We start from the raw sequence: 56,734 nt of genomic DNA, 5'->3' as shown, positions 1-56,734 counted from the left end.
ATGCCGCCAATGCCGGCATTGTCATCGGCGGCCGACCGCAACGTCCTGATGAGGCCGACATGCGCTGGATCGGCGCCATCGTCTCGCGCAACGCCGAGGTCGAGGAAACCGGGCTCGGTGCCGGCGTGCTCAACCATCCGGCGATGGGCATCGCCTGGCTGGCGGACAGGCTCGCCCGCTACGGCATGTCGATCGCGGCAGGCGAGGTGGTGCTCTCGGGATCGTTCGTGCGCCCGGTCGAGGCGCGGCCCGGCGACACAATCGTCGCCGATTTCGGCAGTTCGGGCACGGTCAGCATCCATTTCGCGAAGGGCTGATGACCCGCCAGTTCTTATCGATCGGCCCTATTCCCCACGCAGATAGGCAATCACCACATCGGCCGCGATGGCCGACATGCGCATGCCGACATCCCTGGTGATGTCGCCTTCGACGCGGCTCTGCACCCAGCCAAGAAAGGCGAAGGCGCGCAAGGCCGAAAACAGCGGCAGCGCGGCGATGTCGCGCGCCGTCAGCTCCCGCTCCTGCCGATAGCCGTCGAGCAGAGCGGCCTCGATCAGCGGATAGATCGCCTCCTCGCGGTTCTGGTACAGCGCGACGGCAAGGTCGTACATGTGCCAGCCATGGCCGCAATCGTCGAAGTCGATGATGCGGATCGCGCCGTCATGGACGAGCACATTCTCGCGCACCAGGTCGGCGTGGATGATGCCGAAATTGCGGGCGCTGCGTTCATGCTCCGACAGCGCCTTCACGGCCTTTTCCCGTGCCCGGAAAACCAGCTCGCGGCGAGGGCCGTCGAGGAAGGGCGAGGTCTCGAAACGGCCCCATGTCGGGTCCGCGCCGAAGAAGCCGTCGAAATCCCAGGCATGGCGCTCGAAGCCGGCGGGCGGCGTCCAGGCTGACGTGACATTGTGCATGTGGGCGATGGTTCGGCCCTTCGCGGTAAAGACCTGTCTTGCCTCCTCGGGCGTAAAATCCAGCGGCACGCCTCGCGCGCCGACGGCGCGGCCTTCCAGCCAGCTCAAGCAATCGACTTGCCGGGGCTGCGTAGAAGCGGCTGTGCTGACGAGCACGAACAGATCGCCTGCCTGCGTGGCGACCGGCGAGGGTGTGGCGATGCCGGCCGATTGCAGAAAGCCCATCCATTGCAGTTCCGAGCGCAGGGCGGCATCCGTGTGATAGCCAAGCCGATGAATGCGCATGGCGGCCGGCTGGCCGTTGGATAAGCGGATGCGGAAGACCGCGTTCTCGCGGAATTTCAGCAGCTCCGGCTCACACTCACGGATACCCCAATGGGCGAGCGCACGCCTGGCGAGCGCCGTGACGTCCGCTGCCGTCTCGGGCCCGGATTGCGCGGAAACAGCGTTCACGCCTTCACTCCGCCGACTTCACCCAGCACCTCGTCGAGGACGCCGATCATTGCGTCGGCATTGTCGCGCGAGAACGGCATTGGCGGGCGGATCTTCAGCACATTGCCGTGGATGCCAGTCTTGCCCATCAGCACGCCGCGATGGCGCATGCGGTTGGCGGCCTGCTCGGCAATGTCGGGCGCCGGCTCGCGCGTCTCGCGGTCGTGAACCAGTTCGGCGCCGAAGAACAGGCCGGCGCCCCTGACCTCGCCGATGCATTCATGGCGCTCGGCCAGCGGGCGCAGCAGACCGAGCGCATAGGCGCCGACATCGCGTGCGTTGGCGACGAGATCTTCCTGCTCGATGACGTCGAGGACGGCATTGGCCACCGCGCAGGAAACCGGATTGCCGCCAAAGGTGTTGAAGTAACGGAAAGCGTTGCGGAAGGTCGCCAGGATCTCCCCAGTGGTGACCACGGCGGCGACCGGATGGCCGTTGCCCATCGGCTTGCCCATGGTGACGATGTCGGGAACGAAGCCAGCGCGCTGGTGGCCCCAGAAATGGCTGCCGGTTCGGCCGAAACCGGGCTGCACCTCGTCGGCGATGACCAGCCCTCCGGCGTCGCGCACCGCGCGCATGGCATCGTCGAAGAAGCCGCTGGGTAGCGTCGGAAAGCCTTCATTGGCGAGCAGCGGGCAGAGGATGATGCCGGACAGGCCGATGCCGTCCTCTTCCAGCGAGGCGATGGCTTCGCGCACCGCGTCGCCAAAGGCTTTGCCGTTGGCCATCGCATCCGGATGGCGATAGCTGTCGGGCGCCGGCACCAGCCTGACATTGCGGGCGCGACCGCCGACCGGCGGCATGCGGGTGCTGAGCTGCGAAACCGCCGTGGTGTTGCCATGGTAGGTGGCGTCGGTGGCGATGATGCCCATGCGGCCGGTGGCGGCCTGCGCCATGCGCAACGCGATGTCGTTGGCCTCACTGCCGGTGCAGGTCAGGATGGCGGACGACAGGCTGGCATCGAAGGTCGCGGTCAGCCGCTCGACATAATCGAGGATGGCGGTGTGCAGATAGCGTGTGTGGGTGTTGAGCAGGCTTGCCTGCCGGCACAAGGCCTCGACCACATGCGGGTGGCAGTGGCCGACATGCGCGACATTGTTGTAGGCATCGAGATATTTGCGGCCGTCGGCATCGTAGAGCCAGACGCCCTCGCCGCGCACCAGATGCACGGGCTCGTCATAGAACAATTGCGATTTCGCGCCAAGCAGGCGGGAACGCCGGCTAACCAGTGCTTCTTGCGATTGACTCATTGCGTCTCGAAACTCCGTTGTGTCCAGCTAATCGTCAGACCTTCGACAGGCCGGCATCCAGCGCCTCACCGATCTTCGTCACGTCGGCGGCGGTGATGATGAGCGGCGGCGACAGGATGATGGCGTTGCCCGACACGCGCAGCATGACGCCGGCCTCATAGGCGGCCTCCGAAACCACGGCCATGGTCTTCTTGTCGGCCGGCTTTTTCGTCGTGCGGTCCGAGACCAGCTCCAGCGCCGCCATCAAGCCCTTGTACCTGACATCGCCGACGATCGCATGCCTGGCCTTCAGCCCCTCCAGCACGGCCGCGAGTTCGATGCCACGCGCGGCCGCGTTCTCGTTCAGGCGAAGCCGCTTGGTCTCGGCAAGCGCCGCCAGCCCTGCCGCGCAGCCGACCGGATGGCCGGAATAGGTATAGCCATGGCCGATGGCGCCGAAGCTGGTTTTATCCGCCTCGAAGATTTCGGCCACCTTGGCGCCGATCAAGGTCGCGCCGAGCGGGAAATAACCTGACGTGATCGCCTTGGCGATGGTCATGAAATCCGGCTTCACGCCGGACAGACGCGAGCCCGACCATGCGCCGGTGCGGCCGAACCCCGTCACCACCTCGTCGGCGATCAGCAGGATCTCGTGGCGGTCGCAGATCTCACGCACCAGTGGCATGAAGCTCTCATGCGGAACGATGACGCCGCCGGCGCCGAGAACCGGCTCCATGATGAAAGCGGCGATGGTGTCGCCGCCCTGGAAGGCGATTTCGTCCTCCAGCGCCTTGGCGCACAGTTTCGCCAGCCGCACTGGGTCGGTCTCATCGAATGGATTGCGGAAGGTCCAAGGCGCGGGAATGTGGAAGACGCCGGGCAGCAGCGGCTCGTAGTTGCGACGGAAATTGGCGTTGCCGTTAACCGACGCGCCGCCGAAATGGGTGCCGTGGTAGCCCTTCTTCAGCGCCAGGAACTTGGTGCGGTCGGCCTGGCCGCGGATCTTCCAGTACTGCCGCGCCAGCCGAAGTGCCGTTTCGACCGAATCCGAGCCGCCCGAGGTGAAGAAGGTCCGCACCATGCCTTCAGGCTCGAACCATTCGCAGAGTTCGTAGGCGAGTTCGATCGACGGTCCAGTCGAGGTGCCGCGAAAACCGGAATAATAGGGCAGCGCGCCAAGCTGGTCGGCGATCGCCTTCTTGATCGGGGCGCAGCTGTAGCCGAGATTGACGTTCCACAGGCCGCCGACGGCATCGAGCACGGTGTTGCCGGCGATGTCGGTGACCATGACGCCCTCGCCCTTCATGATCACCTTTGGCGGGTTGGCCCGCATCTCGGCCGGATGCGCCATTGGGTGCCAGATCGGCTTGGCGTTGGTCTCTGTGAGGAAATTGATGTCGCGCATGAAAGGGCTCCGCAAAAATCTCAGACAGCTGAAACGAGGTCGAAATGGCCGAGGGCCTCGGCATAGGAATGAGCCGGGCGAGCGACGTCGAAATGAACCGTGCGCATGCCGGCAGCACAGCCGCCATCGACATTGCGCCGCTGGTCGTCGACGAGGACGCAGGCGCCGGCCGGCAGGCCGAGCGCCTCGGTGACCAAGCCATAGGCGCGGCGGTCGGGCTTGAGGATGCCGGTGTAAGTGGCGTCGGTGATCACATCGAAGAAGCCGAGCAACGGCAGCCGCTGGCGGAAGTCGGCGCCGTAGAATAGGTCGAGTTCATTGGACAGGATGGCCAGTCGAAAGCCGGCCGCATGCACCGTGCGAATGGCGCTGTCAGCTTCGGGCCGCACTACCTTTTCCGGCTCCGCGCCACGCGCGCGCCGGACGAAGGTTTCCATCGCCTGCCAGTCCTCGCCGACGAGACGGCCAACCTCGCTTGTGCGGGTGCGCCAATAGTCGCGCTCGCTGATCTCGTCGGCCTGCATGGCGCGCCACAGCGGATCGCTGTCCGGATCGAACGGCCCGCGCCATTGCAGCGTCCCCGGCGTGAGGCCGAGCGCCTGTTCGGTCAAGGCGTGGGTCTCGAACAGTGTGCGGGTGACGACGCCGCCGAAATCAAGGACAAGCGCCTGGGCGGGAACAGCACTCACGCTGCCACTCCCTTGGCCGGCTTGCCGCGCGGGACGATGCCTTCCTCGACCCAGCGGTCGAATATCTCGAGCGCCTTGCCGACGAAGTCGTCGCTGTTGATGTGAGCGTCGATCTCGTGGAACTCGACCCCGGCGGGAATAGCCCTGCGCATTTCGTCAGTGAAGGCCGCGAGAGCCTCGGGTTCATAGAGCGGCTCGCCCTGCGTATCCCATTCCTGGATGCCTCCGGTTGGCAGTATGAAGGCGGAGCGGCCTTTCGCGGCACCGAGCTTGGCGGCGATGGTCCTGGCGACCTGGCGGCGATCGTCGGCATCGACGGTGACCGAAGCGATCAGCCTGTTGTGGGCATGAAACGGCCGCGTCGAGAATTTAGCCGGCAAATCCTGCCAGGTCGGCAGATCGACCATGTCGACCGCCCCGGGGGCGGCGATCTGCGGAGTGCCGCGAGCGCCGGCATTCTCCAGCCGGTCGGTGCCGGAACTGACGACGGAGCCCGCCAGATGATTGGTGATTTCCTGCAGGCTGAAGTCGAACACCACGCAAAAATGGTCCTGACCGGCAATCGATTCGAAGGCGCGGCCGCCCATTCCAGTGGTGTGGAAGACGGCGACGTCATAGCCGCGCTGTTCCAGCGCCGGCTTCAGCGCCTTCATGTAGCGCAGGCAGCTGCTGCCAAGCGAGGTCATGCCGATGGTCGGCCCGATTGCCGGAGCCGACATGCGGGTCTCCAGCACGATCCTGGCCGCGCCGACGACCGCACCACAGGCCTGTGACAGGACCAGCCTGCAGATGCTGTTAAGGCCGTACAGCCCGCCCGCCCAGAGGATCATCATCAGGTCGGGCGCGACGCGCTCGGGCGGGATGAGGTGCGAATAAGCGATGGTCGAGACGACGAATTTCGGCACGCCGAGCGGTAGGCAAAGCGCCACGTCGAGCGCCAGGTCGGTTCCCATCGAACCCCCGATGGCGACGAAGGCGTCGATCTCGCCGCGCTGGTGAAGCTGACGCACCAGTTGCACTGCACCGCCGGCCATCAGCGTCATGGCCGTGTTCTCGTCACCGCTCGAAACGATCTCGGCGATCGTCACATCCACCGCCCGCGCCACGGCATGCTTGTCGTGATCCGGGCTGTAGGGCGGGTCGCCCAGCACGCTGACATCCATCATCACTGCGCTGCCGCCTGACTGCTCGATGCACTGTTTCATGAACAGCAGCTCTTCGGCCTTTGTGTCGCCCGTGCCGATGACCAGGATGCGGGGCGCAGTCTCCGAGCGCATCAGGCCTGCCTCCTCAAGATTTGCAGGTTTTCGCCGTTGAGGCGCATGGATATCTCCCGTGCCGCCGCCCTCACGGCAAGTCCCCGCTCCGTGATCGCGGCTGCCGTCGTTCTGGCCTTTGGCGCCGCTACCGCGATGGTGCCGAGCGCAAAGCCATCCGCCCCGCGGATTGCCGCCGCGACGCTGATCACGCCTTCCTCATAGCCCTGGTCGCAGATCGAATAGCCGCGCTCGCGCGCCTCGCCCGTGGATCGGGAGATGGCGGCCGGCTCGATCAGCGTATGGGCCGTGAAAGCGTCGAGCGAACCCGTCAGGCACGCCTTGACGGTCTCGTCGCGGGCGAAGGCCAGATAGGCGATGCCCGACGCGGTCGAATGCAGGGGCAGCAACTGACCGATGTCGATGTTGACCCGGTTCGCCCATGCCGGATGCTCGACATGGACGGTGACCAGCCTGTCGACGCCGAATTCCGACAAATGCACGGTCTCGGCCGTCGATGCTGCCAGGTCCCGCACCAGCGGAACAGCTGTCTGCAGGAAGGGAAAGCGCGCTTCGCGGATGCGCGCCAGCCGCGACAGGCCGGCGCCGAGGCGATAGTGCCGCGTGCCGATATCCTGCTCGACAAAACCATGGCCGGCCAGCGCAACCAGCAGCCGCCGTGTCGTCGCCTTGTCGAAGCCCGAGCGGCGCGCCAGATCGGACAGGCCGAGCTCGGGCTCGTCGACGCTGAACAGCTCCAGAAGCGAGATCGCTTTTCCGACCGTACTCAAATTTGCCTCCCGGTTCCGGGCAATCATTTAACGTGTGAATTAACTTGACAGGCATCGGCATTGTTTGCAAGTCTATATTCAAAATAACGGTTCAAATAATGAACCGATCACCAGAGTGCATGGGACAGGCCATTCGGCCGGGCGAGCCTGAGGGTTTGCAAAAGGAGGGATCAATGACAGCAGTTGCAGAACAGGCGCCGGCCAACAGGCTGCGCAAGAACAGTCTTGGCGTCGGCGCCATCACCTTCATGGTGATTTCGGCGGCGGCACCCCTTACCGCGGTTGCCGGCGGCACGCCGCTCGGCATGCTGATGGGCAATGGCGCCGGCTTTGCCGGCACCTATCTGATCGTGACGCTGCTGCTGCTTTTGTTCGCGGTCGGCTATGTCGCCATGTCACGCCATGTCGGCAATGCCGGCGCCTTCTATGCCTATGCCGCGCGCGGCCTCGGCAGCATGGCCGGCGGCGCCACGGCGCTGATCGCCATCCTGTCCTACAATGCCATGCAGATCGGGGTCATGGGCCTGCTCGGCGCCGCGACGTCAGGCCTGTTCACCGGCTGGGGCATCAATTTGCCCTGGTGGGTGTGGAGCTTCATCGCCATCGCGCTGGTCGCCGTGCTCGGCTACCGACAGGTCGACCTCTCCGCCAAGATCCTGACGGTGCTGGTGCTGTGCGAATATCTTGTGGTGCTGGTCCTCGACATCGCTATCCTCAAGACCGGGGGCGACAGCGGCCTGTCGGCGGCGCCATTCAGCTGGAGCCAGATCGTCAGCGGCTCGCCGGCCATCGCCATCCTGTTCTGCTTTGCCGCCTTCATCGGTTTCGAGGCGACGACGATCTATGCCGAGGAGGCACGCGATCCAAAGATCACCATTCCGCGCGCCACCTATTTTTCGGTCGTGCTGATCGGTGTCTTCTACATGCTCACGGCATGGCTGATGGCGGTCGGCGCCGGTGTCGACAAGCTGCTGCCGACGCTGCAAGGACTGCAGGATCCGACGACCTTCCTGTTCGGCCTGTCGGATCGTTACGCCGGCACGATGCTGTCGCAGGCGATGAGCATCCTGTTCGTGTCGAGCCTGTTTGCCGGCGTGCTGGCGTTCCACAATGCGGTTGCCCGCTACATTTATGTCTCGGGCCGCGAGAAGCTGTTGCCGCAGACGATCGGCGTGACGCATGCGGAGCACCAGAGCCCGCATGTCGCCTCGGTCATCCAGAGCGTGCTCGCCGCGGTCGTCGTCGGCCTGTTCGCCGTGCTCGGCCTCGATCCGGTGCTGGCGCTGTTTTCGTGGCTGACCAATGTCGCGACGCTCGGCGTCATCGTCATGATGGCGGTGGCCTCGCTTGCCGTGGTGATGTTCTTCCGCGCCAATCCATCGACGCAGGAGAACGCGCTGAAGACCACCATCCTGCCCGGGCTGACCTTCATCGCCTTCGTCATCATCATCTACCTGATCGTCATCAATTTCGGCAGCCTGTCCGGGGCCGGCGGTTTCCTTGGCGTGCTCCTGCCGGGGCTGGTGCTGATCGCCGCGATCGTCGGCCTGCTGCTGGCCAGCGCGCTGAAGAGCCGCGATCCGGTCGCGTTCAAAAACCTCGGCCAGCCGCTGAAAGATTGAGGAAAGCAACGGGGCGGCGTGCCACGCCGCCCCTTACACAAAGGGGAGTGGCGGATTTGAGCTTTGCCGAAAATATCACTGTCGAGGCATTGGAAGCCGATCCCTACCCGATCTATGCAGAGCTCAGGCGCAGTGCGCCGGTCACCTTCGTGCCGGCGGTCAATCTGTGGTTCGTCACCCGCTGGAAGGATGTCGAGAGCGTCGCCAAGTCTCCCGACATCTTCTCCGCCGTCGTCGGCTCGTCACCGGTCGAGCGCTCCTTCGGCAAGCCGACCATCCTGACCACCGATGGCGAGACGCACAAGCAACTGCGCCAGGGCGTCGACCCGAAATACCGGCCGCGCACCGTCGCTTCCTATGCCGGCGACCTCGTGCGGTCGATCGCCGAACCTTTTCTCGACCAAATTGCGGAGCTCGGCTCGGCCGAGCTGATGGCCGGTTATTTCGAGCCGGTGTCGACGCTCAGCCTGGCGCGCTCGCTCGGCCTTGCCGACATCGACATGCCGACGCTGCGCCGGTGGTTCTACGGCCTTGCCCAGGGCGCCATCAATTTCGAGAACGACCCGAAACGGCAGGAGATCGCCGACGCAATCAGTGCCGAGGTTGGCGACGCCATCCTGCCGACGCTGGAAAGACTTGCGCGCCAGCCAGATGACTCGGCGCTGTCGCATATGCTGCATGACGGCATGCCGGAAGGCACGACGCGGCCGATCGGCTTCCTGATGCCGAGCATCAAGGTGATCCTGCTCGGCGGCATGCAGGAGCCCGGACATGGCGCCGGCTCGATCCTGGCCGGGCTGCTTTCGCATCCCGAACAATTGCGGCAGGTGCTCGCCGGTCCCGAGACCTTTGTGCCAAAGGCTGTCGATGAAGGTTTGCGCTGGGTGGCGCCGATCGGCACGCAGACGCGGCAGACGACGCGGGCGGTCGAGCTTGGCGGCGTGACGATCCCCGCCGGCGCCGCGGTGGCCGCCCTCGTCTCTTCGGCAAGCCGCGACGAGAGCCGCTTTGCCAATCCCGACAGTTTCGACATCAACCGCGATGAAGGCAATCATGCCGCCTTCGGCTTCGGCCATCATTTCTGCTCGGGCCGGTTTTTCGCACGCGAGCAGATGTGCCTTGCGGTAAGGCTGTTGCTCCAACGCTTCCCCGATCTCAGCCTTGTGCACGGCAAGGAACCGGTGTTTCGCGGCTGGGAATTCCGCGCGCCCACCACATTGCATGTGTCCCTGGGAGTCCGTCATCCATGATCAGTCAGAATGCCATCGACACGCTGCGCAAGACGGAGATCGGCGCGCGGGGGCTGTTCATCGATGGCGCACAGACCGAGGCTACAAGCGGCGAAACCCTGCCGGTGACGTCGCCGGTTGATGGCCGCCCGTTTGCCAGTATCGCCGATGGCAACGCCGCCGACATCGACCGCGCCGTCAAGTCGGCGCGCAAGGCGTTCGAGAGGGGCTCGTGGTCGCGCTCAGCACCCGCCTTTCGCAAGAAGGTGCTGACGAAATTCGCCGAGCTGGTCGAAAAGCATGCCGACGAGCTCGCCGTGCTCGGCGTGCGCGACAATGGTACCGAGATCGGCATGGCCTACAAGGCCGAACCGCTGTCGGCGGCAGGCACCATCCGCTATTATGCCGAGGCGATCGACAAGGTCTATGGCGAGATCGCGCCGACGGCCGACAATGTGCTGGGGCTGATCCACAAGGAGCCGCTCGGCGTCGTCGGCGTCATCGTGCCGTGGAATTTTCCGCTGATGATCGGCGCCTGGAAGATCGCGCCCGCACTTGCCGCCGGCAATTGCGTGGTGGTCAAGCCGCCGGAAATCGCTTCGCTGACGCTGCTGCGGCTGGCCGAACTGGCAAGCGAGGCCGGACTTCCCGCCGGTGTGCTCAATGTCGTCACCGGCCGTGGTTCGGTTACCGGCGAGGCGCTCGGCCTGCATATGGATATCGACGCCATCGCCTTCACCGGTTCCGGCCCGGTCGGCCGACGGCTGCTCGAATATTCCGCTCGCTCCAACCTGAAACGCGTCTTCCTCGAACTCGGCGGCAAGTCGCCCAACATCGTCTTTGCCGATGCTCCCGACCTAAAACAGGCGGCGGGCGTCTCGGCCAACGGCATTTTTCGCAATTCCGGCCAGGTCTGCGTCGCCGGCTCGCGCCTGCTCGTCCAGGCGTCGGTCTATGACCGTTTCATGGACGAGCTTCTCTTGGCAACGACCCGGCTGAAAGTCGGCGACCCGCTCGATCTCTCCAGCGACATCGGTGCGGTGTCGAGCGCCGAACAGCTGGACAAGAACCTCGGTTTCGTCGCCAGGGCCACGGAAGAAGGTGCCCGTCTGGTCACCGGCGGCGAACGGATACTGACCGAGACCGGCGGCAGTTACATGGCGCCGACGATCTTCGAGAACGTCACGCAAGACATGCAGCTTGCGCGTGAGGAGGTGTTCGGGCCGGTGCTCGGCGTCATGCGCTTCGAAACCGAGGAGGAGGCGGTTCGGCTTGCCAATTCGACCGTCTACGGGCTTGCCTCCGCGGTGTGGACCGCCAACCTCTCCACCGCGCATCGCATGGTGCGCGCCATCAATGCCGGCGTCGTCCACGTCAACACCTATGGCGGCGCCGACATCACCGTGCCGCTCGGCGGCGTCAAGCAGTCCGGTTTCGGCCGCGACAAGTCGCTGCACGCGCTGGAGAAATATTTGGAACTGAAGACGGCATGGATCGCGCTTTGAGACCAACCGTGGCGCTGGCCTGCCTCCGAATCTGACCTTCCCACGGAGATGCCCAGGATCGCCTTAGATCCGGCGGCGGTCGGCCGAGCGCCGTCTTGTTCTCTCTTCGTTGGAATTTTTGAGAGAATATTCCTGGCTTTGGCGAGAACGGCGAAACGCGTTCTTTGATTAAATCAATAGAATTCCTGACGATATGATCAAGGCTAGGCAGTCCGCTTGGCCGCATGACTTCACAACCGCAGAGATCAATCATGTCCGACTTCAAAAACACTTTGCCATCTTCCTTAGGGTCAACCATCAACCGGCGCAGCGGCCTGGCTCTGCTGTTCGCATCGGCCGTAGCGATCGGTAGCCTGATGGCGCCCGGCGCATCGTTCGCCGAGGACAAGAAGGCGATCAAGGTCGGCATCATCAGCGGCGAGGACGAGGATGTCTGGCGCGTCGTCGTCGCCCAGGCGGCCGAAAAGGGCCTCGCCATCGAGACGGTGGTGTTCAACGACTACACCCAGCCCAACGAGGCGCTGGAGCGCGGCGAGATCGACGCCAACGCCTTCCAGCACCAGCCCTATCTCGACAACCAGATCAAGACTCAGGGCTACCACATCGTGCGTGTCGGCTATACCGGCGTCTGGCCGATCGGCCTCTACTCGAAGAAGTACAAAGCAGTCGCCGACCTGCCCGAGGGCGCGGTCGTCGGCGTGCCGAACGACCCATCCAACGAAGGCCGGGCGCTGCGCGTGCTGCAGAACGAAGGCGTGATCAAGCTGAAAGACGGCACCGGCATTCTGGCCACCACCGCCGACATCGCCGAGAATGCGAAGAAGGTGGTGATCAAGGAACTCGACGCCGGCATCGTCGGCCGCTCGGTCGAGGATCTCGACGCGGCCGTGGTCAACACCGACTGGGCGCTGAAAAGCGGCCTGACGCCGGAAAACCGCATCGCGCAGGAGCCCATCGCCGACAATCCCTACCGCAATTTCATCGCGGTGAAGGCCGGCAACGAGAACGAGGCCTGGGTGAAGACGCTGGTCGCCTCCTATCAGAACGAGGCGGTGAAGGCCGAGTTCGATAAGGTCTACAAGGGCACCGGCCTCAGCGCCTATTGATCCGATCGTCGACCGGAACCCCGGTTCGAGAGCAACAGCGGTCCGCGCTCAGGCGCGGGCCGCGATTGCGTTTTCGGAGAACAGGAACATTCATGAACCAGCATATCACGGCATCCGGAGAAACCGCCGATCCGACGCATGCCCGGCCCGACGCGTCTCAGGACGTCGTGCGCCTCGTCGACCTGAAGCGCCGCTTCGGTGTGACAGCGGCGCTCGACGGCATCTCGCTGACCGTGCGCAAGGGCGAGATCCTCGGCATCATCGGTCGCAGCGGCGCCGGCAAATCGACGTTGATCCGCTGCCTGAACGGGTTGGAACGGCCTGACTCCGGCGAGGTGTTCATCGAGGGCCGCGAGATCAGCCGGCTAGGCGAGCGCGACCTGCAGCCGTTGCGGCGACGCATCGGCATGATCTTCCAGCATTTCAACCTGCTGTCGGCCAAGACCGTCGAGGACAATGTGGCGCTACCGCTCAAGATCGAGGGGCGCCCGAAAGCCGAACGACTGCGACGCGCCGCCGAATTGCTCGACCTCGTCGGCCTGTCGGAGAAAGCAAAAGCCTATCCGGCGTCGCTGTCGGGTGGCCAGAAGCAGCGCGTCGGCATCGCCAGGGCGCTTGCCGCGCGCCCGGCGCTGCTTTTGTCGGATGAAGCCACCTCGGCGCTCGACCCGGAGACGACGCGGTCGATCCTCGCGCTGCTCAGGGATATCAACCGGCAGCTCGGCCTGACCATCCTGCTGATCACCCACGAGATGGAGGTGATCCGCTCGATCGCCGACCGCGTTGCGGTGATCGACGCCGGGCGCATCGTCGAGCAAGGCCCGGTCTGGTCCGTATTCGCCGACCCGCGCTCCGACATCACCAGAAGCCTGCTCGGCGCCATCCGGCCGCAGCTGCCGGCCGAACTGGCGGCCCGGCTGCTGCCGGCGGCCGGCGCGGAAACGATCCTGCGCGTGGACGTGGCCGGCGAGGCAGCAAGCAGCCCGCTGCTGTCCGACCTTGCCATTGCTGTTCCAGGCGCCTTCCGCCTCGTCCATGGCGGCATCGACCATATCCAGCAGCAGCCAGTCGGCACGCTGTTCCTTTCGGTTCCCGGCAGCGATGCAAATCATCTCGCTGACATCATCACATTCCTGAAGGCCCGCCAGGCGCGGGTGGAGGTGCTTGGCCATGTCGCCGATCCTGTTTGAACTTCTGCTGCGTTCGATCTGGGAGACGGTGCTGATGACGGCCGCCTCCGGCCTCATCTCGCTGATCTTCGGCCTGCCGCTCGGCCTGGCCCTGATCGCCACCGAACGCGGCGGGATTGCCGAAAGCCTGTGGGTGAACCGGGCGCTCGGCGCCGTCATCAACGGCTTCCGTTCGGTGCCCTTCATCATCCTTCTGGTGGCGCTGATCCCGGTGACGCGGCTGATCGTCGGCACCTCGATCGGCACATGGGCAGCCATCGTGCCGCTGTCGATCGCCGCCACGCCCTATTATGCACGCATCGCCGAAGTGTCGCTGCGCGAGGTCGACCGTGGCTTGATCGAGGCGGCGCGCGCCATGGGCGGCAACCGCTGGACGATCATCCGAGAGGTGCTGGTGCCCGAAGCCCTGCCCGGCATCGTCGCCGGCTTCACGGTAACGCTGGTGACGTTGATCGGGGCGTCAGCCATGGCCGGCGCCATCGGTGCCGGCGGCCTCGGCGACCTCGCCATCCGCTACGGCTATCAACGATTTGAGACGTCCGTCATGATCGCGGTGGTCATCGTGCTGATCATCCTGGTCTGCGGCATCCAGTGGGCGGGGGACCGGCTGGTGGCGAGGCTGGACCGGAGGGGGTGAAAGACTGGCTGATGGCACGGCCGCGTACGGGATAGGCGGAGGCCTTCCCGCCACCAAACCGTCTGACGCCCGGCTTCACCCGCCAAAGCTGCCAAGCCGCGTCGGCTGCGTATAGCTGCGGTCGACATAGAGCAGGGCCGAGCCGCCGCTGCCGTGCCGGACATCGATGACGCGGCCGATCATGACATTGTGCGTGCCGACGACATGCACAGTCTCGATCTCGCAATCGAAATTGACGATCGCATCCGACAGCGCCGGCGTACCGGAGGTCAGCGTCTGCCAGCGTGCGGCGGAGTAGCGCGCTTCCATGTCCCTGGTCGCGCCGGCGAACTTTCCCGCCAGATGCATGTGGTCATGCGTCAGCACGTTGACGCAGAAGCGCTGGTTGGACAGGAACATGGCGGCCTGCGTCGAGCGCCCGTTCATGCACACCAGCAGCGTCGGCGGCTCGTCGGAGACGCTGCACATGGCGGTGGCGGTGAAGCCGCCGCGCCCTGCCGGGCCATCGGTGGTGACGATGTTGACCGGTGCGCAGACCCTCGCCATGGCGTCGCGGAAATCGGTTTTCGAAATCTGCGTGGCCATCTGGTTTCACTCGGCCGTTGAGACAAGCGGATTGAACCAGGTATCGCCCGCCCAGCCATTCTCGTCATAGTCGGCCATGCAGGTGTCGACGAGCTCTTCCATCGCCTTCAGCCGCCCGCCGCGTTCAGCTCCTTTCAGCACCTGCAGCCGCACCTCTTCCGGCGCGCCGGCATAGTTGAGCTCGTAGAGCGCGTGACGGCCGCCGAACTCGGTGCCGGTCGCGTCCCACAAAAGCTTCATGATCTTGATGCGTTCGATGTGGCCCATGTCGTTGGAGCCCCGCACATATTGCGCCAGATACTTGTCGATCTCGGGGTTGTTGAAGTCGCGCACCGACGACGGCAGGTAGATCAGCCCGGACGCGATCACCCGGCGCACGGTGTCGATGACGCGCGGATAGGCTTCCGACATGAAGGTGCGGTAGGCGAGTGCTGCTTCCAGATTGGGCAGCACCGCACCATTCGCCCACGGGATCGGGTTGTAGGCCATGGCGTTGGAAAAGCTCCAGAACATGTGCCGCAGTGCAATGACCTCGCCCAGTGCCGCCTGGTTGCCGCGGAAAGCATCGCCGCCCGTGGCGCGCAGCGCCTTGGCCAGCAGGCCGGCGAGGAAATCGAGCTTGACGGCGAAACGCGTGCAGCCCTGGAAGCAGTAGCCATGCATGAAGCCGGACGCCGGGTGGAAGGACAGGATCTTCTGCGCATCGCGCAGCACCAGCACGTCCTCCCAAGGGATGAAGACATTGTCGAGCACCAGGATCGCGTCGTTCTCGTCGAAGCGTGACGACAGCGGATAGTCGAAGGGCGCCGCCACCGTGTTGGCCGTCTGCTCGTAGGAGACGCGGCAGAACATCTTTATCCCCGGCGCATTCATCGGCACGATGAACATCACCGACAGCGACGGATCCTCGGTGACCGTCGCCGATCCCTGCGCCAGGAAGTTATAGTGCGTCAGCGCCGAGGACGTCGCCACCACCTTGGCGCCGGAGACGTAGATGCCGGCATCCGTCTCCTTGGTGATGTGGACGAAGACGTCCTTCACCTGTTCGGCCGGCTTGTGGCGGTCGATCGGCGGGTTGACGATGGCATGGTTCATGAACAGCACGGCTTCCTGGGCACGCCTGTGCCAGGACAGGGCATTGTCCCTGAACGGCCCGTACCAGTCTGCGTTGGCGCCGAGCGTGTTCATCAGCGCCGCCTTGTAGTCGGGCGTGCGGCCCATCCAGCCATAGGACATGCGTGACCACTCGGCGATCGCCGTCTGCTGGGCGGCGAGTTCGCCAGAGGATTTGGCGACGCGGAAATATTTGTGGGTGTAGCCGCCCGAGCCGGTGTCGGTCGGTGAGGTCAGCGTGTCCCGTCGCAGGGGATCATGCAGCGCATCGTAGAGGCGCGCCAGCGACCGCGCCGAATTGCGCATCGACGGGTGCGTGGTGACATCGGCAATGCGTTCGCCATTGATATAGACCTCGCGGCCGTCGCGCAGGCTCTCCAGATACTCGGCCCCGGTGAACGGCCGTGCCTTGTCGGCGCGGAAGTCTTCTGATCGCATGATGGTCCTCCTCTTGAGTCGCAACACTAGCGCCTTGGGCATGCATCGGTTATGGACGGAACGGCAAAACCGATTGGACTTTTTCAGGCGCCATGAGCCAGAATTCCATCCCCGACTTCTTCGTCTATGGCGAGCCTGTGCGGCCGCTCGATGTCGGTTTCCTGCATGTCGAGACGGTGCTTGCGCGCAGCAATATCCATCTTGGTCAGGTTGCGGCGCACAAGCATCCGCAGATGGGCCAGATCACCTACTGGACCAGCGGCTCCGGCACTTACCGTATCGAAGACCGATCCTGGGACTTTTCGGCGCCTGCCGTCAGCTTCGTGCCGAGCGCTGTCGTGCATGGCTTCTCGATCGGACCCGGCACCGATGCCATCGTCGTCTCGGTCGCCGACGGCGCGCTCGCGGCCATCGCCGCTCACAGCCTGCTGCCGCTGGACAGGCCGGTCTTTGCCGACGGTCTGCCACGACACGCAGCGTGGGCGAGACTGGCGGCGGTGCTGGAGATGATCGCCACCGAATATGCCGAGGCGCAAGCCGGCAATGACAGGGTCCTGCCGGCGCTGATCGCCGTCGCACTCTCCCACCTTGCGCGCCTCAGCCCCGGCGTGACCGCCTCCGCCGCCTCTTCCGATGCTTCGCTGGCGCGGGGCCTGCGTCGGCTCGCCGACGCGCATTTCCGCGACAACTGGCCGGTCGATCGCTACGTCGAGGCGCTGGCCACCACGCCGCATCTTCTCGACAAGGCTGCCCATGCGGTTCTGGGCGCCGGCGTCAAGCGGGTCGTCAGCGAAAGGCGGCTGCTGGAGGCCAAGCGCCTGCTGCTGTTCACCGTACGCACGGTGGAGGACATCGCCTACGAGATCGGCTTCGACGACCCGGCGTATTTTTCACGGTTCTTTCGCGCGCGGGTCGGCGAAGCGCCCGCCGCCTGGCGCCGGAAGCACTTGCAGGGCCATTGATCCTGAGTGAAATGCAGACCCCGTGACGCGCAATCCTCTCGATGTTGCAGCCACAGCCACTTTTTCGTGAAGCTGAACGGGTTGATCCCTTCGCCTGCCTGCCTAGGTAGAAAGGAGCGGCGGGTGCCACGCAAATCTGACATCGGACCAATCTGACGGTCGGCATGATATTTTCCTGCATTCAAAAGCTTGCCCTTCCTGTTCTCTTCGTTGGCATCCAGTCTTCCTGCGTCGTTCCCGACGATACGTCGCGTATCGCCAAGGTTGATCCAACGGCGGCGGCCGCCCGCAAGGAGATGGTCGGTCTCAGCGAAGCCGATGTTCGAATGTGCGCCGGGTTTCCGACCGCCACCGCCGACGCCGGCCGATCGGGCCAGATATGGACCTACAAGCGCATCGTCCAGCGCGGCAATCTCAGCATTGTGGTTCCGACTCTAGCGGTAGGCGCGATCCCGGCGGTCGGTGGCTCCGTCAATGTCGCTCCCGGCGGCTATTGCGACACGCAAATTCGCATGATCGACGGCCGCGTCGCCGAAGTTGCCTATGCCGGCGACAACAATCTGCCGAACAGGCGCGACGCGCTTTGTGTCAGCACGGTGGACGCCTGCGTGACCTATGCGCGTCAACACGGTCAGAGGCCGGCGGCCAGATCGGCCAGATAGCCGGCGGCAGCGAAACGGCGATGACGGTCACGCAAATATCGTTGAGGGCTTGACTGACCCGCCGGACAGAATACGCTAGCGCAAAATACCGGCTCTGATCGCCGGGCGGCAAGAATGCCTCGTATGCCTCGCCCTCCGGCGCTGGCTGCGAGGCATTGTCATTTTGGGGATCTGTTTGAAACGGCGTATCGAGATCGGCATCCTGTATTCCCGCTCGGGGAGCTATCAGCTCGTCTCCGATGCGTGCCGCATCGGCGCCATGCGCGCCATCGCCGACATCAACGCCGATCGCAGCTCAGGCATCGAACTGGTGCCGGTCGAGCGCGATCCGCAAAGCAATGCGGACCGCTACGCAACGCTGTGCGAGGATATTTTCAGGACCAGCAGCGCGCGCCATGTCGTCGGCTGCGTCACCTCGTGGAGCCGCAAGGAAACCATTCCGGTGCTCGAGAAGGCGGGCGGCATGCTCTGGTACGCTTGCCCCTATGAAGGCTTCGAGGCCAACGAGCACGTCGTCTACATGCACGCCTGCCCCAACCAGCATCTGGTGCCGTTGATGGCGCATGTCGTGCCGCGTTTCGGCGCCAATGGCTTCCTGCTCGGCTCGAACTATATCTGGGGCTGGGAGATGAACCGCGTCGCCCGCGACCTGATCGCCGATGCCGGCGGCAAGGTGCTGGGCGAGCGCTATCTGCGCATTGGCGAGACCGACGTATCGCGCCTGATCGCTGAGATCCGGGCTACGCGGCCGAACTTCATCCTCAACAACCTGATCGGCACCTCGTCCTACGCCTTCCTCGCGGCCTATCGCGACCTGGGTCACGAGGATGCCGCCTTCAGTCCCGAGACTTGCCCCATCATCTCCTGCAACCTCACCGAAGGTGAGCTGCCGGCGATCGGTGAATCCGGCAAGGGACATCTGTCGGTCGGGCCGTACTTCGCGCCGCGGCCGGCCGCCTTCGCCTCGTCTTTCGAGGCCTCCGCCTATGCCTCGGTGCAAGTGATGGCCGACGTGCTCTCCAGCAATCCCGAAGCCGGTCCGGCGGAATTCTCAAAAACCTTCGCAGAACGCCGCTTTTCCACCCGGCTCGGGCCGATAGCCATCGACGCCCATTCCCAGCACGCGACGCTGCCGGTGATCATCGGGCGCATCGCGGATGGCTTCTTCGAGGTCGTCAGCCGCGAGGACGAAGTCGCGCCGGATCCCTATCTGTCGCGCTACGACCCGGCAAAAACATTCGGCCGCCCACGCCTGAGGGTGGTGTCGTGACGAGAGCCCCGCGCATCCCCAATCTCGGCGGCGCCAAGGCGTTTATCCTGCATCGCCCGCATCCGACAGTGCAGGCGATCACTAGGCAATTGTCGGCCATCGGCCTGATCACGCTGGATTGCTGGCCGGAACTGCCGCCCGAGGCGCTGGCGGCCGATTTCGTGTTCTTCGACGCCGATCTCGGTTTCGACGAGCAGTTCCCCTGGAAGCCGGGCGAGGCGCCGATGCCGCTGGTGGCGCTGATCGGTTCCGAGGCGCCGGGCCGCATCGAATGGGCGCTGTCGCACAAGGCCGACGCCCAGCTGCTGAAGCCGGTCGGCAATGCCGGCGTCTACAGCGCACTGCTGATCGCAAGGCAAAGTTTCGAGGCGCGCAAGCACTTGGCTAGCGAGATTGCCTCGCTTCGCCAGCGCGTCGCCGAGCGCCAGACCATCGTGCGCGCGGTGGCCGCACTGTCGAAAGGCACCGACGACGGCCGCGCCTATGCGCAGCTACGCTCGCTGGCGATGAGCTGGCAGATCAGCGTCGAGGATGCCGCGCGGCGGATCGTGGCAATGACAAGTGAAGAAGTAACGAGGGAAGAAGGCGGCGATGACCAGTCCCATCGCGCCTGATCTCACCGCGCCAGGGCGCATGCCGGTCAAACCGCGCGCCGGCGTCTGGCGCCGGCTGGTCAGGCGCCGTCTGGCACTGCTTGGGCTGGTGATCGTCGCAATCGTCGTTGCCGGCGCCGTTCTGGCGCCATGGCTGACCGGCTACGACCCCAACGAACAGATGTTCGACGGCCTGACCATCGAGGGCTCGCCCTTGCCGCCGGATGCAAAATTCTGGCTTGGCACCGACCTGCTCGGCCGTGACCTGTTGACCCGCATCCTCTACGGCGCCCGCACCTCGCTGATCATCGGCATCGTCGCCAACGGCGTGGCGTTGTTCATCGGCACGCTGGTCGGTGTTGTCGCCGGTTATTTCCGTGGCTGGATAGGCAGCGCGCTGATGCGCTTCACCGACCTGATGATGGCCTTCCCGGCACTGCTGCTCGCCATTTGCCTCGCGGCCGTGTTCGAGCCGAGCCTGTGGATCGTCGCCATGGTCATCGCGCTGGTCAACTGGGTGCAGACCGCCCGCGTCATCTACACCGAAACTTCTTCGCTGGCCGAGCGCGAATTCATCGACGCCGAACGCACCATTGGGGCGAGCGCACCGCGCATCCTGTTTCGCCACATCCTGCCGCATCTGCTGCCGACCATCATCGTCTGGGGCACGCTCGGCATCTCGACCACGGTGCTGCTCGAGGCGACACTCTCCTTCCTCGGCATCGGCGTGCAGCCGCCGACGGCGTCCTGGGGTAACATCATCTTCGAGAACCAGACCTATTTCCAGGCCGCACCCTGGCTGGTGTTCTTCCCCGGTGCCGCGATCCTGGCGCTGGCGCTCGCCTTCAACCTGATCGGCGATGCGCTTCGCGACATCCTCGATCCGACGCAAAGGGGCCGGGCATGATCGCCTATCTCGGCCGCCGCCTCATCCAGTCGCTGCTGATCCTGCTCGGCGTCTCGCTGATCACCTTCGCGCTACTCTATCTCCTGCCCGCCGATCCGGTGCGCCAGATCGCCGGTCGCAGCGCCACGCCGCAGACGGTCGAAAACATCCGCCAGCAGCTCGGCCTCGACCAGCCCTTCGTCGTCCAGTACTGGCGCTATCTCACGAAGCTCGTCAGGGGCGATCTCGGCCGCTCTTACATCCAGCGCTCCGAGGTCACCGAGCTGATCGTCTCGCGGCTGCCGGCAAGCCTGTTGCTGATGGTCGGCGCCATCTTGTGCGAGCTGTTGCTCGGCCTCAGCATGGGCCTGATCGCCGCCGTCAAGCGCGGCACCGCCACTGACCAGACATTGATGGTCGCCTCCTTCGTCGGCGTCTCGGCGCCGCAATTCGTCGTTGGCCTCTTGCTGCTCTATGTCTTTGCCGTGCGGCTCAGCTGGTTCCCGATCGGCGGCTACGGCACCTGGCGCCATCTGGTGCTGCCATCGCTGACCATGGGCATCCTCGGCGCCGGCTGGTACGCCCGCATGATGCGCTCGTCGATGATCGACGTGCTGCGCCAGGATTATGTCCGCACCGCCCGCGCCAAAGGCCTGGCGCGCCGCGCCATCCTCTTCCGCCATGCGCTGCCCAACGCCATCCTGCCGGTCATCGCCATGATCGGCATCGACATCGGCATCTTCATGGGTGGCATCGTCGTCGTCGAAAGCGTGTTCGGCTGGCCCGGCATTGGCCAGCTCGCGTGGCAGGCCATCCAGCGGGTCGACATTCCGATCATCATGGGTGTCACGCTGGTCTCGGCCTTCGCCATCGTGCTCGGCAATCTCTTGGCCGACGTCATCGCGCCCTTCATCGACCCCCGCATCAAGCTCAGATGAAAATGAAAACCAGACAGAGAAAGGGAACATAAAAATGAAAAAGTTTCTCGCATCCACGGTAGCGGCATCGGCGCTGGCGCTGATGCTCGGCATGACAAGTGTTCGCGCCGAAGACGCCGTCGATCCGAACGCCAAGCAGGGCGGCGCCATCACCATCACCTACAAGGACGATGTCGCCACGCTCGATCCGGCGATCGGTTATGACTGGCAGAACTGGTCGATGATCAAGAGCCTGTTCGACGGGCTGATGGACTACGAGCCGGGCACCACCAATTTGAAACCCGACCTCGCCGAAAGCTACGAGATCTCGCCCGACGGCAAGACCTTCACCTTCAAGCTGCGCCATGGCGTGAAATTCCACAATGGTCGCGAGATGACGGCTGACGATGTAAAATATTCGCTCGACCGCGTCACCAATCCGAAGACCCAGAGCCCCGGCGCCGGCTTTTTCGGCTCGATCAAGGGCTATGACGATGTCGCCGCCGGCAAGGCCGAGAGCCTCTCCGGCGTCACCGTTGTCGACCCCTACACGGTAAAGTTCGAGCTGACCCGGCCCGACGCCACCTTCCTGCATGTCATGGCCATCAACTTCGCCCATGTCGTGCCGAAGGAAGAGGTCGAGAAATACGGCGCCGATTTCGGCAAGCATCCGGTCGGCACCGGCGCCTTCAAGCTCGCCGAGTGGACGCTCGGCCAGCGCATCGTCTTCGAGCGCAATGCGGACTATTGGCACAAGGGCCTGCCGCATCTGGACAAGATCACCTTCGAGATCGGCCAGGAGCCGATCGTTGCGCTGCTGCGCCTGCAGAAAGGCGAGATCGACGTGCCCGGCGACGGCATTCCGCCGGCAAAATTCCAGGAGGTGATGGCCGATCCGGAGCAGAAGGCGCGCGTCGTCGAAGGCGGCCAGTTGCACACCGGCTATGTCACCATGAACACCACCATGGCCCCGTTCGACAATGTGAAGGTGCGCCAGGCGGTCAACATGGCGCTCAACAAGGCGCGCATTATCCAGATCATCAACGGCCGCGCCGTGCCGGCCAATCAGCCGCTGCCGCCGTCGATGCCGGGCTACGACAAGGAATACAAAGGCTACCCTTATGACGTCGCCAAGGCCAAGGCGCTGCTTGCCGAGGCCGGCCATCCCGATGGTTTCGACACGCAACTGTTCGCCATGAACACAGACCCCAACCCGCGCATTGCCCAGGCGATTCAGCAGGATCTGGCGGCGATCGGCATCAAGGCCAGCATCCAGTCGCTGGCGCAAGCCAATGTGATTGCAGCCGGCGGCGACAAGGCCGGCGCACCGATGATCTGGTCGGGCGGCATGGCCTGGATCGCCGACTTCCCCGATCCGTCGAACTTCTACGGCCCGATCCTCGGTTGCGCCGGTGCGGTGCCGGGCGGCTGGAACTGGTCGTGGTATTGCAACAAGGATCTCGATGCCAAGGCAGCCGAGGCCGACTCGGTCGTCGACCCGGCCAAGGCCGGCGAGCGCGACAAGATGTGGAGCGCCATCTACGACAAGGTGATGGAAGACGCGCCCTGGGCGCCGGTCTTCAACGAGCAGCGCTTCACCATGAAATCGGCGCGCATGGGCGGCGCCGACAACCTCTATGTCGACCCGGTCCATATCCCGATCAACTATGACAATGTGTACGTAAAAGATGTGCAATAACTGCGACTACACCATCCACGGGCGCCAACATCATTTCGGCTGGGACAATTCGTTTGCCCCGGCCGAGCGGGTGGCGCCCGGCTCGACCATCGAGTTCCAGTGCCTCGATTCCTCCGGCGGCCAGTTGCAGGCCGACAGCACGGTCGTCGACGTCGCCAGGCTCGACTTCGCCACCGTCAATCCGGTGACCGGGCCGATCTTCGTCGAGGGCGCCGAGCCAGGTGACGCGCTGAAGGTGACGATCGAGATGTTCAAACCGTCCGGCTTCGGCTGGACGGCCAACATTCCCGGTTTCGGGCTGCTCGCCGACGACTTCAAGGAGCCGGCGCTGAACATCTGGAAATACGACGCTGCCTCGCTCGAGCCGGCGCTGTTCGGCAAAAATGCGCGTGTGCCGCTGAAACCCTTCGCCGGCACCATCGGCAACGCGCTGGCGGAAAAGGGCCACCACTCGGTGGTCCCGCCGAGGCGCGTTGGCGGCAATCTCGACATTCGCGATCTAGCGGCCGGCACCACGCTGTACCTGCCGGTGGAAGTGGCGGGCGCACTGTTTTCGGTCGGCGACACCCATGCCGCGCAAGGCGACGGCGAGGTCTGCGGCACGGCGATCGAAAGTCCGATGGACGTCGTGCTCAAGCTCGACCTGGTCAAGGATGCCAGGCTGAAGACGCCGCGCTTCACCACGCCAGGCCCGGTGACGCGCCATCTCGACGCCAAGGGCTATGAGGTGACGACCGGCATCGGTCCGGACCTGATGACCGGCGCCAGGGAAGCGGTTGCGCAGATGGTCGACCTGCTTGCCGGCCGTTACAAGATCGATCCGGTCGAAGCCTATATGCTGGCCTCTGTGTGCGGTGATCTCAGGATCAGCGAGATCGTCGACATGCCAAACTGGGTGGTGTCGTTCTACTTCCCGCGCTGCGTGTTTGAATGAGGTTGGGTCAGCGCCGCACCCCCCTCTGTCCTGCCGGACATCTCCCCCTCAAGGGGGGAGATTGGCAGCTTCGCCGTTCCGCTTTTCTTGAAACGTTGGTGAGTGGCGAAAGCCAGAGTGAAATCCAATCTCCCCCCTTGAGGGGGAGATGTCCGGCAGGACAGAGGGGGGCGTGCCGGAACAAACCCCTCAGAACTCTGCTTTTGCGATGACCTCAACTCCCAAACCCATCCTCGACATCGCCAACCTCTGCGTCAGCGTGCGCGGCGAGGATGGCGAGCGCGAGGTCGTCTCCGACCTGTCGCTGACTTTGGCGCGTGGCGAGACGCTCTGCATTGCCGGTGAATCCGGCTCCGGCAAATCGATGACGGCGCTGGCGATCATGCAATTGTTGCCGCAGCCCGCGGCGCGAATATCGTCGGGCTCGATCCGTCTCGGCGATACCGAGCTCACAACGCTCGACGAGCGCCGGATGCGCCGCATTCGCGGCAACCGCATAGCCATGATCTTCCAGGAGCCGATGACCTCGCTCAACCCGGTGCTGTCGATCGGCCGGCAACTGACCGAATCCATCGAAGCGCATACCAGCCTGTCGCAGGGCGAAGCCCGCCAACGCGCCATCGAGGCACTGAAGGCGGTGCGCATTTCGGAAGCCGAAAGCCGGCTGAAGCAGTTTCCGCACGAACTGTCCGGCGGCATGCGCCAGCGGGTGATGATCGCCATGGCGCTGGCGCTCGAGCCGGACGTGCTGATCGCCGACGAGCCGACGACGGCACTCGACGTCACCGTGCAAGGCGAGGTGCTGGAGCTGCTGCGCGACCTGCAGCGACAGCATGGCACCAGCGTCATCCTGATCACCCACGACATGGGCGTGGTCGCCGAAATGGCCGACCGCGTCATCATCATGCGGCATGGCCGCATGGTCGAAGAGGGGAGAACCGCTGACATTTTTGCCAGGCCGCAAGCCGACTACACGCGCGAACTGCTCGCTGCCGTGCCGCGCATCGGCAGCGGTGTCGGCCGCCAGGTATCCAGGGATGCCGAGGCGGTGGCGCCGGCCAATGTCGCCGAAGTCACCGATCTGCATGTCCGCTTCGACCTGCATGGCGGCTTCTTCGGCCGGGTCACCCGCCGCGTTCACGCCGTCGAAGGCGTCAGCTTTTCGATAGCGCCCAACGAGACGCTGGCGCTGGTCGGCGAATCCGGCTGCGGCAAGTCGACCACCGCCAAGGCGCTGGCCGGACTGGTGCCGTACAGCGGCGACATCGCCATTGGCGGGCGCAACCTGTCAGGCCTTGGCCGCGACGAGCGCAAGGCGGTGCGCCGCGACGTGCAGATGATCTTCCAGGATCCTTATGCTTCGCTCGACCCACGCATGCGCGTCGGCGACCTCGTCGCCGAGCCGCTGGTCATCCACGGCATCGCTTCGAAGGAAGAGCGCAGCGAGCGTGTGGCGGCACTGTTCGAGCGCGTCGGCCTGTCGGCCGATCAGATGGAGCTTTACCCGCATGAATTCTCCGGCGGCCAGCGCCAGCGCGTCTGTATCGCACGGGCATTGGCCCTGCGGCCGAAATTGATCATCGCCGATGAAAGCGTCTCGGCGCTTGACGTCTCGGTGCAGGCGCGCGTGCTCGACCTGCTGAAGGAATTGCAGCGCGAATTCGGCGTCGCCTATCTCTTCATCTCGCACGACATGGCCGTGGTCGAGAACATCTCCGACCGCGTCGCCGTCATGTATCTCGGCCAGATCGTCGAGATGGGCACGCGCGACCAGGTCTTTTCCAACCCGCGCCATCCCTACACCAGACGGCTGATCGAAGCCGTGCCGGTGCCCGATCCCGCGCAGCGAAGAAGCCGCTTCGCCCGCCTCGATCAGGAGATCCCGAGCGCCACCCGCAGGATCGGCGAGGCGCCATTGAAACTGGCGCTAAGGGATGTCGGCAACGGCCACCTCGTCGCCGCCGAGGGCTGAGGTAAGGACTGCCACAGGTCGCGGCTCACGTGTTTGTGTTTCCATCCAGGGCTCAAGGTGGCGTTCCGCCGCCAAAGCGCATCGCTTCGATCACGAAATCCGGGACGGCCTCTTGCCCTATGTCCGCTTCTTCCTCATGTTCAATACCATTGCCGATGATCGACCGTAGGGGGCGGCCGGATTCATCGTAATGGGAGGAAGTCAACCATGAAGGTAAGCCTTTTCGTTTCCGCGGCACTTCTCGCCGCATCCGCGATCCCCGCCTCGGCCGCTGAAATTTCCGACGGCAAGGTCAAGATCGGCATCCTCAATGACCAATCGGGCGTCTACGCCGATTTCGGCGGCAAGTGGTCGGTCGAGGCGGCCAAGATGGCGGTCGAGGATTTTGGCGGCAAGGTGCAGGGAGCGCCGATAGAAATCATCAGCGCCGACCACCAGAACAAGCCGGATATCGCCTCCAACATCGCCCGGCAGTGGTACGACACCGAGCAGGTCGATGCCATCATGGAACTGACCACCTCTTCGGTGGCACTCGCCGTCCAGGGGATTTCCAAGGAAAAGAAGAAGATCGATATCGTCACCGGTGCGGCGACCACGGAGCTGACCGGCAAACAGTGCTCGCCCTACGGCTTCCACTGGGCCTATGACACCCACTCGCAGGCGGTGGGAACCGGCGGCTCTCTCGTGCAGCAGGGCGGCGACAGCTGGTTCTTCGTCACCGTCGACTATGCATTCGGCTATTCGCTGAAGGAACAGACCACCAAGTTCGTCGAGGGCCATGGCGGCAAGGTGCTGGGCGAGGTGCGTTACCCCCTGGGGTCGACCGATTATTCGTCCTTCCTGCTGCAGGCGCAATCGTCGGGCGCCAAGGTCATCGGCCTGGCCAATGCCGGCCTCGATACCTCCAACTCGATCAAGCAGGCGGCCGAATTCGGCATCGTGCAGGGCGGCCAGCGTCTGGCGGCGCTCCTGTTCACGCTGGCCGAGGTGCATGGGCTTGGCCTTCAGGCGGCGCAGGGCGTCGTACTGACCGAAGGCTATTACTGGGATCGCGACGATAAGAGCCGCGAATTCGGGCAGCGCTTTTTCAAGCGCACCAACCGCATGCCGAACATGATCCAGGCCTCGACCTATTCGGCGGTGACGCAATACCTGAAAGCGATCGACAAGGCCGGCACGGACGAGACCGAAGCCGTCGCCAAGCAACTGCATTCGATGCCCGTGGACGACGCCGCGATAACCAACGGCAAAGTGCAGGCGGACGGCAACATGGTCCACGACATGTACCTCTATCAGGTCAAGTCGCCGGCCGAGAGCACCAAGGAGTGGGACTACTACAAATATCTCGCCACCATTCCTGGCAACGAGGCCTTCCTGAGCGAAAAGGAAAGCGGCTGTCCGACGGCCGGCCAGTGATCGGCGCGGCCGATGGCGCCGACTGACCTGAGCGCGAACGAGCCGCCTGTGGTGCTTTCCGCCCGCGGGTTGCGGCGTGACTTTGCCGGCTTCATCGCCGTGAAAAACGTCGATCTGGATGTTCGCCGTGGCAACATCCATGCTCTGATCGGACCCAACGGCGCCGGCAAGACGACCGTCTTCAACCTGCTCACCAAGTTCCTGGCGCCGACCAGCGGCAGGATCGAGCTGCTCGGCCACGACATCACCCGCACCTCGCCGGCCAGGGTTGCGCGGATGGGTCTGGTGCGCTCGTTCCAGATATCGGCGATTTTTCCGCACCTCAGCGTGCTCGACAATGTGCGCATCGCCCTGCAGCGGCCTGGTGGTCTTGCCGTTCAATTCTGGCGCTCGCTCGCGGCGCTCGACCGGCTGACGCCGCGCGCCGAGGAACTGCTGCGCTCGGTCGGTCTCGACGACGCCAGGAACAGGCTCGCCGGCGACCTTTCCTATGGCAGGAAACGCGTGCTCGAGATCGCCACGACCCTGGCGCTCGACCCGAAAGTGCTGCTGCTGGACGAGCCGATGGCCGGCATGGGGCATGAGGACGTGGCCACGGTTTCCAGCCTCATCCGTTCGGTGGCCAAGGATCGCGCCGTGCTGATGGTCGAGCACAATCTGACCGTCGTGGCCGACCTTTGCGACTGGATAACGGTCATGCAGCGCGGCGAGGTGCTGGCCGCCGGCGACTACGCCACGGTCAGCCGCGACGAGCGCGTCAAGATCGCTTATATGGGCACCGCCGATGACTAGTGCCGCACCTCTGCTTGCCGTCAGCGGCCTCAACGCCTGGTATGGCGAGGGCCATGCGTTGCACGGCGTCGATCTGGAGGTGTTTGCCGGCGAGACGGTCACGCTGCTCGGCCGCAACGGCGTCGGCAAGACGACGACGCTGCGCGCCATCATGGGGCTGATCCGCAAGCGGACCGGCCGGATCGCCTTCGACGGCCAGGATTTGATGCGGCTGCCGCTGCACCGCACCGCGCATCAAGGCATCGGCTTCGTGCCGGAGGAGCGCGGTATCTTCGCGACGCTGACCGTCGACGAGAACCTGGTTCTGCCGCCGGTCGTCGCGCAGGGCGGCATGAGCGTCGAGGAGATATTCGATCTGTTCCCCAATCTGAAGGAGCGGCGCAACAGTCCCGGCACGAGGCTGTCGGGCGGCGAACAGCAGATGCTGGCGATCGCGCGCATGCTGAGAACCGGCGTAAAAATGCTGCTTCTCGACGAGCCGACGGAGGGTTTGGCCCCCGTCATCGTGCAGCGCATCGGCGCGTTGCTGGCGACGTTGAAAAAGCGCGGCATGACGATCCTGCTGGTCGAGCAGAACTTCCGCTTCGCCAGTCGTGTCGCCGACCGTTTCTATCTGATGGAGCACGGCAAGTTGGTGGCGGGGTTTCCGGTCGGCGAACTGCCGGACCGCATGACGCTGCTCCACGAAGTCCTGGGTGTATGATGGCGCCATGACGATGATCTTCGGCATCCCCGTTCAGGCTTTCCTCGGCCAGTTGCTGGTCGGCCTGATCAACGGCTCGTTCTACGCCATGCTGAGCCTGGGCCTGGCCGTCATATTCGGCCTGCTGCGAGTCATCAATTTCGCCCATGGCGCCCAATATATGCTCGGCGCCTTCGTCGGTTATCTGCTGCTCACCCATCTCGGCATCGGCTACTGGCCGGCGCTGATCCTTGCACCGCTGATCGTCGGTGTCTTCGGCATCGTGGTCGAGCGCCTGGCGCTGTCGCGGCTGTACGACCTCGACCCGCTCTACGGGCTACTCTTCACCTTCGGCCTCGCGCTCGTGCTCGAAGGCATCTTCCGCTACTATTACGGCGTCTCGGGAAACCCCTACGCCGTGCCGCCGCTGCTTTCGGGAGGCACCAATCTCGGCTTCATGTTCCTGCCCAACTATCGCGGCTGGGTCGTCGTCGCCTCGCTGATCGTCTGCTTCGGCACCTGGGCGCTGATCGAGAAGACCAGGCTCGGTTCCTACCTGCGCGCCGCGACGGAGAATCCCCGCCTCGTCCAGGCTTTCGGCGTCAACGTGCCCTTGCTGCTGACCCTGACCTACGGCCTCGGCTCCGCGCTGGCCGGGCTTGCCGGGATTCTGGCAGCGCCGATCTATCAGGTGAGCCCGCTTATGGGGTCGGATCTCATCATCGTCGTCTTCGCCGTCGTCGTGGTCGGCGGCATGGGATCGATCCTTGGCGCCATCGTCACCGGCTACATGCTTGGCCTCGCCGAAGGCCTGACCAAGGTCTTCTACCCCGAGGCCTCCAACCTCGTGGTCTTCGTCATCATGGCGATTGTGCTTCTGGTCCGGCCGGCCGGCCTGTTCGGAAGGGACGCCTGACATGTCGGAACTGACGCTTCGCGAGACATCGGCCAAAACCTCGGCACGGCTTGAATGGACGCTGGTCGGGCTCGGCATCCTGGCGCTGCTGCTGGCGCCTTTCCTGGTCTATCCGATCTTCCTGATGAAGATGCTGTGCTTCGCGCTGTTTGCCTGCGCGTTCAATCTTCTGCTTGGTTACACCGGGCTGCTGTCATTCGGCCACGCAACCTTCTTTGGCGGCGCCGCCTACTTCACCGCGCATGCCGTCAAGGTCTGGGGCTGGCCGCCGGAAGCCGGCATTCTGCTCGGCATGGCGGGTGCGGCCCTGCTCGGCCTCGTCATGGGCTTCTTCGCCATTCGCCGGCAAGGCATCTATTTCGCCATGATCACGCTGGCGCTGTCGCAGATGTTCTTCTTCTTCTGCGTGCAAGCGCCGTTCACGCAAGGCGAGGACGGCATTCAGGGCATACCGCGCGGCATGCTGCTAGGCGTCCTCGACCTGAACGTCTCGCTGAACATTTATTATTTCGTGCTGGCGGTGTTCCTGATCGGCGTCTTCGCCATCTGGCGCATCGTCAATTCGCCATTCGGCATGATCCTGCGCTCGATCCGGGAAAACGAGAACCGCGCCATTTCGCTGGGCTATTCCGTCGCCAACTACAAGCTCGGCGCCTTCGTCATGTCGGCGGCACTGGCCGGGCTGGCAGGCTCGCTCAAGGCCATCGTCTTCCAGTTCGCCACGCTCACCGACGTCACCTGGCAGATGTCGGGCGAGGTGATCCTGATGACGCTTCTCGGCGGCATCGGTACGATGGTCGGGCCGATCATCGGCGCCAGCCTTGTCATCGGCCTGGAAAACACGCTTGCCACTTCCGGCTTTCCGGTGACCATCGCCACCGGCCTGATCTTCATGGTGTGCGTGCTGATCTTCCGGCGCGGCATCGTCGGCGAATTTTACGCGCGGTTTTTCGGGCGGGCGGGAAAGGACTGATCAGCTGCAGGTTGGTGGGACGCGGTTTGCGCGTGGTGACATGCGTCACACAATGAGCACCTGTCCGGATTCTTCAGAAAACTATAGACCTCGATCAATCGATGCGACTGCTTGCGACCTGGGGCAATCGCGACCCCATCGGAACGGGTGAGCACTGCTGTGGACAAATCGTGATGCGCGCATTCTTTCGATTGGTTGCGGTTATGACCGTGGTGTCCGGCGTGACCGGCTGCACCAGCATTTCCTACTACGCGCAATCCATGAAGGGTCATCTGCAGATCATGACCGCACGCCAGGATGTCGGAAAACTGATCGAGGATCCTTCGACGCCGAAGGCGTTGCGCGCCCGAATGGCATCGGCGAGCGCTATACGACAGTTCGCAACGGATGAACTGGCGCTGCCCGACAACAACAGCTACCGCAGCTATGTCGACATTGGTCGGGACTCGGTGACATGGGCTGTCTTCGCCGCGCCGGCATTTTCGCTGACGCCGCGAACATGGTGTTTTCCTGTTTTCGGCTGTGTTCCCTACCGGGGGTATTTCTCCAGGAAGTCCGCGACTGAAACCGCTGTCGAACTTCAAGGACAGGGCATGGACGTCTATGTGACGGGCATCACGGCATATTCCACGCTTGGCTGGTCGAGCGACCCGCTGCTCAGCACGATGTTCGGCCAGGATGAAACCTATCTTGCAGCGCTGGTGTTCCATGAGCTGGCCCACCAGCGCGTCTATGTGCACGACGATTCCGCTTTCAACGAGGCGTTCGCTGTCGCCGTCGAAACAACCGGCGTGAAAAAATGGCTGCGCGCGACTGGCGATACCGCCGCATTGCGCCGTTACGAAGCCGCCCGGGGACGCAAGGCTGAATTTCTTTCGCTGGTGTCGCGGACCCGGGACGAGTTGGCGCAAGTCTATTCCAACTCCGGCACCTCGGAGCAAAAACTGGCCGCGAAGACGGCCGCGATTGAACGGCTGCGGATGCGCTACCGACACATGCGCGACACGCGCTGGGGCCGATACCGAGGATACGATGCCTGGTTCGCGTCCCCGATCAACAATGCAAAGCTCGCCGCGACTTCCGTCTATAGCGATCGGGTGACCGCGTTTCTGCGCCTGTTCGACTTGTGTTCGGGCGACTATGTCAGGTTCTATGCATCGGTCCGGCGGATTGGCGCACTGGACGAAGCTCACCGCGTCGAAGCCCTTGCGGCGGCAGATCGCTGTTATTGAGTCAGCCCGAGAGTCGCGCACGAAACAACGTGCAGCCGTCCGTCAGGCGCGACCTGGAGATATCGCGGAATCCAGCCTCGGTCATCCACGCGCGATACTGACCTTCAGTGTACGATTCGCCGTGGCGATAGAGGTTCAGAAAGGTGAGATTGAGAAAGACACCCTCAGGCGGGCCGAGGCGGTCGTCATCGACGACACCCCACCCCGCAATTGCGATCTCGCCGCCATGTGTAAGGCAACGCGCCGCGTTCAGGATCGAACTGCGCGCCTGGTCCGGCGGAAGCACCTGGACGACGGCCTTCAGGATCGCCAGATCGTGCCGACCTATCGATGGCGCGGCGGTTATATCTCCCTCTTCGACAACCACGTCGTCGGCACCGTATTCCGACAGGATAGCTGGCGCGACCGCTGCGACCGTCGGCAGTTCCATCAGCGTCGCCGCAATGTGCGGCCACCGCTCGCGAAGCCCGACCAGTATGGTCCCGGCGCCTCCGCCGATGTCGATCACCGAACCGACCGCAGAGAGGTCCATCTCCTGCGCCAGATGTCGGCCGAAAATCACCCCGCCCGGCGCGAGCATGCGGCTGAAGGCGGCCGCGGCCTCAGGTCCCGCTTCGGAAAAGTCGTGCAGCGCAGCCGGCCGGTTCTGCCGCAGCGACTCAGCGGTCAAAAGGTCGGCTCCCCAGAGCTCGCGCAGCAGCGCATGATCGCCGCCGCGATAGGTTGGCTTGGACGCATCGAGGAAGGCCGACGCTTCGGCTCCGTTGCGAAATTGACCGTCCTCGACTTCAAGGAGGCCGATGCTGGCGAGCGCGTAGAGGAGCCGTGACAGACGATCGGGTTCGACTTTGAGCGTGGCCCCGAGACTGTCAGCAGTCACCGCGCTTTCACTGAGCCGGGTGAAGATGCCAAGGTCCAATCCGGCGCGAAGCGCCAAGGCGGGGGGCACCGCTGCGATCAGCTTGTCGATCCGGTCAGAATCCACCATGTCACATCCCCTCCGCGATCCAGGATCGGCCTTGAAACAGCTCCCATACGATTGGAACCTGCGTGCGGCGCATGTCCCGGCTGAGAACTCCCAACGACGCGGTTGAGATCGCCCGCGCGCGGCTCTAGTCCGAGAACTTCACGCTCACGCCGCGCTGCCGAAAATAAGCCTGCATCAACTTGCGGCCCGAGCGGTTGTTCTGCGCCAGCTTGGTCGGATCGAACACCGCCTGTTTGATCCCCTCTCGCGTCAGCGCCGCCTTAAGCGCCGCGATATGTGTGTCGATGTCGGCATTGTCCGCCCGGAGCGAGGCATAGATGCTCTCGGTCGCCTCGGCCACGGTCAGTTCGCTCATTGGTCTCGTCCTTTGGTTGGTTGGGCGGCGCTTAGCACAGATTCGCGGTCCGCCGATACCGAGACCGTCAGTACACAGCGCCCGTCGTGAAAGCGAAGCGTTCCTTATGGGGTCTCGTAGAGTTCCAGCGGCAATCCATCCGGGTCTCTGAAAAAGGTAAACCGTTGGTCTGTGTATGGGTCGATCCGGATTGGCTCGACGGCAACGCCTGCGGCTTCCAGGCGGATAATTACGGGCTCAAGATTAGCCACAGCAAATGCCAGATGTCTCAGGCCTGTAGCCTCTGGGTGGGACGGCCGCATCGCCGGTGCAGGGAAGGAGAACAATTCCAGTTGGGCCGACCCGATCCGCAGATCTGCCTTCCATGACTGCCGCTCCTCCCGATAAACCTCCCGGATCAGATCGAGGCCGAGGAGTTCGACGTAGAACCGTCGCGACCGGTCATAGTCGGTGCAGATGAGCGCGACGTGGTGAATGGCGTTCAGCATGCTGCTAACCTTGGTCAAGCTGGGATATGAGGCCAAGGTGCTTCAAGGCCTGGATCGTCGCGCGCCACGGCTCCGATTTGCCCTGTCCTTCCACCTCACCCATAACACCCGCGTTCCACCGCCAGCCGCCGCACCAGCGCCAGCACGGCATCGATGGTCGGGGTCGGCTTGTCCGTTAGCCGGCCAAGTTCCTGCACCGCGCTCACCAGCGCGTCGATTTCCATCGGCCGGCCGCGCTCCAGGTCCTGCAGCATCGAGGTCTTGTGTTCGCCGACATCGCCGGCGCCCTTGATGCGCCGGTCGACCGCTATGGGAAAACGCACGCCGAGGCTTTCGCCGATCGCCTGCGCTTCCAGCATCATGGTGCGGGCGAGCGCGCGGGTGCCATCGTCGGCGACAATCGCGGCCAGCGTGCTGCCGGTCAGCGCCGAGATCGGGTTGAAGGAGAGATTGCCCCACAGTTTTACCCAGATTTCGCTGCGGATGTCCTCGCGCACCGGCGCTTGCAAGCCGGCCTTGACCATCTCCTCGGCCAGAAGCGTGACCCGTTCGCTGCGCTCGCCGGAGGGTTCGCCGAGCGAGAAACGCTTGCCCTCGACATGGCGGATGAGGCCCGGCGCATCGACCTCGACCGCGGGATAGACAACCGAGCCGATGATGCGCTGCGGTCCGATCCGCTGCCAGATCGCGCCGCCCGGATCGACCGCGTTCAGCTTGGTGCCTTCGAGCGGACCGCCGACGCCGTGGAAATACCACCAGGGCACGCCGTTCTGCATGGTGACGACTGATGTGTGGTCCCCGAGCAGCGGCGCGATCTGGTCAAGGGCTGGGGAGAGCGAATGGGCCTTCAGCGCCAGCACGACGTAATCCTGGGCGCCAAGCTCGTCGGCTTTGGCGGCGGCCCGGACGGGGACCGAAATCTCCTGGCCATCCTCGATCAGGCGCAGGCCGTCTGCCTTGATCGCTTCCAGATGGGCGCCGCGCGCGACGATCGAAAGATCGGTCCGCCCAGTCATGGCGAGCTTGGCCGCGAGATAGCCGCCGATCGCACCGGCGCCGAAGATGGTGATCTTCATCGTCAAAGCCCGAGCTTGGCGGCGAGGCCGATGCGCTGCAATTTGCCGGTCGCGCCCTTGGGGATCTCGTCCAGGATCAGGATCTTGCGCGGCACCTTGAAGTCGGCAAGCCGCGTCGCGGCATAGGTGCGGATGTCACCCTCGGTGGCGCTGATGCCTTCACGCAGCACAACCGCTGCCGCCACCTCCTCGCCAAGCTTGTCATGCGGCATGGCGAAGGTGACGACCTGCGCGACCGCCGGATGATCCATCAGCACATCGTCCACCTCGAGCGGCGAGATCTTTTCGCCGCCGCGGTTGATGATCTCCTTGAGCCGTCCGGTAACCCTGAGATAGCCGTCTTCGTCGAGCACGCCCTGGTCGCCGGTGTGGAACCAGTCATGCGCGAAGGCGGTGGCGTTGGCATCCGGGTTCTTCTCGTAGCCAACCGTCACATTGGGCCCGCGAATGACGATCTCGCCGGTCTCGCCGGCATTAAGCAGCCGCCCGTCGGGCGCCATGACAGCCACTTCCGGACCGGCGGAGGCACCGACGCTGCCCGGCTTGCGCTGGCCCGGCGGCAGCCGGTTCGACGCCATCTGGTGCGCCGCCTCGGTCATCCCGTAGGATTCGATCACCGGACAGCCGAAGGTCGCTTCCAGCTCAGTCATCACCTGCGCCGGCAGCGATGCCGAGGACGAGCGGATGAAGCGCAGCCGCGCAGCCGCCAGCGCCTCGATGTTGCGTGCCGCGCGCGGCAGGATCGCCTGATGCATGGTGGGCACCGCCGTGTACCAGGTCGGCCGCGCGTCGCTCAGCCACTGGAAGAAGCGCAGCGCGTTGAAGCCGGGCGTGCAGTAGATGCTGCCGCCCGATGCCAGCGACGACAGCACCGCCGCGATCAGGCCGTGAATGTGGAACAGCGGCATGATGTTGAGGCAGCGGTCATCGGCCGTCAGGCCAAGTGTGCCGCCGATATGGGCTGATGAGGCCGCGATGTTGGCGTGGCTGAGCGGCACCAGTTTTGGACGCGATGTCGTGCCCGAGGTATGCAGCAGCAGCGCAATGTCGCTGTCTTGCGCCATGTCGGGTGATGCCGGCGGTCCGATCGCCGCGCCCTCGACCGTGAAGCTGCCGGCCGGTGTGTCCGGCTGCACGACAAGCCGCAACACGCCGATGCCGAGGCGCTCGGCCACCGTCACCGCCGGGCCGGTCTCGCCCTCCGCGACAAGGATCGCCTTGGCGCCGATGTCGGTCAGGTAGAAATTGAGTTCGTCGGCCCGGTAGGTGGGGTTGAGCGGTGCCGTCGAAGCGGCGGCCGCTACGGCGACGAAGGCAGTGGCCATCTCCGGCCCGTTCGGCAGCACGATTGCCACCCTGTCGCCCCGGCCAATGCCGCGCGCATGCAGCTGTTTTGCGGTGTCGGCGATCAGGCTGCGCAATCCGCCATGGCTGAGCGTCGCCCTGTCGGGTGCCAGAATGGCGGGCGCATCGTCGACGCCGGCGGCGAGACGGCGGGAAAGCTCCTTGGGATTTGCAATATTGGTCATGATCACCGACTGGATTTCGAACGACTATTTGCGGGAGCCCTTCTGACGGGCTTGCCTCGATTTGGATACGCCATTGGACAACGGATCGCCTCAGTAGCCAAGCGCCAAACCATCCTTGCGCGGATCGGAGGCACCAGTCAGCGTCCCCCTCTCCCAGTCGATCAGCACCACCTGTCCGCCGCCCAGCGGGTGATGCGGTTCGGCGATGCGGTGGCCGCGCCGCCGCAGGCCCTCGATTGCCTCGGCGGGAACGCCACGCTCGGTCTCCACGGTGTCGTCATTGTAAAACACCCTCGGCGCATCCAGCGCCTGCTGCGGGTCCATGCCGAAGTCGATCATGTTGGTCAGCAGATGGACATGTCCGAAGGGCTGGTAGCCGCCGCCCATGACGCCGAACGGCATCACAACGCGGCCGTTCTTCGTCGCCATGCCCGGCATGATCGTGTGCATCGGCCGCTTGCCCGGCGCGATCGCGTTCGGATGCGCAGGCTCAAGGCGGAAGCTGGAACCGCGGTTCTGCAGCACGATACCGGTCTTCGGGCCGACCACGCCGCTGCCGAACGAATAATAGGTCGAGTTGATGAAGGAGACCGCGTTGCGGTCGCGGTCGACGATGGAGATGTAGACCGTATCGCTGCCGGGCAGGTCGACACGCGGCAGATGCGTCATGGCGCGGTCGCGGTCGATCTCGGCGCGCAGCCGGTCGGCATAGGCGCCGGACAGGAGCTCTTTGACCGGCACTGGGACATGGTCCTGGTCGCCGAGATAGCGGTCGCGGTCGCGATAGGCCAGGCGCCCGGCCTCGATCTCCAGATGCAGGCGCTCGGCGCCATTGGGGTCGAGTCCGCCAAGCTCGAAGCCCGACAGCAAATTGAGCATCAAAAGCGCCGTCAGCCCCTGATTGTTCGGCGGCATCTGGTGGATGTCATGGCCGCCATAGGAGGTGCTGACCGGCGCCACATAATCGCCTCTGGTCGCGGCGAAATCCTCGGCCGTATGAAGTCCGCCCAATGCGTTGAGCCGGCTAACCATATCGTCGGCGACAGCGCCTTCATAGAAACCGGCCCGGCCGTGTTTGGCGATGATGCGCAACGTCGCCGCCAGTTCCGGCTGCCTGTGGATGTCACCCACTTTCGGCGCCTTGCCGCCGGGCAGGAAGATGCGCGCGGCATGCTCGTCGGCCGACAGGTCGGTTTCCGGTTCGGCCCAGTCGAAGGCGACGCGGTCATGCACGACATAGCCGTTTTCGGCATAATGGATGGCCGGTGCCAGCGCCTCGGCAAGGCCCTTGCGGCCATGGTCCTCCAGCAGCCGGCTCCAGGCATCGACGGCGCCCGGCACGGTGACCGCATGCGGCCCCTGTTTCGGAAGCTCGCTAAAACCCTTGTCCAGATACCAGTCGACCGTCGCCTTGGCCGGCGCCCGCCCCGAGCCGTTGAAGGCCAGCACATTGCCTTGTCCCCCGGGAGAATAGAGCACGAAGCAGTCGCCGCCGATGCCCGTCGATTGCGGCTCGACCACGCCCTGCACGGCGGCGGCGCAGACCGCGGCATCCATGGCATTGCCGCCGGAGCGCAGCATCTCGATGGCCGCGAGCGTTGCAAGCGGATGCGACGTCGCGGCGACCGCCTGCGTGGCACGAACCGGCGAGCGGCCTGGAAACTGGAAATCACGCATTCTGTCTGGATATCCCCTGTTCACGTCTGCAAATTGGTCACTTCTGCGAATTCGTCTGGTGAAATCAATGCCGCCGGCCGAAGATCTGCGCAACCGACAACAGCACGACCGAGAGCACGATCAGGCAGGTCGAGATGGCGGCGATCGTCGGGTCGATCTGGTCTCGCAGCGCATTGAACATGCGGCGCGTCAATGTCGTGGTCTCGCCGCCCGATATGAACAGCGAAACCACCACTTCGTCGAAGGAGATGATGAAGGCAAACAGCGCGCCCGAGACGATCGAGAAGCGGATCTGCGGCATCGTCACCTGCCAGAAGGCGGCGACACGGCCGGCGCCGAGGCTGCGCGCCACCCGCTCCTGGTTCATGTCGTAGGAGCGCAAGCCTGACAGCACGGTCAGCACCACCAGCGGCAGCGCCTGCACCGTATGCGCGATGACCAGGCCGGTCAGCGTGTTGTTGAGCCCGATGCGCGCATAGAGGAAGAAGGTGCCGATGCCGATCAGGATCACCGGGACGATCAGCGACGCCGTCAGCAGCGCATTGATGGTGCCGTTGAAGCGCAGCGTGCCCCGGTTGATGGCATAGGCGGCCGCGGTCCCGAGCGGGGTCGCCACCAGCACTGTCATGACAGCCACCTTGATCGAGACGATCGTGGCATCGCACCACTCCAGCGACCCGAAATAGGTCTGGTACCAGCGCAGCGACCATTGCTGCGGCGGGAATTGCAGCAGCGTCGAATCCGAAAACGACATGATGACGATGATGATCGACGGCGCGATCAGGAACAGAAGCACGAGGCCGCCGAGGCAATAGAGCCACAGCCGTTGCCGGTGCGAAATCGGCAGGCCAAAATCCTCGTTCATCGCGAACTCCACACACCTGTGGCGCGCGCGCCGAGCAGCCACTGGAACAGGCCGAGAAGCGCCAGCGTGACCACCAGCAGCACCACGCCGAGTGCTGCACCCGCACCCCAGTTGGAATAGAGGCTGGTGGTCTGTTCCATGCGCATCGCCCACATGATGACCTTGCCGCCACCCATCAGCGCAGGCGTGACGAAGAAGCCCAGGCACAGCACGAAGACGATGACCACGCCCGAGGCGAGGCCGGGCAGCGACAGCGGAAAGAAGATCTGCCGGAAGGTGGCGGCCGGGCCGGCGCCGAGATTCATGCCGGCGCGCAGGCAGTCGGTGTCGATGGTCTTCATCGAGGCGTAGAGCGGCAGCACCAGGAACGGCAGCAAGATATGCGTCATGCCGATGACGACGCCGGAAAAATTGTTGGCGAGCGATAGCGGCTGGCTGATCACGCCGAGATCGATCAGCCAGCTGTTGATCAGGCCTTTGCGCTGCAGGATCACCAGCCAGGCATAGGTGCGCACCAGAACCGATGTCCAGAACGGCAGGATGACGAAGATCAGGCAGATCGACGCCGCCCGGCGCGGCAGCTGCGACAGCATATAGGCCAGGGGATAGCCGAGCAGGACACAGGCGCCGGTGACGATGAAGGCGACCTTGAAGGTGGTGACGAAGGTCTTGATGTAGGAGGCCTGCTCGAAGAAGCGCGCATAATTAGCGGCACTCAACGCGCCGGCTTCGTCGAACAGCGACAGCCAGAACAGCCAGCCGATGGGCACGATGATGATGGCGAAGACCAGAAGCAGGCTTGGCGACAACAGCGCCAGCAGCCGTAGTGATTCACGCCGGGCGTCGGCGCGAAGTGCCTGCTTGTTGAGCTCCCGGCCTGCGGCGCTGCCGATCTCTTCCATGAGGGCGGGCTGCGCGCTCATCAGTCCGCCGCCACCAGGATCGTGTCCTGCGCATCGAGACCGAACGAGACTGGCTGGCCGGGCGCCGGCATTTTGGCCAGCACATCGCTGCGGCAATAGTCGCGCAAAGTCAGCTGCCGGCCGTCGCGCAGCACCGCATAGCAGACGAAGCTGTCGCCCTGATAGATGATGTCGCTGAGCGTCACGTTGAGCACGTTGACGCCGCTTGTCGGTTCGGCGTTTGCCAAGAGCCGCAGCTTTTCCGGCCGCACCACCATCAGGTACTGGCCTGCCGCCGGCGTCGCCGCCGCCGTATGGATTCTTCGGTCCTCGTACCAGACGGAGCCGTTGCGGCACTCGACCGGAATGAAATTCGATTCGCCGATGAAGCCGGCTACAAATTGCGTTTGCGGCCTGGCGTAGAGGCTTTCGGGCTTGTCGAGCTGTTCGATGCGCCCGGCGTTCATCACGGCGATGCGGTCCGACATGGTGATGGCTTCACGCTGGTCGTGCGTGACATAGACCGTGGTCATGCCAAGCCGCCGGTGCAGGCTGCGCAGCTCGATCTGCATATGCTCGCGCAGGCCCTTGTCGAGCGCCGACAGGGGCTCATCCATCAGCACGATGCGCGGCTCGAAGACGATGGCGCGCGCCAGCGCCACGCGCTGGCGCTGGCCGCCGGAGAGCTGGTCGACCCGGCGCTCGCCCAGCCCCCGCAATTTCACCAGATCGAGCGCCTTCTCGACACGCTCGGCTGTCTCGGCGGCGGCGACGCCGCGCTGCTTCAGCGGAAAGGCGATGTTGTGGAAGACGTTCATATGCGGAAACAGCGCGTAGTTCTGAAACACCATGCCGATGTTGCGCTTGTGCGGCGGCGTGGTGATGATCTCGTCGCCGCCGACCTTGATCGAGCCGGCATTGGCTCGCACGAAGCCGGCCAGGATCATCAGCAGCGTCGTCTTGCCCGATCCGGAAGGCCCGAGCAGGGTCAGGAATTCACCAGCCTCAACGTCGAGGTTGAGATCGCGCAGCACAGGCACGCTGCCAAATCGTTTCTCGATCCCGCGCATGCCGATCGGCAACGCGGATGGCGCAATGGACAAGATTTTTCTCTCCTTGGGCGACAAATAAGAGTCGGCGGGGCAGGGCGCCGACTTAGACGCACTGCCTTCAACTGGTGGCCGCAGCCTATTGCTGGACCAGATTGTTGAACTTTTCCGTCGCCTCGACCAGATTGTCGCGCCAGAATTCGGCGTCCTGCAACACCTGCTTCTTGACGTTTTCGGGCGCCGAATTGATGTCCTTGATCCTGTCCTGCGGGATCTTGCCGGTCTCGAAAGCCTTCTCGTTGACCGGCCCGTTGTCGACATAGAGCGGCAGATTGGCCTGCAATTGCGGGCTGACGAACATCGCCAGCGCCTTCATCGCCGCGTCCTTGTTCTTGGAGCCTTTGGGAATGACCATGCAGTCGGCGGTCAGCACGCCCTGGTCGAACGAGAAGCTGACCGGCGCGCCTTCCTTCTTCAAAGTGCCGGCGCGGCCGTTCCAGATGCTCGCCATGTCGACTTCGTCGTCTTTCACCAACTGCATGGCCTGGGCGCCGGAAGTCCACCAGGCGTCGACATGGCCACGGATCTTGTCGACGGATTTTAGCGCGCCATCGATATCGACCGGATAGACCTTGTCGATCGGCAGGCCCGAGGCGAGTGCCGCGACGCTGAGCGTCTCGGTCGCCTGGCTACCGCTCAGCGCGCGCCGCCCCGGGAATTTTTCCACGTTCCAGAAATCGGCCCAGGTCTTGGGGCCTTTGTCGCCGAACACATCGGTCCGGTAGATGAGCACGACAGAGGTGTAGGAAATGCCGACCCAGTCATCATGGACGAGCTTCGGGTTGATGCCGCTCTTGTCGATAATGCCGTAGTCGAGCTTCTCGAACAGCCCTTCCTTCGAGCCGCGCGCGCACTCGTCGGCGCCAAGTTCGGTGATGTCCCATTTCACCGCATTGCCGGTCACCTGCAGCCGCACGTCGTCGAGGCCGTTGGTGGTGTCTTCCTTGATGGTGATGCCGAGCGCGTCGGCGGTCGGCTTGAAGAACGCCTTGGTCTGCGCTTCCTGGTAGGTGCCGCCCCATGAGGCGACGGTGATGGTGTCGCCCGCCATTGCGGGGGCTGCAAGCGAGGCGATGAGGCCCGCCATCGCAACGATACTAGCGTTTCTGGTTCTGTTCATTTTTCGGCTCTCCAACCGGTGTTCCCATTGTTTTTGATTTGGCATGCTATTTTGTATACAATTTTGAGTGTAGCCTAGGGATCGATGTTGTCAACACCGCCGGCGCGCTCGAAATTTGCGCTTCGTGCCGGACCAGGTTGGTGAGGGACGGCTTCGCCGGAGGCGTGGCAAATTGCGCCGACTGCGGCTACAGCTATGCGTGTTTCGGCTGGAAGGCCGGAGAAGTGGGAAGGGAAGCTTGGCCAAGGAAACCAAAAATACGCTGCGCGACTCGGTCTACTCCGCGCTCAAGGCGATGATCGTGACCGGCCAGATTCCGCCGGGCTCGCGCGTCACCGAAAACGACATCGCCGCGAAGCTGACTGTCAGCCGCACCCCGGTGCGCGAGGCCTTCAACCGTCTCGAGCGTGACGGGCTGGTCACTGGCCGGCCGCGCCAGGGCTATGTCGTCACCGAGTTCGACATCAACATGTTCCGCGAAGCCTTCGAGATCCGCGAGCTGCTCGACGGCCATGCGACGGAACTTGCGGCAGAGGCCGCGACGGAACAGGACAAGGTGCGGCTGCGCGCCATGCTGGCCGAATGCGAGCGTCTGGCCGCCATTCCGGAACGAACCAATCGGGAAAAATTCCAGGAACTGGAGGTCGGCATCGACCTGCACCGCGTCATCGCCGAAATCAGCGGCAACGTCATGCTGCACAACATGCTGTGCGGCATCCTCGACAAGTGCCAGCACTATGTCTGGACCGAACTTCTGTGGCTGGACGAATGGAAGATCGCCCGCGATGAGCACGCCGAAATCGTGGACGCCATCTGTGCCGGCGACGCTGCCAGAGCCGGCACGCTGGCACGCGCCCATGTGCGCGGATCGCGAGACAACGTGCTGCGCCTGCTGCAGGCCAAGTCGGACTACCGGAATTTCCTGGCCAAGGCGTCGTGAGGGGCGAGGAGCTTGGGCCAGGCGTGCCCGCCGAATACCCCTGACGACAAGCGCCTTTGAGCCTTCAGCCCTTGCGCTCCTGAAGGCTGTTGCCGCCGTCGACCACCAGCAGGGCGCCATTGACATAGCTGGCACCTTCCGAGGCCAGGAACACCACCGCTGCGGCCACCTCATCCGGCCGTCCGGCCCGCGCCGGCGGCGTGTTCAGGGCAGCTTGCCGCTCCATCTCGCTCGACGAACCCGTTTCGATCCAGCCGGGAGCCACGGCATTGGCCGTGATGCCGCTTTTCGCCACTTCGAGCGCCAGTGTCCGCGTCAGACCGACCATGCCGGCCTTGGCGGCCGAATAGGCTGATGTGCCTTCGAAAGAGACCAGCGGTCCGGTCACCGACGCCACATTGACGATGCGCCCGTAGCCCGCTTCGACCATCGCCGGCAGAAAGGCCTTCGTGACGAGGAATGCGGTCTTAAGGCTGACGTCGATCCCCTGGTCCCAGTCGGCCTCGGTCATGGCGAGAAACGCCTTGTCGACCGAGGGCGATGCCAGCGAGCCCATGCCGGCATTGTTGACCAGGATATCGACCGCGCCGACATCAGCCCGCAGCCGCGCGACATCAGCCGCGATGGTGAGATCGGCGACCACGGCTTTGGCATTGATGCCTTCGGCGCACAACTCGGCGGCGCGATCGAGCACACGCCCGCTGGCGCCCGTGAGGAAAACGGCATGGCCGGCAAGGCCGAGTTGCCGGGCAATGGCAAAGCCGATGCCGTCGGCCGCACCGGCCCCGGTGATAAGTGCGCGTTTGATGCTGGTAGGAGACATGGTCAAATCAGGCTCCGCTGGTTTCCGCCTTGTCTGCGCCGTCGAGCAGTAGCGGTCTCAATCAACGAACCATAGTCCATGGATGGTAATGGCGCGCCCGAAGAGATTCGAACTCCTGACCCCCAGATTCGTAGTCTGGTGCTCTATCCAGCTGAGCTACGGGCGCGCAACAGGCCATGCTTTCCATGACCCCGCAATCCGATCGTGAACGACCGGTCGCGACGAGACGTGTTCCCTAGCGACTGAATTTCCGAAAAGCAAGCCGATCCTGCAAAAGTTTTGTCGCAGATACCTCGACCTATGATCGCAATCCGGATCCTTGCGCTCGAAACGCCCGCGAAGCCAAGCCTCGAACTCATCCTTCAAGGGAAAGGTGCCGATCTTGAAAGGAAGAGCACCTGGCCTGGAAGCAAGAGCACCGGGCAAAACAGCGCTCAAACGATCAAGCCGGCCGGCGCAGGCCGTTGCGGGCCTGGTCGAGCCGGACCGGCTGGTCGGGGATGGTGACGGCGAATGTGGTGCGTCCGCCAATGCTCTCGACCAGCTCCACCGTGCCGCCATGCGCCCGGATCAGTTCGTGCGCGATCGCCAGGCCAAGGCCGGTGCCGCCGCTGCGCGCCGAGCCGCGAAACGCCGCGAACAGGTTTTCCCGCGCCTTGGGCGGCAGGCCGGGTCCGGTGTCGCTGACGGCGATGCGGCTGACGCTGCCCAGACGCACGGCCGACACCGCCAGGCGGCGCACCAGGGCGTTTTCGCTGTCGGCCGCCATCGCCTGCACGGAATTCCGGCACAGATTGGTGAGCACCCTGAACAACTGGTCGGAATCGGCATCGACCTCGAAGGCCGGCTCGACCGAATTGACGAACTCGATGCCTTGCTCGATGTCGAGCAGGCCTTGCACGTCCTCGACCAGCTGCCGGAGCCGGAGCCGGCGCCGCGCGGGCGGCGGCTCCTGCGTGCGGCCGTAGTGAAGCACGCCTTCGGAATAAGACACGGCGCGGTCGAGTGCGCGCAGCAGTTTCGGCGCGAAGGCCTGCACGGTCGGATCCTTGACCTGACGCAGGCGGTCCGACATCAGCTGCGCCGAGGCCAGGATGTTGCGCATGTCATGGTTGATCTTGGAGACCGCGAGGCCGAGGTCGGCAAGATGCTTCTGCTCGGAGAGCATTTTTTGCAGCCGCTCCTGCATCTGCGACAGCTCGCGCTCGGCAACGCCGATCTCGTCGGCGCGGGCAGCCGGATGGATGATCCGTCCGGGATCGTCGGGCGCTTCGGAGAAGGACAGCATCGAGCGCGTCATGGTCCGGATCGGCCCGATCATGATCAGGTCGATGGCGGCATAAACCAGCATGGCGGTGAACAGCGAGATCAGCAGCGAGACAAAGGCGACGTTGCGCGAATAGCGCAGCATCGCATTGCGCAGGCTGTTGTCGGGCATGATCAGCTCGAACTCCTTGTCGGACTCGCCGACCGGGCCGAAGACGCGCAGCATCCGGTCGCCGCCGAAAAACAGCGTGTCGAGCGCGCCTGTCATGCCCTTGATCATGCCGATCGAAGCGATATCGATGTGTTCGTCGACCTTCGGCGGCATTTCGGCCACCACCAGCAGCCGCGAGACGCCGCCGTCGCGCACCGCGATCGCCTTGGCGCCGATCGCCATCAGCACGTCGTTCTGGGCCGTGCGCGACAGCGAGGTGGATTCACCTTGCACCAGCACGATCGACACCGCCGCCGCCGTGCTCAGCCGCTCCTTCAGCCAGTTCAGCCGGTAGCTCGCGATCCAGGGCAGGAAGATCAGCACTTCGGCCAACAGCACGAAGACGATGGTCAGCAGCAGCAGCTTGGTCGACAGGCCGCGCGACAGCGGAACCGTGCGCACGGTGGCTGGCGCCTCGGTGGACCCCGCCGTGCCGATCCCTTCCTGTGCCTGTATGGTTTCGCTCATGCGGCTAATGTCTTCACGATCACTTGATCAACGCAGATTAGGCGATTACGGCTTTCTTGCCAATTTCATCCTTGGTCGCAAACATAAACCGGCCTGAACGGAGCCGGATTGCGCCCGACGACTCCGGATTGACTTCCAAAAGCCTTCTTTCTATAAGCCCGCACACGCTCGGGCCATTCGTCCCGGCGCGGTTTCGATCGCGCCAAAGCCGGCCCGGCAAAGCTCCTGTTACACAGTGACAGAATCAAGAAGGGCCGCACCCCGCGGTATTAAAACAAATGAAGCGTACCTACCAACCGTCTAAACTCGTCCGCAAACGTCGGCACGGCTTCCGTGCCCGCATGGCCACTAAGGGTGGTCGCGGCGTCGTCGCAGCTCGCCGCAACCGCGGCCGCAAGCGGCTCAGCGCCTGAACGGAAGACGAGATCGTTGCCCGCATCCGGCAAGCCAGTGGGACCAAATCCCAAGCGGCTTCTGAAGCGCGCGGAATTCCTGGCTGTCCGTCGTGGTGAAAAACGACGCGGGCGGCTTTTTCTCGTTGAGGTTCTCGACCGCGGCGACGGCCTGTCGCCGCGCGTCGGCTACACCGTCACCAAGAAGGTCGGCAATGCGGTTGTCCGCAACCGTGTCCGGCGGCGGCTGCGAGAAGCCGTCCGTACGCATGCTGCAAGTGACATGGCACCTGGCAATGACTATGTCATCGTCGGGCGCGAAGACGTGCTTACCACTCCGTTCGGCCAGTTGAAGGCCGAACTCTCCCGCCGACTGCGCGGAACACGATAGGCCAAGGGCTTTCGATGGAAAACAACCGGAACTTCTTCATCACCATCGCGCTGTCGGTGCTGATCCTGGCGGTATGGCAATATTTTTACGTGTTGCCGCGCAGCGAAGCCCAGCGCGAAGCGGCCCGCGTCGAACAGCAGCGCGTCGAGGAGCAGAAGAAGGCCGCCGGCACCAATCCCGGTACCGACACCGGAACGCCCGCCGCCCCTGGCGCCATTCCCAATGCACCGGGAACAGACGCCGTGACGCCGGCCGGCCGCGAACAGGCACTCGCCACGACGACCCGCGCCAGGATCGACACGCCGAGCCTCGAGGGTTCGATCAACCTGACCGGCGCCCGTCTCGACGACCTCAAGCTCAAGCACTACACCGAGACGGTCGACAAGAACTCACCCGAGATCAGCCTGCTCAACCCGGCGGCACTGCCCAATGGCTACTATGCCGAGATCGGCTTCGTCGGCAACGACAAGACCGGCGCGGTGCCTGGTCCCGAGACTGTGTGGGCCGTCGACGGCAATGCGACGCTGACGCCGACGACCCCGGTCACGCTGACCTATTCGAACGACAAGGGCCTGACCTTCAAGCGCACCTTTTCCGTCGACACCAACTACATGTTCACGGTGTCCGACACGGTGCAGAATGCGGGCACGGCCGCCGTTTCGCTGTCCAATTACGGCCGCGTCACCCGCTTCGACAAGCCGCTCGTTGCCAGCACCTATGTGCTGCATGAAGGCCTGATCGGCTTCACCGGCACGGAAGGCCTGCAGGAGCACAAATACGCGTCCATCGAGAAGGACAAGCAGTTCACGCCGGGCAAGTCGACCGACGGGTGGCTCGGCATCACCGACAAATACTGGGCGGTGACGCTGGTGCCGACGGAGAAGCAGCCGTTCCAGCCGCGCTACGCCTATTTCGAGGACGGCCGCCATCGCTACCAGTCCGACTTCCTGACCGACCCGATCACCGTCGATGCCGGCCAGTCGGCGACGGTGGAGAGCGAAATCTTCGCCGGCGCCAAGGAAGTCGGCAAGATCAACGCCTATGCGGAAGACCGTCATATCAAGCGGTTCGATCTCCTGATCGACTGGGGCTGGTTCCACTTCATCACCAAGCCGATGTTCTGGCTGATCGACACGCTCTACAAGTTCTTCGGCAATTTCGGCCTGGCCATCCTCGCCACCACCGTCATCGTCAAGGCCATCTTCTATCCGCTCGCCAACAAGTCCTACGCGTCGATGGCGAACATGAAGAAGGTGCAGCCGAAAATGCTCGAGATCCGCGAGAAATACGCGGATGACAAGATGAAGCAGCAGCAGGCGATGATGGAGCTGTACAAGACCGAGAAGATCAACCCGCTTGCCGGCTGCTGGCCGGTGGCGCTGCAGATCCCGGTCTTCTTCTCGCTCTACAAGGTGCTCTACATAACCATCGAGATGCGGCACGCGCCGTTCTTCGGCTGGATCCAGGATCTGGCGGCGCCCGATCCGACGTCGCTTTTCAACCTCTTCGGCCTGATTCCGGTCACCCTGCCGCACATGCTGATGATCGGCGTCTGGCCGCTGATCATGGGCGTCACCATGTTCCTGCAGATGCGCATGAACCCGACGCCGCCGGATCCGACGCAGGCCGCCATCTTCACCTGGATGCCTGTCATCTTCACCTTCATGATGGCGGGTTTCCCGGCCGGCCTCGTCATCTACTGGGCCTGGAACAACACGCTGTCGATCCTCCAGCAGGGCATCATCATGAAGCGCCAGGGCGCCAAGATCGAGCTGTGGGACAATCTGGTCGCGCTGTTCCGAAAGAAACCATCGCCGGCCGAATAGAAGGCGCAGCGCTTTCTCCAGCCTTCAAAGCCCCGCTCGCGCGGGGCTTTTTCCGTTTAAGCAACTCCGGGATCACGTTCCCGTGATCGGCGAAACTTGCGACCCGCCGGCGGCGTGACTGCCTGTGCGTTTCCAAAGGCTATCAATTCCGATCAGCCCTCACCCGGAGGAAGACCATATGCGCTTGCCGTCATTCAGGACCATCGCCCTTTCCGCGCTCATCGCCGGCGTGGCGATTGCCGCGCCCGCCTATGCCAAAAACCCGAATGTCGGCGGCGCGCCGATGTACACCACCAAGAACATCGTCGAGAACGCCGTCAATTCGAAGGATCACACGACGCTGGTCGCCGCGGTCAAGGCCGCCGGCCTGGTCGACACGCTGCAGGGCGCCGGCCCTTTCACAGTCTTTGCCCCGACCAATGCAGCGTTTGCGAAACTGCCCAAGGGCACCGTCGACACGCTGCTGAAGCCGGAGAACAAGGACAAGCTCACCAAGGTGCTGACCGCGCATGTCGTGGCCGGCAAGATTTCGGGCGCCGAGATGATGAAGAAGGCCAGGGCGATGGGCGGCAAGTACGAGATGAAGACCGTCTCCGGTGACACGCTGACCGCCGAATTCAAGAAGGGCAAGCTCTACATCATGGATGAGTCAGGCGGCGAGGCGCGGGTGACGATCGCCGACGTCAACCAGTCGAACGGCGTCATCCATGTCGTCAACAAGGTGCTGTTGCCGAAGTAACGGCTTTCGGCAAAGGGGATCAAGGCAGGTCCGTTGGGGCTTTCTCGGCCTGCCGTCCCGCCTCATGACGAGGTGCCATGTTTCCTGGGAAGTCGTATCGGCATCGGCCGGGGTCCTGTAGTCCCTCACAGGACCCCGGTTTCTTTTTGACTGTTGCTTGTCCAGCCAGATGAGCCTCGACCGTCATCACTCCATCACGGCGCTGTGGTCAATCTTGGCCGGAGTCGCCGGCTTGCGCAGCAACAGAACCAGCGGAATGGCGGCAAGCGACAGGATCATCATCAGCTTGAAGTCGTTCATGTAGCTGATAACAGTCGCCTGCAGCGTCACCACGCCGTCGAGCGCGGCGCGGCCTACGGCGCTGTAGGGATCCATCGCCTGGAAGATCGCCGGATTGCCGAACGCCTGGTTGTAGGGCGTCACATCCGTGGCGATGTTGGCGTGGTTGATCTGCACGTTCTCCGTCAACAGCGCGGTGACGACGGATATGCCGACGCTGGAGCCGATGTTTCGCGACAGATTGTACAGCCCCGTGCCTTCCGCGCGCCGCTCCGGCGCCAGCGTGGCGAAGGTGATGGTGGTCAGCGGCACGAACAGGAAGCCGAGGCCCGCTCCCTGGATGAAGCCGGTGCTGATGATCGTCCATTGCGAGACATCAGGGGTCCAGCCGGTCATGTCGTACATCGCCCAGGCGGTGACCAGCAGGCCCGTAAACAGCAGCCAGCGCGTGTCCACCTTGCCGATCAGCCTGCCGACCAGGAACATGCAAGCCATGGTGCCGAGACCGCGCGGCCCCATGACGATGCCGGCCGTCACCACCGGATAGCCCATCAGCGTCTGCAGATAAGGCGTCATCAGGGCCAGCGAGGCCAGATAGGTGATGCCGATGATGAAGATGAAGACCATGCCGACGGCGAAATTCCTGTCGAGGAAAAGCCTCGGATTCACGAACGTGTTTTTGGCGGTGAAGGTGTGGACGAGGAAGATGTAGAAGGCCGACGCGCAGATCAGTGCCTCGACGATGATTTCGGACGACGAGAACCAGTTGAGCTGCTCGCCGCGATCGAGGAACATCTGCAGCGATGCGATGGTGACGCTGAGCATGCCGAAGCCCAGCCAGTCCAGCCTCGCCTTGAGGTCCGTCTTGGTTTCCTGGACGAACATCGACACGCCGGCGAAAGCCAGCGCGCCGATCGGGACGTTGATGTAGAACACCCAGCGCCAGCTGACATTTTCGGTCAGCCAGCCGCCGATGACCGGTCCGAGCACCGGCCCGACCATCACCGAAACGCCGAACAGCGCCATCGCCGAGCCGCGCTCCTCGACGCTGTAGATGTCGAGCAGGATGCTCTGCGCCAGCGGCACCAGGGCCGCGCCGAACAGGCCTTGCAGCAGGCGGAAGCCGACGATCTGCGGCAGCGACTGCGCGAACCCGCACAGCACCGATGCGACGACGAAGCCGGTGATGGATATCAAAAGGATGCGCTTGCGGCCGAAACGATTGGCAAGATAGCCCGAAGGCGGCGTCATGACGGCCGCCGCGACGATGTAGGACGTCAGCACCCAGTTTATCTGGTCGGCGCTCGCCGAAACGCTGCCCTGGATATAGGGCAGCGCCACATTGGCGATGGTCGTGTCCAGCGCCTGCATGATCACGGCCAGGATCACGCAGGCGGTGATGGCGCCGCGATTGGCGACCACGCCACCTGTCGCGGACGCGCCGGTCATGACTTTTGTCCGAACCGGCCGAGGAGGTCCGTCACGAAGTCCGGCAGGCCGCGCGCATGGCCGGTATCGATGCCGACCACCACGCTCATCCCGCCGCGCAACGGCGGCTTGCCCTGGAGATCGTCCAACGTCACGCGCATCGGAATGCGTTGCACGACCTTGACCCAGTTGCCGGTGGTGTTCTGCGCCGGAAGCAAGGAGAAGCTCGACGACGATGCCGGGCTGATCGAGGCGACCTTACCTTGCCAGACGGCACCGGGGTAGCTGTCGACGCTGATCGTCGCCGTCTGTCCCGGCCGCACATAGGTCAGTTCGGTTTCCTTCGGCTCCGCCGCGATCCACAGATCGGTCGCCGAAATCAGGCTGAAGGCCGGCTGCGAAGCCGGCAGGTATTTGCCGACCTGAAGCGCGTCGACATTGGTGACGATGCCGTCGAACGGCGCCTTGACGATGGAATCGGCAAGATTGCGCTGTGCGTCGTCCACCGCCGACTGGGCCTGGAGATAGAAGGGGTTCTTCTCCACCGGCTGGCTGGCGTCGCCGCCGAGCTGGGCAAGCGTCGCCTGTGCCTGAGCTTGGGCAACGGACACTTTCTGGCGGGCGGCGACGAGGTCGTGCTGGGCGCTGTCGAAGGTCGCCTTGGAGGAGGTGGAGGTCTTGAGCAGATCCTGCTGGCGCTGGAAAGCGGCCTCGTAATAGGGGATGTCGGCCTGCGCCTGCTCGATCAGCGCCTGCGACTGCTGATAACTCGCCTGCAGGGTCAGCACCTGGTTGCGCACCGTGCCGAGCTGCGCCTGGGCGGCGGCAAGAGCGGTTTCGAAAGAGGCCGGCCGCAGCCGGAAAAGCACCTGGTCCTTCTTCACCGCCTCGTTCTCGTGCACGTCGATCTCGGACACAGTGCCGGAGACATCGGTGGAAACGCCGAGCGACTGCGCCTGGATGTAGGCGTTGTCGGTCGTCATGACCTGACCGCCGATGACGTAGTAATAGCCGCCGACGACCAGCGCGACCGGAAGCAGGGCAAACAGGATCGGCCGTGCCCGCCCGCGCTTCGGCTTGACCGGCGCCGGCGGCGCCACCACAACCGTGGCCTGGCGTGGCTCCTTGGACGGAGCCTCGAGCGCCACCGGCTCCAGGGCGACCGGTGCTTCGAGCTCGTCATTGTCGATGAGGGTGCCGGCTCGCCTTTGCTCGCGTTCGCTGTCCAGTCGGATGACCCGGTCGCGCGCCCCGCCGGCGGCGGATCCGTCTTCTTCGACAGGCTTCTTTGGTGAGGTTGATTCAGCCATGTGTTTTCTCCCGGTCGGCGGCAGGCTGGGTGCAAGCCGCGAGCAGATTGGATTTGATGAGGGATAGGGTTTGCAGCAGATGCAGCTGGGCATCCGCGGAAAGACCAACAAAGGCCTCGTCACGCGTCTTCTGCCCATTGCTGCGCATGATTTCGATGAGCGGATGGGCATGCGGCTTCAGGTAGAGCAGCCATGCGCGGCGGTCAGCAGGATTGGGCCGGCGCTCGATGAAGCCACGTGCTTCCATCTTGTCGAGCAGCCGGGCGAGCGTGATCGGCGTGATCTCGATAAGATCGGCCAGTTTGCTCTGGTGGATGCCTTCATGCAGGCAGAGATAGGCCAGCACCTGCCACTGGGCGCGGGTCAGCCCCGATGCCCGCGACCTCTGCTCGAACCGCTTTCGAAGCAGGCGCGCGACATCGTGCAGCACGAAGCTGATGTTGGGTGACGATGGCATGGGAGGCACTGGAGTTTTTCGGCGCGACTTTAGTGAGCATGCTTATTATCATCATGCACATAATCCCGCTGGACGCAGTGCGCAAGACGGACTAAGCCCGCCTGGAAAAAATGACGCATGGGCTGCGACGCCACAAAAGCCTCAGGTAGCAGGCAGTTGCCGGGCAAGGATACGACGATGAATTGGCTGAAGATCGCGACCGTGGCGGCCATTGCGGGATGGCCCGGAATTGCGCTCGCAAAGGACGCCGTCAGCTGCGGCGGCGCCGCGATGCTGGGTGGCGCGCAATTGAACTGCAGCCACGTCGAACCCCAGGCGCCGCCTCAGTTTTGCACCTATAGCTGGGCTCTCCACATGCCGGCCGGTGACCAGAAAATCGTCGAAGGAACCTTCATGCTGCCGCCCGGTGCTGCGAACGTCACCGTCTATCAGGGCAGCGGTTTCGACAGCGCGCTGTCCGATCCGATCGTGATCTGCCGCGGCAGCAAATGAGCAAGGCCGTCAAGGAAAGCTCGCTCGTCGCCCGATTGGTGCTATAGGGCGGATCACGCTATTTTGAACGGGCGCATTCGAGTTTCGGATGCGCCTGGCTGCCATTTCTCTGACGGATTTCGACATGGACGGACCCAACCCAGACATCAAGCACCCGATCCCGATGCATACCCGCGTCGGCTTCCTTAAGGGGCTGGTGAACGCGCCGAACATCGAGGTCGGCGACTTCACCTATTATGACGACCCCGACGGTCCGGACAAATTCGCCGAAAAATGCGTCCTGCACCATTATCCGTTCATTGGCGACAAGCTGATCATCGGCAGGTTCTGCGCCATCGCCGAGGGCGCGCGCTTCATCATGAACGGCGCCAACCACGCTATGTCCGGCTTTTCGACCTATCCGTTCAATATTTTCGGCCATGGCTGGGAAAAGGGTTTTGACCCGGCGACCTGGTCCAGGGAAGTGCGCGGCGACACCATTGTCGGCAGCGACGTCTGGATCGGCATGGAGGCGGTGATCTTGCCCGGGGTGGAAATCGGCCACGGCGCCATCGTTGCCGCGAAATCGGTGGTGACGCACGACGTGCCGCCCTATGCGATCGTCGCCGGCAACGCGGCCAAGGTGGTAAAGATGCGTTTCGACGACCGGACAATCAGGCGGCTGCTGGCGGTGGCGTGGTGGGACTGGCCGGTGGACAAGGTCAGCCGCAACCTCGATGCTATCCGGGGTGCCAATATTTCTCTTCTGGAGGCAGCAGCTTGAACGCTCTGAACAGCAGCACAATCGGCACCGAACTGTTCACGCGAGGATGGATCTTCATCCGCGGCGTGCCGGCCATGAAATTCCTGCCGCCGGAAGGGCCGCCGGAAATCGCCTTTGCCGGCCGCTCGAATGTCGGCAAGTCGTCGCTGATCAACGCGCTGGTCAACCAGAAGGGGCTGGCGCGCACCTCCAACACGCCGGGGCGCACCCAGGAGCTCAACTATTTCGTGCCGGATGGATTTTCGGGTGAGGGCGCCGACCTGCCGCCCTTGGCGCTGGTCGACATGCCGGGCTACGGCTACGCCACCGCGCCGAAGGAGAAAGTCGACGAGTGGACCAAGCTGGTCTTCGACTATCTCAAGGGCCGCGTCACGCTGAAGCGCGTCTATGTGCTGATCGACGCCCGCCACGGCATCAAGGCCAAGGACGATGAAGTGCTGTCGCTGCTCGACAAGGCGGCGGTGTCCTACCAGATCGTCCTGACCAAGACCGACAAGATCAAGACTGCCGGCGTGCCGCGGCTGATCGAGGAGACGCTGGCAAAGATCAAGAAGCGGCCGGCGGCGTTCCCGTTCGTGCTGGCGACGTCTTCGGAAAAAGGCGAGGGCCTTCAGGAATTGCAGGCGGCCATCGTGCTTGCCGCCAATGGCGGCTAAGCTATGTCGATATTCAGGTGATGCCGGCCTGCAAACGACGGCTTTCTGCGCTTCCGGTGCTCACGGACCCGAATGTCCGCTCCGCTCCGGTTCTCGAAAGCCACCGTTTTCGGCTCGGCCTGACCTGAATCTCAACACACCTTAGAACTGGGTTAAGGCTTGGCCTCGATAGCAATCGTGTGATGGCCTTCTTCCGCCACAAGCCTTTCGGTGCCGTATGCCTTGAGGAACATGCTGACGCCTGACCTGACGATGTGATCGATCTCGTCTTGGGTCGGGGCTTTCGTGCGGTAGGCGAAGATGCACTGGCGGAACAGACCGGCCAGGCACAGTTCGGTGAACTGATAGGCGGCAAGATCGACATCGTCGATGCGCAGCAGGTCGCGCTCGATGGCGGCATTGAGAAAGGCCGCGACCTTGTCGTGGCCACGCTTGGGACCGCGCTCGTAAAAACGCGCGCCCATGTCGGGTATCCGGTCGGATGCCCCGATCACCGTGCGCTGTGCCTGGATGACCTTGGCCGACGTGATCTTGAGGGCCAGCACCTTGCCGAACTTCACCAGCGTCTCGCGCAGATTGTCGGCGTTGTCCAACACGTCATACATGTTCTTGAAGATGGTGCCGCGCTCTTCCTCGATCAGCGCTTCGAACAGCTCCTCTTTGTTGGCGAAGTAGACGTAGATCGTACCCTTGGAAACACCGGCCTCGCGGGTAATGTCGTTCATCGAGGCGGCTTCGAAGCCCTTGTCGATGAAGACACGACGGGCGCCGTCGATGATCTGGCTGCGCTTGACCGGATCCTGCCCCGCGGCCGGGCGGCCACGGCGCAAGCTTTCCAACAGGTCGTCGCACGACTCGTTTTCGACATTGGGCGGGGTCTCGGCCATGAAAGTCACACCTCGAAAATAATTCGAACCAAGCGGTTCGATTGCCCTTGATATGGTCCTCTTTACGCGCTATGTCAACGGCCGGATCGAACCGAACGGTTCAGTATCATATTATAACTTTAGAGAGATGTCATGTCCTCGAACGCGCCGACCACAGCCGAAGTCCGTCCCTTCCCCAACGCCAAGGTTGCGCCGGCGACGGAAGCGCCGGATATGCCTGTCCAGCCCGTCTCGTCGCCGCCGGCAGAGGCCCCGGTCAAGAAGAAGCGCTCGGTGCGTTCCTTTCTGCTGCCGATCATCGGCGTTGCCTTGCTGGGCGCCGGCGCCTGGTACGGTTACGATTACTGGACAACGGGCCGCTTCATGATCTCGACGGACGATGCCTATGTCCAGGCGGACATGGCGTTCATATCGCCCAAGATTTCCGGCTATGTCGATCAGGTCAAGGTCAGCGAGAACCAGCTGGTCAAGGCCGGCGATCCGCTGCTGGTCGTCGATGACGGCGATTACAAGATTGCCGTCGCCCAGGCCGAGGCGCAGATCGCCACCTTGAGCAAGACGCTCGACCGTATCGACGCCCAGACCGACGCGGCCCGCGCCTCGCTGCAGCAGGCGCAGGCGCAGAAGGTCGCCGACCAGGCCGCGGCCGACAATGCAGCCAAGGTCGCGGCGCGCGCCTTGCAGCTGCTCAAGACCCATGTCGGCACGCAGGCGCAGCTGGACGACGCCCAAACGGCGGTCCAGCAGGCCGATGCCGCCCTTGTCGGCGCCGACGCACAGATCGCCGCCGCGCAGGCCAATATCGGCGTGCTGCAGGCGCAACGCGCGGAATCGGCGAGCACGCTGGCGTCCCTGCAGCTCAGCCATGACAAGGCGCTGCGCGATCTTTCCTTCACCGTGCTCAAGGCGCCTTATGACGGCATCGTCGGCAACCGCTCGGTCGAACAGGGCGACCTTGTCAGCCCCGGCCAGAAGCTCGCCGTCATCGTGCCGATGGACAAGCTCTACATCGTCGCCAACTTCAAGGAGACGCAGCTTGCCCGGCTGGTTCCCGGCGAGAAGGTCAAGATCTCGGTCGATGCGACCGACGGCCAGGACTTCGAGGGAACCGTCTCGTCGCTGGCGCCGGCTTCGGGTGCCGTGTTCTCGCTGCTGCCACCCGAAAACGCCACCGGCAACTTCACCAAGGT

General features: G+C 63.9%; 55 protein-coding genes and 1 tRNA gene (1 of these 56 cut by a window edge). 31 read left to right on the top strand and 25 right to left on the bottom strand.

Annotated elements, in window-relative coordinates; genetic code table 11:
• On the top strand, nt 1–317 hold the final stretch of the coding sequence (gene hpaH / locus EOA13_RS18315) for a 2-oxo-hept-4-ene-1,7-dioate hydratase (protein WP_127294694.1). It extends 490 nt beyond the left edge of the window; only the last 317 of its 807 coding nucleotides appear in the window; the start codon falls outside the window, past its left edge; the stop codon is at nt 315–317.
• A 27-nt stretch (nt 318–344) separates the two neighbouring features.
• On the opposite strand, the gene EOA13_RS18310 is transcribed toward hpaH, so the two are convergent.
• The 6 genes from EOA13_RS18310 to EOA13_RS18285 are packed head-to-tail and all read right to left on the bottom strand — an operon-like array spanning nt 345 to nt 6,776.
• Nucleotides 345–1,367 (bottom strand): phosphotransferase, encoded by a 1,023-nt coding sequence (locus EOA13_RS18310; RefSeq protein ID WP_127294692.1) that lies wholly within the window; start codon nt 1,365–1,367, stop codon nt 345–347.
• A complete protein-coding gene (locus tag EOA13_RS18305; RefSeq protein WP_127294690.1) occupies nt 1,364–2,656 on the bottom strand; it encodes an aminotransferase class III-fold pyridoxal phosphate-dependent enzyme in 1,293 nt (430 codons plus the stop codon). Before EOA13_RS18305 ends, EOA13_RS18310 begins: the two co-directional genes overlap by 4 nt.
• 34 nt (nt 2,657–2,690) lie before the next feature.
• A complete protein-coding gene (locus tag EOA13_RS18300; RefSeq protein WP_127294688.1) occupies nt 2,691–4,040 on the bottom strand; it encodes an aminotransferase class III-fold pyridoxal phosphate-dependent enzyme in 1,350 nt (449 codons plus the stop codon).
• A 20-nt stretch (nt 4,041–4,060) separates the two neighbouring features.
• Nucleotides 4,061–4,729, bottom strand: coding sequence for an HAD-IA family hydrolase (locus tag EOA13_RS18295; RefSeq protein WP_127294686.1), 669 nt, complete (start codon nt 4,727–4,729; stop codon nt 4,061–4,063).
• Entirely contained in the window at nt 4,726–6,006 is a 1,281-nt protein-coding gene (locus EOA13_RS18290; protein WP_127294684.1) for a Tm-1-like ATP-binding domain-containing protein, read from the bottom strand. The genes EOA13_RS18295 and EOA13_RS18290 overlap by 4 nt, the downstream gene beginning before the upstream one ends.
• Complete coding sequence (locus tag EOA13_RS18285; protein ID WP_127294682.1) at nt 6,006–6,776, bottom strand: IclR family transcriptional regulator; 771 nt, start codon at nt 6,774–6,776, stop codon at nt 6,006–6,008. Before EOA13_RS18285 ends, EOA13_RS18290 begins: the two co-directional genes overlap by 1 nt.
• Before the next feature lie 173 nt (nt 6,777–6,949).
• Between EOA13_RS18285 and EOA13_RS18280 the strand changes: the two genes are divergently transcribed.
• The 6 genes from EOA13_RS18280 to EOA13_RS18255 all read left to right on the top strand — a co-directional run bounded on the left by EOA13_RS18280 (nt 6,950) and on the right by EOA13_RS18255 (nt 14,065).
• Nucleotides 6,950–8,398 (top strand): APC family permease, encoded by a 1,449-nt coding sequence (locus EOA13_RS18280; RefSeq protein ID WP_127294680.1) that lies wholly within the window; start codon nt 6,950–6,952, stop codon nt 8,396–8,398.
• A 56-nt stretch (nt 8,399–8,454) separates the two neighbouring features.
• Nucleotides 8,455–9,648: a cytochrome P450 gene (locus EOA13_RS18275; protein WP_127294678.1), complete on the top strand. Its 1,194-nt coding sequence runs from the start codon at nt 8,455–8,457 to the stop codon at nt 9,646–9,648.
• A complete protein-coding gene (locus tag EOA13_RS18270; RefSeq protein ID WP_127294677.1) occupies nt 9,645–11,132 on the top strand; it encodes an aldehyde dehydrogenase in 1,488 nt (495 codons plus the stop codon). The genes EOA13_RS18275 and EOA13_RS18270 overlap by 4 nt, the downstream gene beginning before the upstream one ends.
• A 251-nt stretch (nt 11,133–11,383) precedes the next feature.
• Nucleotides 11,384–12,238, top strand: a complete 855-nt coding sequence (locus tag EOA13_RS18265; protein WP_127294675.1) for a MetQ/NlpA family lipoprotein — start codon at nt 11,384–11,386, stop codon at nt 12,236–12,238.
• 92 nt (nt 12,239–12,330) lie between these two features.
• On the top strand, nt 12,331–13,428 hold the full coding sequence (locus EOA13_RS18260) for a methionine ABC transporter ATP-binding protein (RefSeq protein ID WP_127294673.1): 1,098 nt from the start codon (nt 12,331–12,333) through the stop codon (nt 13,426–13,428).
• Nucleotides 13,409–14,065: a methionine ABC transporter permease gene (locus EOA13_RS18255; RefSeq protein WP_127294671.1), complete on the top strand. Its 657-nt coding sequence runs from the start codon at nt 13,409–13,411 to the stop codon at nt 14,063–14,065. The genes EOA13_RS18260 and EOA13_RS18255 overlap by 20 nt, the downstream gene beginning before the upstream one ends.
• A gap of 75 nt (nt 14,066–14,140) precedes the next feature.
• On the opposite strand, the gene EOA13_RS18250 is transcribed toward EOA13_RS18255, so the two are convergent.
• The gene (locus EOA13_RS18250; protein ID WP_127294669.1) at nt 14,141–14,650 is read right to left on the bottom strand and encodes a flavin reductase; all 510 of its coding nucleotides are present in this window, start codon (nt 14,648–14,650) and stop codon (nt 14,141–14,143) included.
• Nucleotides 14,651–14,656: 6 nt separating this feature from the next.
• Nucleotides 14,657–16,201 (bottom strand): 4-hydroxyphenylacetate 3-hydroxylase N-terminal domain-containing protein, encoded by a 1,545-nt coding sequence (locus EOA13_RS18245; RefSeq protein WP_127294667.1) that lies wholly within the window; start codon nt 16,199–16,201, stop codon nt 14,657–14,659.
• Nucleotides 16,202–16,293: 92 nt separating this feature from the next.
• Here EOA13_RS18245 and EOA13_RS18240 point away from each other — a divergent pair, with 92 nt between their 5' ends.
• The 15 genes from EOA13_RS18240 to EOA13_RS18165 all read left to right on the top strand — a co-directional run bounded on the left by EOA13_RS18240 (nt 16,294) and on the right by EOA13_RS18165 (nt 32,107).
• Nucleotides 16,294–17,163, top strand: coding sequence for a helix-turn-helix domain-containing protein (locus EOA13_RS18240; protein ID WP_127294665.1), 870 nt, complete (start codon nt 16,294–16,296; stop codon nt 17,161–17,163).
• A 164-nt stretch (nt 17,164–17,327) separates the two neighbouring features.
• A complete protein-coding gene (locus EOA13_RS18235; protein WP_127294663.1) occupies nt 17,328–17,825 on the top strand; it encodes a hypothetical protein in 498 nt (165 codons plus the stop codon).
• Nucleotides 17,826–18,000: 175 nt separating this feature from the next.
• A complete protein-coding gene (locus EOA13_RS18230) occupies nt 18,001–19,095 on the top strand; it encodes a transporter substrate-binding protein (RefSeq protein ID WP_127294661.1) in 1,095 nt (364 codons plus the stop codon).
• Nucleotides 19,092–19,709, top strand: coding sequence for an ANTAR domain-containing protein (locus EOA13_RS18225; protein WP_127294659.1), 618 nt, complete (start codon nt 19,092–19,094; stop codon nt 19,707–19,709). The genes EOA13_RS18230 and EOA13_RS18225 overlap by 4 nt, the downstream gene beginning before the upstream one ends.
• Nucleotides 19,710–19,728: 19 nt before the next feature.
• On the top strand, nt 19,729–20,595 hold the full coding sequence (locus EOA13_RS18220; RefSeq protein ID WP_128278528.1) for an ABC transporter permease: 867 nt from the start codon (nt 19,729–19,731) through the stop codon (nt 20,593–20,595).
• Nucleotides 20,592–21,512 (top strand): ABC transporter permease, encoded by a 921-nt coding sequence (locus EOA13_RS18215; protein ID WP_127294657.1) that lies wholly within the window; start codon nt 20,592–20,594, stop codon nt 21,510–21,512. Before EOA13_RS18220 ends, EOA13_RS18215 begins: the two co-directional genes overlap by 4 nt.
• Before the next feature lie 34 nt (nt 21,513–21,546).
• On the top strand, nt 21,547–23,190 hold the full coding sequence (locus EOA13_RS18210) for an ABC transporter substrate-binding protein (protein WP_127294655.1): 1,644 nt from the start codon (nt 21,547–21,549) through the stop codon (nt 23,188–23,190).
• On the top strand, nt 23,180–24,124 hold the full coding sequence (locus EOA13_RS18205; RefSeq protein ID WP_127294653.1) for an acetamidase/formamidase family protein: 945 nt from the start codon (nt 23,180–23,182) through the stop codon (nt 24,122–24,124). The genes EOA13_RS18210 and EOA13_RS18205 overlap by 11 nt, the downstream gene beginning before the upstream one ends.
• A gap of 208 nt (nt 24,125–24,332) precedes the next feature.
• A complete protein-coding gene (locus tag EOA13_RS18195; RefSeq protein ID WP_127294651.1) occupies nt 24,333–26,096 on the top strand; it encodes an ABC transporter ATP-binding protein in 1,764 nt (587 codons plus the stop codon).
• 207 nt (nt 26,097–26,303) lie between these two features.
• Nucleotides 26,304–27,512: an ABC transporter substrate-binding protein gene (locus EOA13_RS18190; protein ID WP_127294649.1), complete on the top strand. Its 1,209-nt coding sequence runs from the start codon at nt 26,304–26,306 to the stop codon at nt 27,510–27,512.
• A gap of 12 nt (nt 27,513–27,524) precedes the next feature.
• Complete coding sequence (locus EOA13_RS18185) at nt 27,525–28,304, top strand: ABC transporter ATP-binding protein (RefSeq protein WP_127294647.1); 780 nt, start codon at nt 27,525–27,527, stop codon at nt 28,302–28,304.
• On the top strand, nt 28,297–29,007 hold the full coding sequence (locus EOA13_RS18180) for an ABC transporter ATP-binding protein (protein ID WP_127294645.1): 711 nt from the start codon (nt 28,297–28,299) through the stop codon (nt 29,005–29,007). The genes EOA13_RS18185 and EOA13_RS18180 overlap by 8 nt, the downstream gene beginning before the upstream one ends.
• Before the next feature lie 7 nt (nt 29,008–29,014).
• Complete coding sequence (locus EOA13_RS18175; protein ID WP_127294643.1) at nt 29,015–29,902, top strand: branched-chain amino acid ABC transporter permease; 888 nt, start codon at nt 29,015–29,017, stop codon at nt 29,900–29,902.
• A 1-nt stretch (nt 29,903) separates the two neighbouring features.
• Nucleotides 29,904–30,875, top strand: coding sequence for a branched-chain amino acid ABC transporter permease (locus tag EOA13_RS18170; RefSeq protein ID WP_127294641.1), 972 nt, complete (start codon nt 29,904–29,906; stop codon nt 30,873–30,875).
• A gap of 173 nt (nt 30,876–31,048) precedes the next feature.
• Complete coding sequence (locus tag EOA13_RS18165) at nt 31,049–32,107, top strand: aminopeptidase (protein WP_127294755.1); 1,059 nt, start codon at nt 31,049–31,051, stop codon at nt 32,105–32,107.
• 1 nt (nt 32,108) lies between these two features.
• Here the strand turns inward: EOA13_RS18165 and EOA13_RS18160 are convergent, their stop codons facing one another.
• The 10 genes from EOA13_RS18160 to EOA13_RS18115 all read right to left on the bottom strand — a co-directional run bounded on the left by EOA13_RS18160 (nt 32,109) and on the right by EOA13_RS18115 (nt 42,216).
• Entirely contained in the window at nt 32,109–33,095 is a 987-nt protein-coding gene (locus EOA13_RS18160; protein ID WP_127294639.1) for a methyltransferase, read from the bottom strand.
• A gap of 124 nt (nt 33,096–33,219) precedes the next feature.
• A complete protein-coding gene (locus tag EOA13_RS18155) occupies nt 33,220–33,450 on the bottom strand; it encodes a hypothetical protein (RefSeq protein ID WP_127294637.1) in 231 nt (76 codons plus the stop codon).
• Nucleotides 33,451–33,554: 104 nt separating this feature from the next.
• On the bottom strand, nt 33,555–33,938 hold the full coding sequence (locus tag EOA13_RS18150) for a VOC family protein (RefSeq protein WP_127294635.1): 384 nt from the start codon (nt 33,936–33,938) through the stop codon (nt 33,555–33,557).
• A gap of 95 nt (nt 33,939–34,033) precedes the next feature.
• Nucleotides 34,034–35,014: a 2-dehydropantoate 2-reductase gene (locus EOA13_RS18145; protein WP_127294633.1), complete on the bottom strand. Its 981-nt coding sequence runs from the start codon at nt 35,012–35,014 to the stop codon at nt 34,034–34,036.
• Nucleotides 35,015–35,016: 2 nt separating this feature from the next.
• Nucleotides 35,017–36,543 (bottom strand): acyl--CoA ligase, encoded by a 1,527-nt coding sequence (locus tag EOA13_RS18140; protein ID WP_127294631.1) that lies wholly within the window; start codon nt 36,541–36,543, stop codon nt 35,017–35,019.
• 90 nt (nt 36,544–36,633) lie between these two features.
• Entirely contained in the window at nt 36,634–38,220 is a 1,587-nt protein-coding gene (gene ggt, locus EOA13_RS18135; protein WP_127294629.1) for a gamma-glutamyltransferase, read from the bottom strand.
• 64 nt (nt 38,221–38,284) lie between these two features.
• Nucleotides 38,285–39,085 carry an ABC transporter permease gene (locus EOA13_RS18130; protein ID WP_127294628.1) on the bottom strand — a complete coding sequence of 267 codons (801 nt, stop codon included), beginning with the start codon at nt 39,083–39,085 and terminating at the stop codon, nt 38,285–38,287.
• Nucleotides 39,082–40,008, bottom strand: coding sequence for an ABC transporter permease (locus EOA13_RS18125; RefSeq protein ID WP_127294626.1), 927 nt, complete (start codon nt 40,006–40,008; stop codon nt 39,082–39,084). The genes EOA13_RS18130 and EOA13_RS18125 overlap by 4 nt, the downstream gene beginning before the upstream one ends.
• Nucleotides 40,008–41,090, bottom strand: a complete 1,083-nt coding sequence (locus EOA13_RS18120; protein ID WP_127294624.1) for an ABC transporter ATP-binding protein — start codon at nt 41,088–41,090, stop codon at nt 40,008–40,010. Before EOA13_RS18120 ends, EOA13_RS18125 begins: the two co-directional genes overlap by 1 nt.
• Before the next feature lie 85 nt (nt 41,091–41,175).
• On the bottom strand, nt 41,176–42,216 hold the full coding sequence (locus EOA13_RS18115; protein WP_127294622.1) for an ABC transporter substrate-binding protein: 1,041 nt from the start codon (nt 42,214–42,216) through the stop codon (nt 41,176–41,178).
• Nucleotides 42,217–42,454: 238 nt separating this feature from the next.
• Between EOA13_RS18115 and EOA13_RS18110 the strand changes: the two genes are divergently transcribed.
• The gene (locus tag EOA13_RS18110; protein ID WP_127294620.1) at nt 42,455–43,156 is read left to right on the top strand and encodes a GntR family transcriptional regulator; all 702 of its coding nucleotides are present in this window, start codon (nt 42,455–42,457) and stop codon (nt 43,154–43,156) included.
• Between the two features lie 64 nt (nt 43,157–43,220).
• Here EOA13_RS18110 and EOA13_RS18105 read toward each other — a convergent pair whose 3' ends face one another.
• The 3 genes from EOA13_RS18105 to EOA13_RS18095 all read right to left on the bottom strand — a co-directional run bounded on the left by EOA13_RS18105 (nt 43,221) and on the right by EOA13_RS18095 (nt 45,924).
• A complete protein-coding gene (locus tag EOA13_RS18105; protein ID WP_127294754.1) occupies nt 43,221–43,979 on the bottom strand; it encodes an SDR family NAD(P)-dependent oxidoreductase in 759 nt (252 codons plus the stop codon).
• 89 nt (nt 43,980–44,068) lie between these two features.
• Nucleotides 44,069–44,145, bottom strand: a tRNA-Arg gene (locus EOA13_RS18100).
• A gap of 276 nt (nt 44,146–44,421) precedes the next feature.
• A complete protein-coding gene (locus EOA13_RS18095; protein ID WP_127294618.1) occupies nt 44,422–45,924 on the bottom strand; it encodes a HAMP domain-containing sensor histidine kinase in 1,503 nt (500 codons plus the stop codon).
• A gap of 278 nt (nt 45,925–46,202) precedes the next feature.
• Between EOA13_RS18095 and rpmH the strand changes: the two genes are divergently transcribed.
• The 4 genes from rpmH to EOA13_RS18070 all read left to right on the top strand — a co-directional run bounded on the left by rpmH (nt 46,203) and on the right by EOA13_RS18070 (nt 49,272).
• Nucleotides 46,203–46,337, top strand: a complete 135-nt coding sequence (gene rpmH / locus EOA13_RS18085; protein ID WP_008833937.1) for a 50S ribosomal protein L34 — start codon at nt 46,203–46,205, stop codon at nt 46,335–46,337.
• A 16-nt stretch (nt 46,338–46,353) separates the two neighbouring features.
• Nucleotides 46,354–46,707: a ribonuclease P protein component gene (gene rnpA, locus EOA13_RS18080; RefSeq protein ID WP_013528505.1), complete on the top strand. Its 354-nt coding sequence runs from the start codon at nt 46,354–46,356 to the stop codon at nt 46,705–46,707.
• 14 nt (nt 46,708–46,721) lie between these two features.
• Nucleotides 46,722–48,533 carry a membrane protein insertase YidC gene (yidC, locus tag EOA13_RS18075; RefSeq protein WP_127294616.1) on the top strand — a complete coding sequence of 604 codons (1,812 nt, stop codon included), beginning with the start codon at nt 46,722–46,724 and terminating at the stop codon, nt 48,531–48,533.
• 178 nt (nt 48,534–48,711) lie between these two features.
• Nucleotides 48,712–49,272, top strand: coding sequence for a fasciclin domain-containing protein (locus EOA13_RS18070; protein ID WP_127294614.1), 561 nt, complete (start codon nt 48,712–48,714; stop codon nt 49,270–49,272).
• 186 nt (nt 49,273–49,458) lie between these two features.
• Here the strand turns inward: EOA13_RS18070 and EOA13_RS18065 are convergent, their stop codons facing one another.
• From EOA13_RS18065 to EOA13_RS18055, 3 genes are read right to left on the bottom strand one after another with little or no spacing between them, the layout of a single operon-like run.
• Nucleotides 49,459–51,000, bottom strand: a complete 1,542-nt coding sequence (locus EOA13_RS18065; RefSeq protein WP_127294612.1) for a DHA2 family efflux MFS transporter permease subunit — start codon at nt 50,998–51,000, stop codon at nt 49,459–49,461.
• On the bottom strand, nt 50,997–52,289 hold the full coding sequence (locus tag EOA13_RS18060; protein ID WP_127294610.1) for an HlyD family secretion protein: 1,293 nt from the start codon (nt 52,287–52,289) through the stop codon (nt 50,997–50,999). The genes EOA13_RS18065 and EOA13_RS18060 overlap by 4 nt, the downstream gene beginning before the upstream one ends.
• Complete coding sequence (locus tag EOA13_RS18055) at nt 52,282–52,746, bottom strand: MarR family winged helix-turn-helix transcriptional regulator (protein WP_127294608.1); 465 nt, start codon at nt 52,744–52,746, stop codon at nt 52,282–52,284. Before EOA13_RS18055 ends, EOA13_RS18060 begins: the two co-directional genes overlap by 8 nt.
• Nucleotides 52,747–52,923: 177 nt before the next feature.
• Here EOA13_RS18055 and EOA13_RS18050 point away from each other — a divergent pair, with 177 nt between their 5' ends.
• The 3 genes from EOA13_RS18050 (at nt 52,924) to yihA (ending at nt 54,657) form a co-directional block, all read left to right on the top strand.
• Nucleotides 52,924–53,238, top strand: coding sequence for a hypothetical protein (locus EOA13_RS18050; protein ID WP_127294606.1), 315 nt, complete (start codon nt 52,924–52,926; stop codon nt 53,236–53,238).
• A 124-nt stretch (nt 53,239–53,362) separates the two neighbouring features.
• On the top strand, nt 53,363–54,001 hold the full coding sequence (locus tag EOA13_RS18045) for a CatB-related O-acetyltransferase (protein WP_023810785.1): 639 nt from the start codon (nt 53,363–53,365) through the stop codon (nt 53,999–54,001).
• Complete coding sequence (gene yihA / locus EOA13_RS18040) at nt 53,998–54,657, top strand: ribosome biogenesis GTP-binding protein YihA/YsxC (protein WP_127294604.1); 660 nt, start codon at nt 53,998–54,000, stop codon at nt 54,655–54,657. Before EOA13_RS18045 ends, yihA begins: the two co-directional genes overlap by 4 nt.
• 152 nt (nt 54,658–54,809) lie before the next feature.
• Here the strand turns inward: yihA and EOA13_RS18035 are convergent, their stop codons facing one another.
• Complete coding sequence (locus EOA13_RS18035; protein WP_127294602.1) at nt 54,810–55,544, bottom strand: TetR/AcrR family transcriptional regulator; 735 nt, start codon at nt 55,542–55,544, stop codon at nt 54,810–54,812.
• A gap of 132 nt (nt 55,545–55,676) precedes the next feature.
• Between EOA13_RS18035 and EOA13_RS18030 the strand changes: the two genes are divergently transcribed.
• Nucleotides 55,677–56,734, top strand: a 1,058-nt coding sequence (locus tag EOA13_RS18030; protein ID WP_164780151.1) for an HlyD family secretion protein, incomplete at its 3' end; no start/stop codon positions are given.

Source organism: Mesorhizobium sp. M7A.F.Ca.US.011.01.1.1, assembly GCF_003998295.1.
Classification (GTDB): Bacteria; Pseudomonadota; Alphaproteobacteria; order Rhizobiales; family Rhizobiaceae; genus Mesorhizobium.
This window is presented reverse-complemented; position numbering and strand designations above follow the sequence as displayed.

Coding starts and splice junctions, on each gene's coding strand:
- EOA13_RS18305 (WP_127294690.1), bottom strand. CDS start 2,656: ATGAGTCAATCGCAAGAAGCACTGGTTAGCCGGCGTTCCCGCCTGCTT.
- EOA13_RS18300 (WP_127294688.1), bottom strand. CDS start 4,040: ATGCGCGACATCAATTTCCTCACAGAGACCAACGCCAAGCCGATCTGG.
- EOA13_RS18290 (WP_127294684.1), bottom strand. CDS start 6,006: ATGCGCTCGGAGACTGCGCCCCGCATCCTGGTCATCGGCACGGGCGAC.
- EOA13_RS18280 (WP_127294680.1), top strand. CDS start 6,950: ATGACAGCAGTTGCAGAACAGGCGCCGGCCAACAGGCTGCGCAAGAAC.
- EOA13_RS18270 (WP_127294677.1), top strand. CDS start 9,645: ATGATCAGTCAGAATGCCATCGACACGCTGCGCAAGACGGAGATCGGC.
- EOA13_RS18265 (WP_127294675.1), top strand. CDS start 11,384: ATGTCCGACTTCAAAAACACTTTGCCATCTTCCTTAGGGTCAACCATC.
- EOA13_RS18260 (WP_127294673.1), top strand. CDS start 12,331: ATGAACCAGCATATCACGGCATCCGGAGAAACCGCCGATCCGACGCAT.
- EOA13_RS18255 (WP_127294671.1), top strand. CDS start 13,409: ATGTCGCCGATCCTGTTTGAACTTCTGCTGCGTTCGATCTGGGAGACG.
- EOA13_RS18250 (WP_127294669.1), bottom strand. CDS start 14,650: ATGGCCACGCAGATTTCGAAAACCGATTTCCGCGACGCCATGGCGAGG.
- EOA13_RS18245 (WP_127294667.1), bottom strand. CDS start 16,201: ATGCGATCAGAAGACTTCCGCGCCGACAAGGCACGGCCGTTCACCGGG.
- EOA13_RS18240 (WP_127294665.1), top strand. CDS start 16,294: ATGAGCCAGAATTCCATCCCCGACTTCTTCGTCTATGGCGAGCCTGTG.
- EOA13_RS18235 (WP_127294663.1), top strand. CDS start 17,328: ATGATATTTTCCTGCATTCAAAAGCTTGCCCTTCCTGTTCTCTTCGTT.
- EOA13_RS18220 (WP_128278528.1), top strand. CDS start 19,729: ATGCCGGTCAAACCGCGCGCCGGCGTCTGGCGCCGGCTGGTCAGGCGC.
- EOA13_RS18215 (WP_127294657.1), top strand. CDS start 20,592: ATGATCGCCTATCTCGGCCGCCGCCTCATCCAGTCGCTGCTGATCCTG.
- EOA13_RS18210 (WP_127294655.1), top strand. CDS start 21,547: ATGAAAAAGTTTCTCGCATCCACGGTAGCGGCATCGGCGCTGGCGCTG.
- EOA13_RS18205 (WP_127294653.1), top strand. CDS start 23,180: ATGTGCAATAACTGCGACTACACCATCCACGGGCGCCAACATCATTTC.
- EOA13_RS18195 (WP_127294651.1), top strand. CDS start 24,333: ATGACCTCAACTCCCAAACCCATCCTCGACATCGCCAACCTCTGCGTC.
- EOA13_RS18190 (WP_127294649.1), top strand. CDS start 26,304: ATGAAGGTAAGCCTTTTCGTTTCCGCGGCACTTCTCGCCGCATCCGCG.
- EOA13_RS18185 (WP_127294647.1), top strand. CDS start 27,525: ATGGCGCCGACTGACCTGAGCGCGAACGAGCCGCCTGTGGTGCTTTCC.
- EOA13_RS18180 (WP_127294645.1), top strand. CDS start 28,297: ATGACTAGTGCCGCACCTCTGCTTGCCGTCAGCGGCCTCAACGCCTGG.
- EOA13_RS18175 (WP_127294643.1), top strand. CDS start 29,015: ATGACGATGATCTTCGGCATCCCCGTTCAGGCTTTCCTCGGCCAGTTG.
- EOA13_RS18170 (WP_127294641.1), top strand. CDS start 29,904: ATGTCGGAACTGACGCTTCGCGAGACATCGGCCAAAACCTCGGCACGG.
- EOA13_RS18165 (WP_127294755.1), top strand. CDS start 31,049: ATGCGCGCATTCTTTCGATTGGTTGCGGTTATGACCGTGGTGTCCGGC.
- EOA13_RS18160 (WP_127294639.1), bottom strand. CDS start 33,095: ATGGTGGATTCTGACCGGATCGACAAGCTGATCGCAGCGGTGCCCCCC.
- EOA13_RS18155 (WP_127294637.1), bottom strand. CDS start 33,450: ATGAGCGAACTGACCGTGGCCGAGGCGACCGAGAGCATCTATGCCTCG.
- EOA13_RS18150 (WP_127294635.1), bottom strand. CDS start 33,938: ATGCTGAACGCCATTCACCACGTCGCGCTCATCTGCACCGACTATGAC.
- EOA13_RS18145 (WP_127294633.1), bottom strand. CDS start 35,014: ATGAAGATCACCATCTTCGGCGCCGGTGCGATCGGCGGCTATCTCGCG.
- EOA13_RS18140 (WP_127294631.1), bottom strand. CDS start 36,543: ATGACCAATATTGCAAATCCCAAGGAGCTTTCCCGCCGTCTCGCCGCC.
- ggt (WP_127294629.1), bottom strand. CDS start 38,220: ATGCGTGATTTCCAGTTTCCAGGCCGCTCGCCGGTTCGTGCCACGCAG.
- EOA13_RS18130 (WP_127294628.1), bottom strand. CDS start 39,085: ATGAACGAGGATTTTGGCCTGCCGATTTCGCACCGGCAACGGCTGTGG.
- EOA13_RS18125 (WP_127294626.1), bottom strand. CDS start 40,008: ATGAGCGCGCAGCCCGCCCTCATGGAAGAGATCGGCAGCGCCGCAGGC.
- EOA13_RS18115 (WP_127294622.1), bottom strand. CDS start 42,216: ATGAACAGAACCAGAAACGCTAGTATCGTTGCGATGGCGGGCCTCATC.
- EOA13_RS18105 (WP_127294754.1), bottom strand. CDS start 43,979: ATGTCTCCTACCAGCATCAAACGCGCACTTATCACCGGGGCCGGTGCG.
- EOA13_RS18095 (WP_127294618.1), bottom strand. CDS start 45,924: ATGAGCGAAACCATACAGGCACAGGAAGGGATCGGCACGGCGGGGTCC.
- rpmH (WP_008833937.1), top strand. CDS start 46,203: ATGAAGCGTACCTACCAACCGTCTAAACTCGTCCGCAAACGTCGGCAC.
- yidC (WP_127294616.1), top strand. CDS start 46,722: ATGGAAAACAACCGGAACTTCTTCATCACCATCGCGCTGTCGGTGCTG.
- EOA13_RS18070 (WP_127294614.1), top strand. CDS start 48,712: ATGCGCTTGCCGTCATTCAGGACCATCGCCCTTTCCGCGCTCATCGCC.
- EOA13_RS18065 (WP_127294612.1), bottom strand. CDS start 51,000: ATGACCGGCGCGTCCGCGACAGGTGGCGTGGTCGCCAATCGCGGCGCC.
- EOA13_RS18060 (WP_127294610.1), bottom strand. CDS start 52,289: ATGGCTGAATCAACCTCACCAAAGAAGCCTGTCGAAGAAGACGGATCC.
- EOA13_RS18055 (WP_127294608.1), bottom strand. CDS start 52,746: ATGCCATCGTCACCCAACATCAGCTTCGTGCTGCACGATGTCGCGCGC.
- EOA13_RS18050 (WP_127294606.1), top strand. CDS start 52,924: ATGAATTGGCTGAAGATCGCGACCGTGGCGGCCATTGCGGGATGGCCC.
- EOA13_RS18045 (WP_023810785.1), top strand. CDS start 53,363: ATGGACGGACCCAACCCAGACATCAAGCACCCGATCCCGATGCATACC.
- EOA13_RS18035 (WP_127294602.1), bottom strand. CDS start 55,544: ATGGCCGAGACCCCGCCCAATGTCGAAAACGAGTCGTGCGACGACCTG.